This window comes from Embleya sp. NPDC050154, from assembly GCF_044460165.1.
In the GTDB taxonomy this organism is placed as follows: domain Bacteria; phylum Actinomycetota; class Actinomycetes; order Streptomycetales; family Streptomycetaceae; genus Embleya.
The window spans coordinates 304-55,691 of the sequence record NZ_JBITJP010000013.1 but is presented as its reverse complement, the minus strand read 5'-3'; the positions used below and the strand labels follow the sequence as shown (position 1 = coordinate 55,691).

At 72.3% G+C, this 55,388-nt stretch carries 54 protein-coding genes (1 of these 54 running past the window's edge); 23 read left to right on the top strand and 31 right to left on the bottom strand.

Features of this window, described 5'->3' with window-relative positions:
- Positions 1–394 carry the 3' end of a LysR substrate-binding domain-containing protein gene (locus tag ACIBSV_RS26450; protein ID WP_395867147.1) on the top strand. 548 nt of this gene lie to the left of the window's left edge, so the window shows 394 of its 942 coding nt (coding positions 549–942); the start codon falls outside the window, past its left edge; its stop codon occupies positions 392–394.
- A 70-nt stretch (positions 395–464) separates the two neighbouring features.
- Here ACIBSV_RS26450 and ACIBSV_RS26445 read toward each other — a convergent pair whose 3' ends face one another.
- Positions 465–1,247, bottom strand: a complete 783-nt coding sequence (locus ACIBSV_RS26445; protein WP_395867145.1) for an SDR family NAD(P)-dependent oxidoreductase — start codon at positions 1,245–1,247, stop codon at positions 465–467.
- Between the two features lie 285 nt (positions 1,248–1,532).
- Between ACIBSV_RS26445 and ACIBSV_RS26440 the strand changes: the two genes are divergently transcribed.
- Genes ACIBSV_RS26440 through ACIBSV_RS26410 form a run of 7 tightly spaced genes read left to right on the top strand, consistent with a single transcriptional unit; the run spans position 1,533 to position 8,396 of the window.
- A complete protein-coding gene (locus ACIBSV_RS26440) occupies positions 1,533–1,715 on the top strand; it encodes a lysine biosynthesis protein LysW (protein WP_395867143.1) in 183 nt (60 codons plus the stop codon).
- A 27-nt stretch (positions 1,716–1,742) separates the two neighbouring features.
- Positions 1,743–2,648 (top strand): RimK family alpha-L-glutamate ligase, encoded by a 906-nt coding sequence (locus ACIBSV_RS26435; RefSeq protein WP_395867142.1) that lies wholly within the window; start codon positions 1,743–1,745, stop codon positions 2,646–2,648.
- The gene (argC, locus tag ACIBSV_RS26430; protein WP_395867140.1) at positions 2,645–3,670 is read left to right on the top strand and encodes an N-acetyl-gamma-glutamyl-phosphate reductase; all 1,026 of its coding nucleotides are present in this window, start codon (positions 2,645–2,647) and stop codon (positions 3,668–3,670) included. Before ACIBSV_RS26435 ends, argC begins: the two co-directional genes overlap by 4 nt.
- 57 nt (positions 3,671–3,727) lie before the next feature.
- Positions 3,728–4,633, top strand: coding sequence for a transketolase (locus ACIBSV_RS26425; RefSeq protein WP_395867138.1), 906 nt, complete (start codon positions 3,728–3,730; stop codon positions 4,631–4,633).
- Positions 4,630–5,622, top strand: coding sequence for a transketolase family protein (locus ACIBSV_RS26420; protein ID WP_395867136.1), 993 nt, complete (start codon positions 4,630–4,632; stop codon positions 5,620–5,622). The genes ACIBSV_RS26425 and ACIBSV_RS26420 overlap by 4 nt, the downstream gene beginning before the upstream one ends.
- Complete coding sequence (locus tag ACIBSV_RS26415) at positions 5,622–7,241, top strand: AMP-binding protein (RefSeq protein ID WP_395867134.1); 1,620 nt, start codon at positions 5,622–5,624, stop codon at positions 7,239–7,241. The genes ACIBSV_RS26420 and ACIBSV_RS26415 overlap by 1 nt, the downstream gene beginning before the upstream one ends.
- A gap of 9 nt (positions 7,242–7,250) precedes the next feature.
- The gene (locus ACIBSV_RS26410) at positions 7,251–8,396 is read left to right on the top strand and encodes an acyl-CoA dehydrogenase family protein (protein WP_395867132.1); all 1,146 of its coding nucleotides are present in this window, start codon (positions 7,251–7,253) and stop codon (positions 8,394–8,396) included.
- A 111-nt stretch (positions 8,397–8,507) separates the two neighbouring features.
- Here the strand turns inward: ACIBSV_RS26410 and ACIBSV_RS26405 are convergent, their stop codons facing one another.
- From ACIBSV_RS26405 to ACIBSV_RS26380, 6 genes are all read right to left on the bottom strand, one after another.
- On the bottom strand, positions 8,508–9,110 hold the full coding sequence (locus ACIBSV_RS26405; RefSeq protein ID WP_395867130.1) for a CGNR zinc finger domain-containing protein: 603 nt from the start codon (positions 9,108–9,110) through the stop codon (positions 8,508–8,510).
- Between the two features lie 27 nt (positions 9,111–9,137).
- On the bottom strand, positions 9,138–10,655 hold the full coding sequence (locus ACIBSV_RS26400; protein WP_395867128.1) for a lyase family protein: 1,518 nt from the start codon (positions 10,653–10,655) through the stop codon (positions 9,138–9,140).
- A complete protein-coding gene (locus ACIBSV_RS26395) occupies positions 10,652–12,649 on the bottom strand; it encodes an FAD/NAD(P)-binding protein (RefSeq protein WP_395867126.1) in 1,998 nt (665 codons plus the stop codon). The genes ACIBSV_RS26400 and ACIBSV_RS26395 overlap by 4 nt, the downstream gene beginning before the upstream one ends.
- Complete coding sequence (locus tag ACIBSV_RS26390) at positions 12,646–13,848, bottom strand: FAD-dependent monooxygenase (protein ID WP_395867124.1); 1,203 nt, start codon at positions 13,846–13,848, stop codon at positions 12,646–12,648. The genes ACIBSV_RS26395 and ACIBSV_RS26390 overlap by 4 nt, the downstream gene beginning before the upstream one ends.
- Positions 13,848–15,419, bottom strand: a complete 1,572-nt coding sequence (locus ACIBSV_RS26385) for a class I adenylate-forming enzyme family protein (protein ID WP_395867122.1) — start codon at positions 15,417–15,419, stop codon at positions 13,848–13,850. The genes ACIBSV_RS26390 and ACIBSV_RS26385 overlap by 1 nt, the downstream gene beginning before the upstream one ends.
- A gap of 113 nt (positions 15,420–15,532) precedes the next feature.
- On the bottom strand, positions 15,533–16,111 hold the full coding sequence (locus ACIBSV_RS26380) for an SRPBCC family protein (protein WP_395867120.1): 579 nt from the start codon (positions 16,109–16,111) through the stop codon (positions 15,533–15,535).
- A 190-nt stretch (positions 16,112–16,301) separates the two neighbouring features.
- Here ACIBSV_RS26380 and ACIBSV_RS26375 point away from each other — a divergent pair, with 190 nt between their 5' ends.
- Together ACIBSV_RS26375 and ACIBSV_RS26370 are read left to right on the top strand one after the other, a co-directional pair.
- Positions 16,302–17,324: an NADPH:quinone reductase gene (locus tag ACIBSV_RS26375; RefSeq protein WP_395867118.1), complete on the top strand. Its 1,023-nt coding sequence runs from the start codon at positions 16,302–16,304 to the stop codon at positions 17,322–17,324.
- 65 nt (positions 17,325–17,389) lie between these two features.
- Complete coding sequence (locus ACIBSV_RS26370; protein ID WP_395867116.1) at positions 17,390–17,800, top strand: VOC family protein; 411 nt, start codon at positions 17,390–17,392, stop codon at positions 17,798–17,800.
- A 66-nt stretch (positions 17,801–17,866) separates the two neighbouring features.
- Here the strand turns inward: ACIBSV_RS26370 and ACIBSV_RS26365 are convergent, their stop codons facing one another.
- From ACIBSV_RS26365 to ACIBSV_RS26290, 16 genes are all read right to left on the bottom strand, one after another.
- On the bottom strand, positions 17,867–20,209 hold the full coding sequence (locus tag ACIBSV_RS26365; protein ID WP_395867114.1) for an amino acid adenylation domain-containing protein: 2,343 nt from the start codon (positions 20,207–20,209) through the stop codon (positions 17,867–17,869).
- Between the two features lie 145 nt (positions 20,210–20,354).
- Positions 20,355–21,443: a 3-deoxy-7-phosphoheptulonate synthase gene (locus ACIBSV_RS26360; RefSeq protein WP_395867112.1), complete on the bottom strand. Its 1,089-nt coding sequence runs from the start codon at positions 21,441–21,443 to the stop codon at positions 20,355–20,357.
- 29 nt (positions 21,444–21,472) lie between these two features.
- Positions 21,473–22,495, bottom strand: coding sequence for a ketoacyl-ACP synthase III family protein (locus tag ACIBSV_RS26355; protein WP_395867110.1), 1,023 nt, complete (start codon positions 22,493–22,495; stop codon positions 21,473–21,475).
- On the bottom strand, positions 22,482–22,988 hold the full coding sequence (locus ACIBSV_RS26350) for an SRPBCC family protein (protein ID WP_395867108.1): 507 nt from the start codon (positions 22,986–22,988) through the stop codon (positions 22,482–22,484). Before ACIBSV_RS26350 ends, ACIBSV_RS26355 begins: the two co-directional genes overlap by 14 nt.
- Positions 22,985–24,574 carry an aldehyde dehydrogenase family protein gene (locus tag ACIBSV_RS26345; RefSeq protein WP_395867106.1) on the bottom strand — a complete coding sequence of 530 codons (1,590 nt, stop codon included), beginning with the start codon at positions 24,572–24,574 and terminating at the stop codon, positions 22,985–22,987. The genes ACIBSV_RS26350 and ACIBSV_RS26345 overlap by 4 nt, the downstream gene beginning before the upstream one ends.
- A 626-nt stretch (positions 24,575–25,200) precedes the next feature.
- A complete protein-coding gene (locus ACIBSV_RS26340; protein ID WP_395867104.1) occupies positions 25,201–25,599 on the bottom strand; it encodes a YdeI family protein in 399 nt (132 codons plus the stop codon).
- On the bottom strand, positions 25,596–27,521 hold the full coding sequence (locus ACIBSV_RS26335) for an anthranilate synthase family protein (protein WP_395867102.1): 1,926 nt from the start codon (positions 27,519–27,521) through the stop codon (positions 25,596–25,598). The genes ACIBSV_RS26340 and ACIBSV_RS26335 overlap by 4 nt, the downstream gene beginning before the upstream one ends.
- Positions 27,518–28,180, bottom strand: coding sequence for an isochorismatase family protein (locus tag ACIBSV_RS26330; protein WP_395867100.1), 663 nt, complete (start codon positions 28,178–28,180; stop codon positions 27,518–27,520). Before ACIBSV_RS26330 ends, ACIBSV_RS26335 begins: the two co-directional genes overlap by 4 nt.
- Before the next feature lie 47 nt (positions 28,181–28,227).
- Positions 28,228–28,998: a 2,3-dihydro-2,3-dihydroxybenzoate dehydrogenase gene (locus ACIBSV_RS26325; protein ID WP_395867098.1), complete on the bottom strand. Its 771-nt coding sequence runs from the start codon at positions 28,996–28,998 to the stop codon at positions 28,228–28,230.
- A 10-nt stretch (positions 28,999–29,008) separates the two neighbouring features.
- Positions 29,009–30,502, bottom strand: coding sequence for an amidohydrolase family protein (locus ACIBSV_RS26320; RefSeq protein ID WP_395867096.1), 1,494 nt, complete (start codon positions 30,500–30,502; stop codon positions 29,009–29,011).
- Entirely contained in the window at positions 30,499–30,831 is a 333-nt protein-coding gene (locus tag ACIBSV_RS26315; protein WP_395867094.1) for a phosphopantetheine-binding protein, read from the bottom strand. Before ACIBSV_RS26315 ends, ACIBSV_RS26320 begins: the two co-directional genes overlap by 4 nt.
- A 7-nt stretch (positions 30,832–30,838) precedes the next feature.
- The gene (locus ACIBSV_RS26310) at positions 30,839–32,506 is read right to left on the bottom strand and encodes a (2,3-dihydroxybenzoyl)adenylate synthase (protein ID WP_395867092.1); all 1,668 of its coding nucleotides are present in this window, start codon (positions 32,504–32,506) and stop codon (positions 30,839–30,841) included.
- Between the two features lie 3 nt (positions 32,507–32,509).
- Complete coding sequence (locus ACIBSV_RS26305; protein ID WP_395867090.1) at positions 32,510–33,556, bottom strand: ketoacyl-ACP synthase III family protein; 1,047 nt, start codon at positions 33,554–33,556, stop codon at positions 32,510–32,512.
- Positions 33,556–34,899: a salicylate synthase gene (locus ACIBSV_RS26300; protein WP_395867088.1), complete on the bottom strand. Its 1,344-nt coding sequence runs from the start codon at positions 34,897–34,899 to the stop codon at positions 33,556–33,558. The genes ACIBSV_RS26305 and ACIBSV_RS26300 overlap by 1 nt, the downstream gene beginning before the upstream one ends.
- Positions 34,900–35,172: 273 nt before the next feature.
- Entirely contained in the window at positions 35,173–36,375 is a 1,203-nt protein-coding gene (locus tag ACIBSV_RS26295) for a cation:proton antiporter (RefSeq protein WP_395867086.1), read from the bottom strand.
- An 85-nt stretch (positions 36,376–36,460) separates the two neighbouring features.
- Positions 36,461–36,682, bottom strand: a complete 222-nt coding sequence (locus ACIBSV_RS26290) for a hypothetical protein (protein ID WP_020555717.1) — start codon at positions 36,680–36,682, stop codon at positions 36,461–36,463.
- 259 nt (positions 36,683–36,941) lie between these two features.
- Between ACIBSV_RS26290 and ACIBSV_RS26285 the strand changes: the two genes are divergently transcribed.
- The 3 genes from ACIBSV_RS26285 (at position 36,942) to ACIBSV_RS26275 (ending at position 37,801) form a co-directional block, all read left to right on the top strand.
- Positions 36,942–37,100, top strand: a complete 159-nt coding sequence (locus ACIBSV_RS26285) for a hypothetical protein (RefSeq protein WP_395867084.1) — start codon at positions 36,942–36,944, stop codon at positions 37,098–37,100.
- A gap of 129 nt (positions 37,101–37,229) precedes the next feature.
- Positions 37,230–37,556 (top strand): DUF6247 family protein, encoded by a 327-nt coding sequence (locus ACIBSV_RS26280; RefSeq protein ID WP_395867082.1) that lies wholly within the window; start codon positions 37,230–37,232, stop codon positions 37,554–37,556.
- The gene (locus ACIBSV_RS26275; protein WP_395867080.1) at positions 37,553–37,801 is read left to right on the top strand and encodes a hypothetical protein; all 249 of its coding nucleotides are present in this window, start codon (positions 37,553–37,555) and stop codon (positions 37,799–37,801) included. Before ACIBSV_RS26280 ends, ACIBSV_RS26275 begins: the two co-directional genes overlap by 4 nt.
- Positions 37,802–37,889: 88 nt before the next feature.
- Here ACIBSV_RS26275 and ACIBSV_RS26270 read toward each other — a convergent pair whose 3' ends face one another.
- Entirely contained in the window at positions 37,890–39,104 is a 1,215-nt protein-coding gene (locus tag ACIBSV_RS26270) for an acyl-CoA dehydrogenase family protein (protein ID WP_395867078.1), read from the bottom strand.
- A gap of 165 nt (positions 39,105–39,269) precedes the next feature.
- On the bottom strand, positions 39,270–39,665 hold the full coding sequence (locus tag ACIBSV_RS26265; protein ID WP_395867076.1) for a VOC family protein: 396 nt from the start codon (positions 39,663–39,665) through the stop codon (positions 39,270–39,272).
- 252 nt (positions 39,666–39,917) lie between these two features.
- Between ACIBSV_RS26265 and ACIBSV_RS26260 the strand changes: the two genes are divergently transcribed.
- From ACIBSV_RS26260 to ACIBSV_RS26235, 6 genes are all read left to right on the top strand, one after another.
- Positions 39,918–40,937 carry an ADP-ribosylglycohydrolase family protein gene (locus tag ACIBSV_RS26260; RefSeq protein WP_395867074.1) on the top strand — a complete coding sequence of 340 codons (1,020 nt, stop codon included), beginning with the start codon at positions 39,918–39,920 and terminating at the stop codon, positions 40,935–40,937.
- A gap of 61 nt (positions 40,938–40,998) precedes the next feature.
- Positions 40,999–42,486, top strand: a complete 1,488-nt coding sequence (locus ACIBSV_RS26255) for a phosphatase PAP2 family protein (RefSeq protein WP_395867072.1) — start codon at positions 40,999–41,001, stop codon at positions 42,484–42,486.
- A gap of 352 nt (positions 42,487–42,838) precedes the next feature.
- Complete coding sequence (locus ACIBSV_RS26250) at positions 42,839–43,180, top strand: hypothetical protein (protein ID WP_395867070.1); 342 nt, start codon at positions 42,839–42,841, stop codon at positions 43,178–43,180.
- Positions 43,181–43,389: 209 nt separating this feature from the next.
- Positions 43,390–44,070, top strand: coding sequence for a uracil-DNA glycosylase (locus ACIBSV_RS26245; RefSeq protein WP_395867068.1), 681 nt, complete (start codon positions 43,390–43,392; stop codon positions 44,068–44,070).
- A 230-nt stretch (positions 44,071–44,300) separates the two neighbouring features.
- Complete coding sequence (locus tag ACIBSV_RS26240) at positions 44,301–45,590, top strand: MurT ligase domain-containing protein (RefSeq protein WP_395867065.1); 1,290 nt, start codon at positions 44,301–44,303, stop codon at positions 45,588–45,590.
- Complete coding sequence (locus ACIBSV_RS26235; RefSeq protein WP_395867445.1) at positions 45,590–46,324, top strand: type 1 glutamine amidotransferase; 735 nt, start codon at positions 45,590–45,592, stop codon at positions 46,322–46,324. The genes ACIBSV_RS26240 and ACIBSV_RS26235 overlap by 1 nt, the downstream gene beginning before the upstream one ends.
- Before the next feature lie 90 nt (positions 46,325–46,414).
- Here ACIBSV_RS26235 and ACIBSV_RS26230 read toward each other — a convergent pair whose 3' ends face one another.
- The 3 genes from ACIBSV_RS26230 to ACIBSV_RS26220 form a co-directional block, all read right to left on the bottom strand.
- A complete protein-coding gene (locus ACIBSV_RS26230) occupies positions 46,415–47,473 on the bottom strand; it encodes a cation diffusion facilitator family transporter (protein WP_395867063.1) in 1,059 nt (352 codons plus the stop codon).
- Complete coding sequence (locus tag ACIBSV_RS26225; protein ID WP_395867061.1) at positions 47,470–47,856, bottom strand: ArsR/SmtB family transcription factor; 387 nt, start codon at positions 47,854–47,856, stop codon at positions 47,470–47,472. Before ACIBSV_RS26225 ends, ACIBSV_RS26230 begins: the two co-directional genes overlap by 4 nt.
- Positions 47,857–48,062: 206 nt before the next feature.
- Positions 48,063–48,938 (bottom strand): PaaX family transcriptional regulator C-terminal domain-containing protein, encoded by an 876-nt coding sequence (locus ACIBSV_RS26220; RefSeq protein WP_395867059.1) that lies wholly within the window; start codon positions 48,936–48,938, stop codon positions 48,063–48,065.
- Positions 48,939–48,999: 61 nt separating this feature from the next.
- On the opposite strand from ACIBSV_RS26220, the gene ACIBSV_RS26215 reads away from it, so the two are divergent.
- From ACIBSV_RS26215 to ACIBSV_RS26205, 3 genes are all read left to right on the top strand, one after another.
- Positions 49,000–50,169, top strand: a complete 1,170-nt coding sequence (locus tag ACIBSV_RS26215; protein ID WP_395867057.1) for an LLM class flavin-dependent oxidoreductase — start codon at positions 49,000–49,002, stop codon at positions 50,167–50,169.
- Positions 50,170–50,208: 39 nt separating this feature from the next.
- Positions 50,209–51,273, top strand: a complete 1,065-nt coding sequence (locus ACIBSV_RS26210) for a zinc-binding dehydrogenase (protein ID WP_395867055.1) — start codon at positions 50,209–50,211, stop codon at positions 51,271–51,273.
- A 331-nt stretch (positions 51,274–51,604) separates the two neighbouring features.
- Complete coding sequence (locus tag ACIBSV_RS26205; protein WP_395867053.1) at positions 51,605–52,033, top strand: ATP-binding protein; 429 nt, start codon at positions 51,605–51,607, stop codon at positions 52,031–52,033.
- 39 nt (positions 52,034–52,072) lie between these two features.
- Here ACIBSV_RS26205 and ACIBSV_RS26200 read toward each other — a convergent pair whose 3' ends face one another.
- A complete protein-coding gene (locus ACIBSV_RS26200; protein ID WP_395867051.1) occupies positions 52,073–52,588 on the bottom strand; it encodes a GNAT family N-acetyltransferase in 516 nt (171 codons plus the stop codon).
- 51 nt (positions 52,589–52,639) lie between these two features.
- Between ACIBSV_RS26200 and ACIBSV_RS26195 the strand changes: the two genes are divergently transcribed.
- Positions 52,640–53,206, top strand: a complete 567-nt coding sequence (locus ACIBSV_RS26195; protein WP_395867049.1) for a TetR/AcrR family transcriptional regulator — start codon at positions 52,640–52,642, stop codon at positions 53,204–53,206.
- 39 nt (positions 53,207–53,245) lie between these two features.
- On the opposite strand, the gene ACIBSV_RS26190 is transcribed toward ACIBSV_RS26195, so the two are convergent.
- Both ACIBSV_RS26190 and ACIBSV_RS26185 read right to left on the bottom strand, forming a co-directional pair.
- Complete coding sequence (locus tag ACIBSV_RS26190; protein WP_395867047.1) at positions 53,246–54,229, bottom strand: NAD-dependent epimerase/dehydratase family protein; 984 nt, start codon at positions 54,227–54,229, stop codon at positions 53,246–53,248.
- An 84-nt stretch (positions 54,230–54,313) separates the two neighbouring features.
- Positions 54,314–54,793: a MarR family winged helix-turn-helix transcriptional regulator gene (locus ACIBSV_RS26185; RefSeq protein ID WP_395867045.1), complete on the bottom strand. Its 480-nt coding sequence runs from the start codon at positions 54,791–54,793 to the stop codon at positions 54,314–54,316.
- Between the last annotated feature and the right edge of the window lie 595 nt (positions 54,794–55,388).

Below are 55,388 nucleotides of genomic sequence, written 5' to 3'. Positions count from 1 at the left end.
GACCCTGTTCACCGAGCCGTGCACCATGCGCGGGCGGATCGTGGCCGCGCTGGACGCCTGCGACGTGCCGTGGCGGATCTCCTACGAGGGCCCCGAGTTGGTCGGGCTGCGCGCGGCGGCGAAGGCCGGCATGGGGGTCGCGTGCCTGGTGGCCAACGGGGACGAGTTGTGGGACCTGCCCAAGGCGGTCCGCCCCGGGCTGCCCGCCCCGCCCGGACCATTGCCGGTGACGATGGCCTATCCCTCCGGTCTGGCCCCCTCGAACCTGCCGGCCATCGCGGAGAAGGCCTTTCGCCGGGCGCTGCTCGGCTACCCGTTCGTCGATGCCCCGCCCGTCCCGGACCCGGGCCGCGCGAACCGCCCCGAGACCCGCCGGGTGCTCGCGCACCGCTAGCCGGCCCGCGCCGCGACCGGCGCGCGAACCCGGGTCGGGCGCGGCCCCGCCCGGATCCGCCGATCGCCGGCTAACCGCGGCAGGCGGCCATCGCACCGACGTCGCCGCCGTGCGTGTCGAAGACCAGACCGGTGACGGGCTCGGCCCGCTCGCTCGCCAGATACGCGGCCAGCGCCCCGAACTCGGCGCCTTCGCGGGTGCCTTCACCACGGATCCGGTCGGCCACCCGAGCGATCTCGGCACCCGCCCCGGGATCGCCCCACAGCCGGGGGCCGGCACCGGGCCCCGCTCCCGGAACCAGCACGTTGGCCGTCACGCCGGTGCCGTCCAGGGTGTCCACCAACCCGCGCAGATAGCCGATCAGGCCCATCCGGGCCATGCCGGACAACCCCTCGCGCCCGTGCGGGCGACGTGCCTTCGCCGGCGCGATCAGCAGCAACCGACCCCAGCCGCCGCGCTTGACGATGGGCAGCGCGGCCAGCGTCGCGCTCACGTGCGGCAGCAGGTTCGCGTCGATCGCCGCGCGATAGTCGGCCAGCCGGAAGCCGTCCACCGGACCGGGCGTGATCGGGCCGGAGTTGGTCACCACGATGTCCAGGCCGCCGAAGTTGTCGGCGGTGCGGCGCACCCACTCGGCCACCGCGCACGGATCGTAGGGGTCCACCGGCATGCTCAGCACGTCGCCCGGCCCCAGCGCGTTGACCTCGACATGCGCGCGGGCCAGCCGGCGCGGGTCCAGGTCGCACAACGACACGTGCGCGCCCCGCACGGCGAGGCCCTTGGCCGCGGCCAGGCCCACACCGGCGCTCGACGCCACGACCATGGCGACGCGGTCTCGCGGTCGAACATTCATGATCGGGCCTTTCGATGTCAATCTTGCGGCGACGAATCGTCCGAGGACGATTCCATCCGGGAAATGTTAATCGCGAAACGACCGGTTGTACCGGCGTCGACAAGCAGGGCTGCTTATGCGGAAATCCTTCCCGGTTATGACCGGTCGACCATAACGGTTCGCTTTCGGTCCGATCAGATTTCCTCATTGGCATTTACCGGGGAAATCGCGTTACGGTTTTCAGTGGCAACCAGCCGACGGGTCGAGATCGCCCGGATATCACCACCACAGCCGGAGGTTGAACTCATGCAGCAGGTCGTGCAGGCCCCCGAGTGTCCCGAATGCGCGACGACGGTGACGCTCGACGAGGACGCCAGGGTGAGCGAGATCATCGAGTGCGTGGACTGTCGGAGCGAGTTGGAGATCGCGTCCGTGAAGCCGCCGAAGGTCGAGCTCGCGCCCGAGGTCGAAGAGGACTGGGGCGAATAACGGGAATCGGGAGAGGGGATTCGGTCGATGACTTCGATCCGATCAGCGGTGAACCGGTCGGCGGCGATTGCGCCGGCCGCGTCCCCGCGCCTCGCCGTGCTCGCGTCCCGGGTGCGGTTCGAGGAGAAGAGCATCATGACCGCCCTCGACCGACGCGGGATCGCGTTCGAACATCTCGATCCCCGCAGGCTGTTCGTCGCGAGCGGCACGTCGTACACCGGTCCCCGGCTGGTCCTCAACCGCGAGGTCGGGCACTTCCGGGCCCTGTACGCGGCGAGCGCGCTCGAGTCGGCGGGCGTGACGGTGGTCAACAGCGCCGCCGCCACCCACGTCGCCGGCGACAAGTGGCACACTTCGGCGGCCCTGCTCCGGCACGGGTTGCCCACGCCCAGGACCGCGCTGGCGATCACGCCCGACGCGGCCCTGGCCGCGCTCGAGGAGATCGGCTATCCGGCGGTGCTCAAACCGCTCGTCGGCTCCTGGGGACGACTGGTCACCCGGGTCACCGATCCGGCGATGGCCGGCGCCGTACTCGAACACATCGCCGCACTCCCCTCCCCGCAGTCGCACGTGGTCTACGTGCAGGAGCAGGTCGCCAAGGCCGATCGCGACATCCGCGTCCTGGTCGTGGCCGGCCGGGCGCTCGGCGGTACGTATCGCCGAAGCACCGAATGGCGCACCAACGTGGCGCGCGGCGCGGTGAGCGAACCCCTGCCGCCCAGCGCCGAACACGCCGAACTCGCGGTCGCCGCAGCGGCCGCCGTCGGCACGGAACTGGCCGGTGTCGATCTGATCGAGGACCTGGAGGGACGGCTCACCGTGCTCGAAGTCAACGACCGGGTGGAGTTCACCGGACTACAGGGCGCCCACGGCCGCGACATCGACGTGGCCGGCGCCATCGCGGACCTGCTCGCGGCCGGGGTACGGGCGTGATCCGGGTCGGGGTCGTCGGGGCGGCCGGCTACATCGGCGGCGAGCTGCTGCGGCTGCTCACCGTGCACCCCGGGGTCGAGCTCGCCGCCGCCACCTCGCGCACCCTGCGCGGCCGGCGGATCGACGGCGTGCACCCGAACCTGCGCGGGCGGACCGAACTCGACTTCTGCTCCGAGGAGCAACTGGACTTCTACGACGCCTTGTTCCTGGCCACTCCGCACCGCGAGACGATGCGCCGGATGCCGGAGTTCCTGGAGCTCGCGGACACCGTGATCGACCTGTCCGGGGACTTCCGCCTGCACGACAAGGACGTGTACGCCGACTACTACGGCGTCTCGCACACGGCGCCGGACCTGCTGGAGACGTTCGTGCCGGGCCTGCCCGAGTTCCACCGCAGGCGACTGCGCACCGCGCGGCGGATCAGCGTACCGGGCTGCATGGCCACCGCCGGGATCCTCTCGCTGGTCCCGCTCGCCGAGGCCGGGCTGATCCGCGGCGAGGTCACCATCGACGCCCGGACCGGCTCCAGCGGCTCCGGCGCCAAGGCCGGCCCGGAAAACCTGCACGCCGAACGCAGCGGCGCACTACGGGTCTTCGCTCCCACCCGGCACCGGCACGAAGCCGAGATCGCACAGGCCGCCGGAGTCCCGGTCCGGATGACCGCGACCGGCATCGAGGCGATTCGCGGCGTGCAACTCGTGGGCCGGGCCCACCTGGTGCCGGGCGCGGACGAGCGCCGGGTCCGGGCCGCCTACCGCTCCCGCTACGCCGCGGAACCCTTCGTGCGCGTGGTCGCCCAGCGGCGCGGCATGCACCGCTTTCCCGAGGCCAAGATCCTGGCCGGCTCGAACTTCTGCGACGTCGGTTTCGCGCTGGATCGCGGTTCGAGCCATCTCACCGTGATCGCTGCCCTGGACAACCTGGTCAAGGGCGGCGCGGGCAACGCGGTCCAGTGCCTGAACGTGCGGTTCGACATGCCCGAGCGGCTCGGTCTGGAGTTCACCGGGCTGCACCCGAACTGACCCGAAGTCAGCGATATCGCGCACCACCCACACCGACCCAGGCGAAAGGAGCAAGCGATGAGCAGCAGTCCCGCGACCCTGCCCGGTCCCGTCCCGCCGGGCCGGCACGATCGGCCGCAGCCGGCCGGCGAACCGGGCCCCACGGCCGACCCGAGCGAGGCCACCGGCCGGATCCGCGAACACATCGTGGACATGTGTGCCGGACCCGAGGGCGGCCACCTGGGCGGCTCGATGTCGCTGGTCGAGGTGCTCACCACGTTGTACCTGCGGGTACTGCGGATCGACCCCCGTTTCCCGCAGGCGCCGGACCGCGACATCCTGCTGCTGAGCAAGGGCCACGGCGGCATCGGCCTGTACGCGACGTTGTGCGAGGTCGGCTTCTTCCCCGAGGAGCGACTCGCGGAGTACGCGCGGCCGGGCAGCCCGTTCATGGCCCACCCGCATCCGGAGATCCCCGGCGTGGAGATGCCGTCGGGTTCGCTGGGGCACGGCCTGGCCCTGGGCGTCGGCTTCACGCTCGCGCACCGGCTCGAGGGGGGCGACCGCCGCTGCTTCGTGGTGATGGGCGACGGCGAGCTGGAGGAGGGCTCGGTGTGGGAGGCCGCCGCCGTGGCGGGCAACCACGGCCTGGACCGGCTGACCGCGATCATCGACCGCAACGGCCTGCAGATCACCGGTGGGACCGAGTCGGTCGGCGGTCTGGAACCGCTGGCGGACCGCTGGCGCGCGTTCGGCTGGCACGTCCACGAGGTGGACGGCCACGACATGGACGCGCTCACCCGGGTGCTGACCGCACCGCCGGTTCCGCACCGGCCCACTCTCGTCCTCGCGCACACCGTCAAGGGGAAGGGCATCCCGTTCGTCGAGGGCCAGACCCGCAGCCATTACGCCCGACTGGGCGAGCGGCAACAGCGGCGCGCCCACGCGGCGTTGCGCACGCAGACCCCCGGGGAGAACCGATGACCACCGCCACCACCGCCGAACCGACCCCGAAACCGACCGCGGCGGCCGAGCCCCGCTCCTCGCGTGAGGTCTACCGCGACATCGTGGCCGAACTGCTGCCCGGCGACGAGCGCCTGGTCTGCCTGGACAGCGACACCGGCCTGTTCGCCGGCGTCGACTTCGGCACCGGACACGACCGCTACCTGAATCTGGGCATCGCCGAACACACCCTGATGGGCGCCGCCGCGGGGCTGGCCCGCGAGGGCCGGATGCCGTTGGTGAACACGATGGCGGCGTTCGCCGCGTCCCGGGCGCTGGAGGCCGTCAAGATCGACATCGCCCTGAACAACCTGCCGGTACGTATCGCGGCGACCCACTCCGGCGTGTCCGCGGGCCACCTCGGCCCCACCCATCACGGTCTGGAGGACCTGGCCGTGATGCGCACCCTGCCGAACATGACCGTAGTGGTGCCCGCCGACGCGGCCGGCACCGACACGCTCTTTCGCCAGGCGCTCACGCTGCCCGGACCGGTCTACTTCCGGATGGGCCGCAACGCCACCCCCGACCTCCCCGCCGGACCGCCCCTGGAACTGGGCCGGGCGCAGCGGCTCCGCCCCGGCGCCGACATCACCATCGCCGCGTGCGGCCCGTACCCGGTGCTCGCCGCCCTGGCCGCGGCCGACGAGTTGGCCGGCGAGGGCATCTCGGCCGGCGTCCTGCACGTGCACACGGTCAAACCGCTGGACACCGCCGCCCTCGCCGCGGCGGTCGGCCCCGGCGGCACGGTGATCACCGTCGAGGAGCACTGGCGCACCGCCGGCTTCGGCTCCGCCGTCGCCGAGGCGCTGACCGAACTCGTGCCGGTGCGGGTGCGTCGAGTGGCCATGCCGGACGCGTTCGTGTCGGTCGCGGGCGGCCAGCGGTATCTGGTCGAGCGCGGCGGCATCACCGCCCGCGCCATCGCCGCGCACGCCCGCTCGGCCGTCGACCCGACCCGAAAGGACCTGTGATGACCGGCTCGTACCGAGCGAACGGATGGTGGCGCGAGGAGACCCTCCTGGCCGACCTGCGCCGCGCGGTGGCCGACCATCCCGACAAGGACGCCCTCGTCTGCTACCAGGACGACACCGTCGTGACCCTCACCTACGCGGAACTCGCGCACCGGGTCGACCGGTTCGCCGCCAACCTGGTCCGGCTGGGCGTGTGCCCGGGCGATGTGGTCACCCTGCAACTGCCCAACTCGTGGCAGTTGGTGGCACTGTGCCTGGCCTGCGCGCGGATGGGCGCGGTGGCCGGCCCGGTCGTCCCGGTCATGCGCCGGCGCGAGGTGGAGTTCATGACCGGCCTGACCGAGAGTCCGCTCTACATCGCGGCGGCCGAGTTCCGCGGCTTCTCCTACGCCCGGATGAGCGCGGAGGTGGCGCGGACCGTGCCCACCCTGCGCCGGCGCGTGCTGCTCGGCGGCGACGGCGGCGAAACCGTTGACGGGGCGCTGGACTTCGACCGCGAACTGATCGAGCGCGAGCCCACGACGGCCGAACTGGCCGCCCTGGACGATCTGGAGGCGGGACCCGACGACGCCGCGCAGGTGATGTTCACCTCGGGCACCACCGGCGAGCCCAAGGGCGTGGTGCACAGCCACAACACGCTCTACGCGATGAACAAGGCACAGGCCGACGTGCTCGGGCTCACCCCCGACGAGGTCACCGCGATGGGCTCGCCGACCTCCCATCAGGCGGGCTACACCTGGAACTTCGTGATGCCCCTGCTGCTCGGCGCGACCGCCGTCCAGGTGGACGCGTGGGATCCGGCGCTGATGTTGCGCGTGCTGGAGGAGCGTCGGGTCACCTTCTTCATGGGCGCGCCCACCTTCCTCTCCGACCTGATCGAGGCGCAGCGCGCCGCTCCCCGGGACCTGTCCGCGCTGACCACATTCGCCACCGGCAGCGCCCCGATCGCGCCGATGCTGGTCGAGGACGCGCGCGAGATCCTGGGCTGCCGGTTGTACGCGCTGTGGGGCATGACCGAGAACGGCTGTGTCACCATCACCCGTCCCGAGCAGCCCGCCCTGCGCGCCGCCGAGAGCGACGGCACCGCGGTGCCGGGGATGGGGGTGCGCGTCGTCGACCGCGACCACGGCGGGCCGGTGGCCGCCGGAGAGTCCGGGCTGCTCCAGGTGCGTGGTGCCGCGCAGTGTCTGGGCTACTTCCGCCGTCCCGAGGTGTACGCGGCGTCGGTCACCGAGGACGGCTGGTTCGACACCGGCGACCTGGCCCGTTCCGACGGACACGGCGGCATCCGGATCACCGGTCGGGTCAAGGACCTGATCATGCGCGGGGCGGAGAACATCCCGGTGGTGGAGGTGGAGGCCGCGCTGCTGCGCCACCACGCGATCAAGGACGTGGCGATCGTCGGCTACCCGGACGCCCGGCTGGGCGAACGCGCGTGTGCGGTCGTGGTCCCGGCGGGCCCCGCGCCGACGCTCGCCGACCTGCAGACCCACCTCGCCGGTCTGGACATGGCCAAGCGCTACTGGCCCGAGCGGGTGGAGATCGCGACCGCGCTGCCCCGGACGCCGTCCGGAAAGGTGCAGAAGTTCGCCCTGCGCGACCGATTCCAACAAGCCTGAGGAGGGGCCATGGACTTCACCTTCACCGAGGATCAGAACGAACTCGCGGAGCATGTGCGCAAGTTCGCCGACTCGCGGATCGCCCCGCACGCCCGGCAGAGCGACGCGCGCGGCAGCTATCGGCCCGGCCTGCTCGCCGAGATGGGCGCCGAGGGCCTGTTCGGCCTGCGCATCCCGCGGGCGCACGGCGGGAGAGAACTGGACGCGACGAGCGCGGGCATCGCGCTGGCCGAACTGGCCGCGGCCGACCTGTCGGTGTGCTTCCCGGTGCTCAACGCGGCGTTGGTGGGCGGTGTCCTGGCGGCGAACGGTACGCCCGGGCAACTCGCCGAGTGGTTGCCGTCGATCGCCTCCGGCGACACGATCGTGGCCCTCGCGCTGACCGAGCCCGCACACGGCACCGACGCGGCGAACATCGGGATGCGCGCCGAACCCACCGCCGACGGCTGGGTGCTCTCCGGCGAGAAGACCTCGATCATGGCCGCGATGTACGCCGGCCACGCGCTGGTCTTCGCGCGCACCGGCGAGGCGGGCGCGCACGGCGTCACCGCCTTCTATGTGCGGCTCGACGACGCGCACGTGACCCGCGAACAGCTCGACGATCTGGGCTGCCGGGCCGGTGGCCGAGGCCGGCTGCTGCTGGACGGGTTGCCGGTGGGTGCGCGGGACGTGGTGGGCACGCCCGGCCGCGGCTTCGTCGAGGTGATGCGCGGTTTCGGTGTCTCCCGGGCGCTGATCTCGCTGATGGCGATCGCGGTCGGGCAGGCCGCACTCGACGAGGCGGTCGGGCACGCCGGGCGGCGGGAGGCGTTCGGGCAGCCGATCGGCCGGTTCCAGTCGGTGGCCTTCGCCCTGGTCGAGCACGCGACGATGTTGCATGCAGCGCGCCTGGTCGCCTACCAGGCGCTGGCGCTGGCGGACGCCGGCGAGGATCCGCGGGTCCCGGCGAACATGGCCAAGTGGTGGGCCCCCAAGGCCGCGATGGACGCCGTGCACCAGGCGCTGTTGACCTTCGGCCAACTCGGCTGGACCGAGGACGGCCCGATCGCCCGCCGGCTCCGCGACGTGATCGGCCTGCAACTCGCCGACGGCACCGCCGCCGCCACCAAGCTCGTGGTGGCCCGCAAACTCCTGGGCCGCACCGCCGCGCCGTGAGACGACGGCGGGCCGCCGTACCTCGGCGAAGACGGCCGGCGGCGGGGAACGCGGTCGCGGGACACGAGAGACACCCGGGACCGGGCGCTCGAACGCCCACCCCGCCCCGGGTCATCCCCCGGACGAACCGGCGTTCGAGGTCGCTCGCGTCCCCCGGTAGGTGGCCATCTTGGCCCGCGTGCCGCATACCGCCATCGAGCACCAACGGCTGCCCCGGTTGCGCGAGCGATCGTAGAAGGCCCATTCGCAGCGGTGTTCGTTGCACGACTTCAGCCGCTGCCAGGTGCCGTCGAGCCGCGCCTCGACGGTGGCCGCCAGCACCGCGGCCCATACGCCGGGCAGTTCCGTCCGCGTCGGCCGGAGCACCGGGTCCGGCCCGCCACCGTCGAATCCGACGACCAGCGGGCATTCCCGCGCGACCTGTTCGAGGGCCCGCCGGGACCGCTCGTCGGTCGGCGCGCCGTTGTTCTCGCGCAGGAGCCCCCGCAGCGCCTCGCGCAGCGTGATCGTCCGCGCGAGGTCGAGGTCGTCCGGCGCGGTCGCCGGTGGCGCGAAGCCGTTGCGCGCCAGCCAGCGGTTCAGGCCCTCGACCGAGGCGAACTCGTCCGGACCGAACTCGACGTTGACGCTGTTCACGAATGCCTGCACCAGCGCGAGTCCGCCCGGTGCGACGGCCCGGTCTCCCGGCTGTCGGATTTCGCGTTGTGACCGCATGCCATTCATGCTACCGGCGTCTCCGTTTCACTGGTAGTTCCCCGTTCGCCCGTGCTCCCGTCCGGGCGAACCGAGTACACGGTCGACCATCACGCCGGCGCCGCCGGTGTACCCGGCCGGGTCCAGCAGTTCCGCCAGGCGCTCGGCGGGGATCCGTGTCGTGACCTCCGGCTCGCCGGCCAGCACCTCGGCCAACGACCGCCCGGTCCGCGCCGCGCTCGCGGACGCCGCGGCCGCCAGCGCCTTGGCCCGAGCCCGCCCGAGCGCGGGGGTCAGGATCGCCGCGAGCCGCTCGGTGACCATGTGGCCGCCGGTCGACTCCAGGTTGGCGCGCATGCGTTCGGGGTGGACGACCAGGCCCTCGGCGAGTTCCACGGCCGTGTGCGCGGCGCCGCCCGCGAGCCGCAGGCCCTCGCGCAACAACAGCCATTCGGCGTGCCACGCGCCCGCCGAGCGCTCGTCCTCGGCGACCGAACACCCGGACAACGCCGCCGCGATCGCCGGCACCTGGAGCGCCGCGCTGCGAATCAGCGTGGACAACACCGGATTGCGCTTGTGCGGCATCGCCGACGATCCGCCCCGGCCCGCCACGTCGGGTTCGGCCACCTCGCCCACCTCGGTCCGCGCCAACACCTGCACATCCACCGCGATCTTGCCCAGCACGCCGGTGGTACCCGCCAGCACGGCGGCCAGGTCGATCATCGGGGTGCGCAGCGCGTGCCACGGCAACGGCGTCCGGGCCAGGCCGGTTTCGGCGGCGAACGCGTCGACCAGCGCCTCGATGTAGACACCGGGGTCGAGCCGTTCGGCCGAGTCGTCGCGGACCGAGTCGTCGCGGACCGAACCGTCGCGTGCCGCGTATTCGAGCGCCGCGTATTCGAGATAGGCCGCCAGCGTGCCGGCCGCGCCGCCGAGTGACACCGGCAGGCCGTCCGCGAGCAGCGCGTCGATCCGTCGTCGGGCGTCCAGGACCGACTGCCGCCAGCCCGCCGCCTTGAGGCCGAAGGTGGTGGGCACCGCGTGCAGGGTCAGGGTGCGCCCGGCCAGCACGGTGTCCCGATGCCGCTCGGCGAGCACGCCGAGCGCGTCGGCGATCCGGGTCAGGTCGGCCCGAACGATGCCCAGGGCCCGCGCGGCGATCAACATCGCGCCGGTGTCCAGGATGTCCTGGCTGGTCGAACCGCGGTGCACGAACTCGGCCGCTGCCGAGTCCTGTTCGGCTACCGCCCGGGTGAGCGCGGCGACCAGCGCGACCACCGGATTGGCACTCTCCCGGGCGGCCAGGGCCACCTCGCGCAGATCGAAGCGCTCGGCCCGGGCCGTCGCGGTGATGATCTCGGCGGCGGCCCGCGGCAGGGTGCCCAGCCGCGCCTGGGCTCGGGCGAGCGCGGCCTCCGCGTCGAGCATGGCCTGGAGCCAGGCCCGATCGCACACGGCCGCCTCCACCGGCGTCCCGACCCGGACCGGGGACAGCAGTCCCGCGTCCTGCTCGATGTCCGGGCGAGCGCCCACGTGTTGGTCGAGTACGTGCGGGACAGCGGTCACACGATCACTCCGTTCGGGGTGATTTCCGGGTCGGTCGACAACACCGGACGCACGTTCGCCGGCGTTCGGGAGGCGGCGGGCAGCGCGAGGACCGCGCGGGCGATCGCGTCCGAGTCGGCGAGCGTGACCGAGTCCACGCCGGGGCGGATCCCGGCGGCGGTGACCCAGTGCACCGATTCGGTCGGCACGCCGTAGGCGAATCGGCGCGGATGCGGCCGGTCCCGCCCGTCGATCAGCCGGTACGGCCGCTCGGTCACCGCCAGGCCGCCGGTCTCGTAGTCCTCGCCGCCGACACCGCGGATCCGGTACGGCGCGGCCTGGTCGGTGTTCAGCAGGTGACGCAGCAGCGGGTCCTCGGTCCGGCGCAGATCCGGCTCGGGCAGCCGGGCCTCGATCAACACCGCGGCGCGTACCGGCGGGCCCGGCACCATGGTGGAGGCGGCCACGAACGCCGGTTCGGCGACGTCCAGGCAGATCCGGGTACCGGGCCCGGTCAGGGTCAACACGCCGGCCTCGATCAGCGCGATCATCTGCTCGATCCGGGCGGCCGGCGGGCCGATCGACAGGAAGCCGTTGAGCGGCGTGTACCACCCCTCCAGGTCGTCCCGGTGCGAGTCGCCGGTCAGGCCGCCGTGGTCGACCGCGAGCCGGATCTCGTTGCGCAGGTCCCGCAGGACATCCAACGCGGCCTTGAGCGGTCCGTCCACGTTCCCCTCCCGGGCCGCCGCGACGTCCCGCTCCAGGTACTCCACCAGCCACCGGGTGAACTCCGCCCGGCTCGCGAACTCCCGCTCGCCGTAGGGCCGGGAGATCGCCGACCAGTCCCAGTGCGCGGCCCGCTCGATGCCGTACGCGAGGGCGAGGTCGGCACTCTCGTCGTCCGAACCCGCCGCCAGGTACTCCCGGGTGAACGCCGCGCATTCGGTCTCCCGGCGGCCTCGCCGGCGCAACAGCGCCGCGTAGTACACGCTTTCCACCTCGCGGACGATCAGCGGCCACAGGTCCGCGGTGAAGTCGACCGGCCGTCCCTCTCGGGCGCGCCGGCGCAGACCCTCGACGTACTCGGGCGTCAGCAGCCGAGGAACGTACCGCCCGTGCGCGCCCTTCTGGTTCTCGCCACGGGCGTGGTAGGGCACGCCGCGCCGTGAACTCGCGTACATGGCGGGCTCGTTGCCCGACGGGTGATACACCGTCCGCCCGTCCTCGGCGCGATCGAAGCGGCCTCCCCTGCCGCTGCTGAACAGGGCCATGTGGTCGAAGAAGTTGAGCCCCAGGCCGCGCAACAACACGTTCTCGCCGGGCCGGACCCGATCCAGGTCCAGGTCCGCCGGATTGGCCGGGGTGATGTAGGTCAGATGGTGGATCCGGGCCAGGCTCGCGGTGCGGGCCTCGCGCGCGGACAGCCGGGCCGGCAGGTGGCCCAGGGCCAGCACCACCGCGTCCAACTCGTGCAGTCGGGTGCCGTCCTCCAGTCGCACCCCCTGCGGGCCGCCCGGTATGCCGTGCGTGTCCGCCAGCGCCACCGCGCGCGAGCGGTGCACCCGCACCGCGACATGCGCCGGCGCGCGGGCCACCACCCGCTCGAACGCGTCGTGCAGGTAGCGGCCGTAGAACGCGCGCGTGGGGTAGTCGTCGGGGCCCAGCGCGCGGGCCTCGGCGAGGATCTCCGCACCGAGGTCGCCCGCTTCGCCCGCGGCCGCCGCGGACCGCGCCCAGTCGTACAGGCTCGGCCCGGGCACGACCGGCCCCTCGATCCGCGAGCTCGCGTCGGTGTACACCGTGATCTGCGCCGCGACCGTGTTCATCAGCAGGTGCTGGGACTGCTCCGAACGCCAGACCGCGCCGGCCCCCGGCGAGGCGGGGTCGACCACGTGGATCGTGACCTCCGGATGGGTGGGCGCGGCGCGTTCGTTGGCGCACAGGCGCTCCAGGACGGAGAGCCCGCGCGGCCCCGCGCCCACGACGCAGACCCGGATCGGGCCGGCGGCGCTCATGCCGCCGCCTCCTCGGCGCGCGGGCCGCCGACCCGGAACCCGTGCATCCAGGCCACGTGGTCGTGCAGCCGATCGGCCGACATCGCGCCGAGCAGCGCGTTCCTGGTCTCGGCCGCGGCGCCCGCGGGATGCCACAGACGGATGCTGTCGCGCGCGGCGAGCGTGATCCGGGTGGTCCGCTCGTGCCGCGCGTCGCGGTACCCGGCCAGGCGCTGCGGCAGGTCGTCGGCTCGCGCACCGGCCAGTCGCGCGCCGAGCACGACGGCGTCCTCCAGGGCCTGACACGCGCCCTGCGCCGCGTAGTGCAGCATCGGGTGGGCCGCGTCGCCCAGCAGCGCGACCCGGCCGTCGGTCCATCGGGACACCGGGTCGCGGTCGACCAGCATCCAGGTCTTCCAGTCCGCGCCGAGTTCGAGCAGCCGCTGTGCGGTGCCGCCCAGGGCGGCGAGTTCGCGCAGCACCCGGTCGCGGTGCACGCACTCCCCGGCGACGGCCTCGGTGCCGCCGTCCGCGCGGCTGGCCGCGAGGTTGAGGAAGCGACCGCCGGCGATCGGGTAGTGCACGAAGTGGCAGCCGGGTCCGGCCCACCACACCACCGACCGGTCGAAGCGCAGCGCGTCGGGTACCCGTTCCATCGGGATCACCGCCCGGTACACGCTGATCCCGGAGATCCGCGGCTCGCCGTCGCCGACCAGCCGGGCCCTGATCGCGGAGTGGATCCCGTCCGCGCCGATCAGTACGTCGCCGGTGATCCCGGTGCCGTCCGCGAGCAGGGCCGTCGCGCTCGTGGCGTCCCGGGTGTAGTCGACGACGTGCGCGCCGGCGTACAGCGACACGGCGTCGGCGGCCAGGCACGCGTCGAGCAGCGCCCGGTGCAGTTCCGCGCGATGCACGACGACGTAGGGGCCGGCGAAGCGGCGCCGGTACTGCTCGGTCAGCGGCAGGCTCGCCACGTGCGCACCGGTGACGCCGTCCATGAAGCGCAGTTCGGCCATTCGTACCGCGGCCGCGCGCACCGCCGCTCCCACGCCCAGGACGTCCAGGGCGTGCAGTCCGTTGGGGGCCAGTTGGATGCCGGCACCGATCTCGGCGAACTCGTCCGCTCGTTCGAGCACTACCGCGTGGTGTCCGCGGGCGGCCACCGCGAGAGCGGTGGCCAGCCCGCCGATCCCGCCGCCCGCGACGATGACCTCGGCCATCACGCACCCCGATCCTCGTCCTCGAGCCGGCGCGCCAACTCGAGGCGTTTGATCTTGGTGGTCGCGGTCTGCGGCAGGTCCTCGATCCGACGCTGGACCGGATCGGCCATGTCCGGAAGTTCGGCGGTGGCCGCACGCCAGGCGTCCCGATCGATGGGGTGGTCGTCCCTGGTGCACACCACCGGCACGGCGGTGCCGTCGGCGCCGGGCACGATGACCACCTCGGCGAGTTCGTCCAGCTTGTCGAACAGCACGTCCTCGGCGGCCAGCGTCGAGCCGAAGCCCTCGATCAGGTCGACCTCGCGGTCCAGCAGGTGGATACAACCCCACCTGGTCCGGTAGCCGACGTCGCCCATCCGCCACCAGCCGTCGGCGGACACCTGCGCGTCGTAGCGGTCCTGTTCGCCGAGGTAGGTGAGGACCCGTCCGTCGCTCTTGACCTCGATGAAGCCGGGGTGCTCGGCGGACGGCGGCCGGCCCGCCCGACCGACCACCCGGGCGGCGGTCATCCCGGGGAAGGGGCGGCCCACACAGCGACCGTCGGCGTCCGGGGCCCGGCCCCGGGTGAAGGCGCGCACCACGGCCGGCCCGACCTCGCTCTGGCCGTACAACTGGCCGAACAGCGGCGCGCGGCGCCGGGTGGCGGCCAGCAGTCGGTGCACGGTGCGCGGGTGGATCGCGTCGAAGGTGGAGCTGAACAGCTTCACGCCGGCCAGCGGTTCGCGCGGATCGTCGGCCAACTCCTCCCATTCCATGAAGGTGTTGGGATGCGCCTCCAGGACCCCCGGCCGCAGCCGCGCGAACAGATCGGCGGCGCGTCGGGGATCGGAGTCGGCCAGCACGGCGATCGGGAAGCCGCGCAGCAGCGAGATGGCCAGTGCGGTGATCAGTCGGGAGTGCACGAACGACACGTGCAGCGCGATGGTTTCCCGGCGCCGCAGGATCGGCGCGACGATCGCGGCCTGCGGCCGATACCGGGCCTGGAGGCTGCGGCCGGTGTGTACGGCGAGCTTGGGCACTCCGGTGGTGCCCGAGGTATGGGTGATCAGCGTCGGCTCCTCGGCGGGCCGGGTCACCGCGGGCACCCGGGCCACCCCGGCGAACGCGTCGAGGGTGGTGGCGTCCGGGTGTGTGCCCGTGGTCAGCAGCACCCGCGCGGTCTCGGCGAAGACCGCGCCCGGCAGTCCGTCGAGCTTGGCCCGGTCGGTGACCAGGAACGGCCGGTCGGTGCGCCGCACCAACTCGGCGACGGTCGCGCCGTCGAGCATCGGCGACAGCAACACCGGAACCCCGCCGGCTCGGGCGATCGCGCAGGCCAGGAGGGTGATGTCGAAGCCGTCGGATTTGTGCACCACGACCCGGTCGCCGGGTCGGATCCCGGCCGCGTGCAGCCGGGCCGCGAAGTCGTCGATCAGGTCGGCGATCTCCGGGATGGTCGCCCGCCGGCCCAGGTCGGGGGCGATGTCCAGGTCGTGGTCGAGGATCAGGACGTTGGCCGGGTGTCGGGCCGCCGCGCGTTCGAAGAGCGTGCCCAGTCGGATGCCGCGATTACCGATGCGTTGCAAGAACATAAGGTCAGACCTTCGTCGGTGGGTTCGGGCGGGCCGACGACCGCGGGGAGGGTGCGGGATGGCGGGCGGTGGACCCGGTCGGCCGAGGGTCGGGGGCGGGTGCCGGCGGCGGTTCAGCGCCGGACGGCGGCGGAGCGCTCGACGACCCGCTTGATGCGTTCGAGGGTGACCGGCAGGTCCGTGGCGAGTTTGGCGCCCCACTCGGCCAGGAAGCGCAGCTTCTCCCGCTCGTCCATCGCCGCGGTGATGCCCCGGATCCCCTCGGTGGCGCGGCCCATCCGGAACCGGTGGGTCAGCACACAACCGCCGTCGGCGGGCTCGATGTCGTAGCCCCACACGCTGTCCTGCCGCACCCCCGCCGAGTCCCGCATCGCCCAGCCGAAACCGCGCCCGGGCTCGGCGGCGACCACCTCGGATTCGGTGAACCACGTGCCCCGGACCACCGGGGCCCAGCCGACCACGTCCGCGGCCCGCAGGTTCTCGCCGCGGAACACCGCGCCCACCGTGCCCGGTTCGCCGCGGATCCAGGTGCCGCCGACACACTCGGGACTCCACTCCGCGCTGCGCGGCAGATCGCTGACGACCGCGTAGACCTCGGCCGGGTCGGCCGTGATGTGCGTATGCGCGGCCAACAGGAACAGCGGCGCACGCTCGCCGGCCTCGAAGGCCGCGAAGCTTGGTGCGTTGGTCATCTCCCGGCGCCCCTTTCGGTGTCGCTGGTATGGGCGAGAGCACTGCTACCACTCATCACGTTATGGTGGTAACAGCGCGGCGACCACGCCCTGGCGATAAGACGTCCTTCTCGAATCGCGAAGCCACGCGCGTCCCGAACCGGCGGGTCACGCAGGGGAATTCACTTCGCCTGATGCCAGACTCCGGTACATGCGCGCTGCCTACCTCGAACGGCTCGGCCCACCGTCGGAGATCCGTTTCGGCGAGCTGCCCGACCCCTCCCCCGGCCCCTGCGACGTGCTCGTCGACGTGTGGGCCGGCACGGTCAATCCGGTCGACACCTTCGTGCGCTCCGGGCGGTTCGCCACTCCCGTCGCGTTCCCGTTCGTCATCGGCCGCGATCTGGTCGGCCGGGTGGCCCGGGTCGGCCCGGGTGCGCCCGGCTTCGCCGTCGGCGACCCGGTCTGGAGCAACAGCCTCGGCCACGGCGGCCGGCAGGGTGCGGCGGCCGAACGGGCGGTGGTCGCCGCCGACCGGCTCTACCGACTCCCGCCGGGGGTGGATCCGTACGCGGCGGTGGCGGTGCTGCACCCCGCGGCCACCGCCCACCTCGCGCTGTTCGCGCACGGCGGCCTGCGCGCCGGCGACACCGTGCTGATCGCGGGCGCCGCCGGAAACGTCGGCGGCGCACTGGTCACACTGGCCGCCGAGGCGGGCGCCCGGATCCTGGCCACCGCCTCGGCCCGGGACGCCCGATACTGCCGTGAACTGGGCGCCGAGATCGTCTGCGACTATCGCGACCCAGACCTGACCCGACACCTCGCCGAGGCCGCCCCGAACGGCGTGGACCTGTATCTGGACACCTCCGGCCGCAACGACCTGGCGGCGGCGGTCGACCTCCTCGCCCGCCGCGGCCGGATCGTTCTGCTCGCGGGCGCGGGACCGGGCACCGCACCGGTATTGCCCGCGAGCGAGCTCTACATGAAGGACGGCTCGATCCGAGGTTTCGTGATCTCGCACGCCGGCGTCGACGAACTCGCCGCCGCCGCGGGGACGATCAACCGCCTCCTCGGCACCGACCGGTTGCGCCCGCGCGCGATGGAGATCCTGCCGCTGTCCGCCGCCGCCGACGTGCACCGTCGGATGGAACGGCACGAACTGCACGGCACAAGAGTGGTACTGCGCACCGACCACGCGCCCCGACCCGATTCGCCCGGTCCCGCCGGGGAGTGACCCCTCACGACCCGCGGCGTTATCACCATGTCGGACCGGTTCCGCCGAACACCGAGGGAGCACGAATGTTGCGAGGTTTGGCCCATGTCAGGTACCAGGCGGCAGACTTGGCCGCGGCCCGCCGCTGGTACACCGAACTGCTGGGCATCGAGCCCTACTTCGAACGCCCCGGGTATGTCGAGTTCCGGGTCGGCGACTTCCGACAGGAACTGGGTCTGGTGGACGCTGCCTACGTCTCGGAGCTGGGCGCGCACGGCACGGCCGAGGCCGGCGGTGCCGTCGTCAGTTGGCATGTCGGGGATCTGCCCGCCGTGCTGGACCGGTTGCTGGCCATGGGCGCGAAGGAGCACGAGCCGGCCCGCGACTTCGGCGAGGGATTCGCCGGTGCCTCGGTGATCGACCCGTTCGGGAATGTGCTCGGCATCATGCACAACCCGAACTACCTGGACGTCCTGGCCGAGACCGGCAAGGGCTGAGCCCGGCGCGCCACGGCTCGTCGTCCCCGTCGGTCACGCCGGGGACGACGGCCGCTCGCACGAGGGTCAACGCACGCGGGCCGCCTCGATCACCGCGGCCATCCGGTCGATCGTGGGCTCGTGCAGCAGATCACCCAACTCGACGTCGATGTCGAACAGCTCGCGCACCTGCTCGGTCAGCCGGGCGCCACGCAGCGAGTCGCCGCCGAGTTCGAAGAAGTTGTCCCGCACTCCGATCCCATCCAGTTCGAGCACCTTCGTCCACAACTGCACGAGCGAGTGCTCGGTGTCGGTGCGCGGCTCTCGGTACGGGCTGTCCAGGTCCGGCCGCGAGCGCGGCGGTTCGGGCAGCGCGGCGCGGTCGATCTTGCCGTTGACCGATGTCGGCAGCCCGCCCACGACATACGCGGACGGCACCATGAACGCGGGCAGCTTCTCCCGCAGCGCCCGACGGATGTCCGGGACCGCCGGCGCCGGTTCACCCTTGGGCTCGATGTACGCGGTCAGGCGCACGTCCCCGTCGGTGTCCCGATGCGCCAGGACCGCGACCTGGGCGACGCCCGGTTGCCTTGCGGCGACCACCTCGATCTCGCCGAGTTGCACGGTGTTGCCCTGCACCTTGAGTTGGTTGTCCACCCGGCCGATGATCTCGATGCCGCCGTCCTGCCAGTACCGCGCCATGTCGCCGGTGCGGTAGAGCACCGGGTTCCGGTCCGGATCGATCGGGTTGGACACCCACTTCAGCGCGGTCGCCTCGGGCCGGTTCAGGTAGCCGGCGGACAGGCTGTGGCCCGCGATGCACAGTTCGCCCACCACGCCCGGCGGTACCGGCGCGAGGTTCTCGTCCAGCACGTAGATCTTGACGTTGGGGATCGGCCGGCCGATCGGCGGCAGCCGGCGGGCCCGTCCCTCGGCCCCCAACTCTCGTCCCAATTCGGTGATGTCGCAGCCGGCGACGGTGGTCGCCTCGGCGGAGCCGTACAGGTTGATCAGGCGGAACGGCAGCCCGGCGGGCGGCCAGGACTGGATCCGCTCGCCGCAGACCCTGATGTTCGCCAACGGGGTGTCGGCGGGCCAGTCCAGGCTCCACAGCCGCTCGGCCATCGGCTTCATCAACAGCGTGGTGGTGATCCGCTTGTCCAGGTACCAGTCCTGGAGCAACTGCGGGGATGCCACCACCGATACATCGGGAATGTGCACCGTACCGCCGGCCGCGAGCACCGGGAAACACTCGACCTCGACCATGCCGTAGCCGGGTGCGGCCAGCCAGGTGCCCTGGGTGTCGGCGTTCATCCCGGTCATCTCGCACATGCTGTGGATCTGATTGCGTGCCGCCCCGAACCGGACCAGAACCGCCTTCGGCGCGCCGGTGGAGCCGGAGGTGTAGCAGATGTGGATCAGGTCGTCGACGTCCACCGGCGCACTCACCTCGGTGCTCGGCTCGGCGTGCCAGTCGGCGACGTCCAGCGAAAGCACCGGACAGTGTCCGGAGACCTTGTCCTCGTGCGCGGACAGCGTCACGACCGCGGCGGCCGAGGCGTCCTCGACCATGAAGCGCACCCGATCGGCGGGAAAGTCCGGGTCGAGCAGGATCGCCGCCGCCGCGAGCTTGAAGCAGGCGAGTTGGGCGATCAGGCTCTCCGCACCGCGCGGGAAGCAGACCCCCACCCGGTCCCGCCGGCGAACACCGGTCGCGGCCAGACGGTGCGCGAGGCGATTGGCCCGGTCGTCCAGTTCCCGATAGGTCAGCGCGCTGTCCGGCAGCGCGATCGCGATCGCCTCGGGGGTTCGGCGCGCGAAGTCCGCGACGATCTCGTGGAAGAACGGCTCGGGTACGTCCTGTTCGGTCCGGTTCCACTCGACCAGGATGCGCTGCCTCTCCTCGTCGCCCAGCAGCGGCAGATCACGGACGAGCACGCCGTCGTCGGTGCTCAGCGCGCACAGCACGCGGGCCAGATGCCGGCCGTACTGGGCGGCCGCCTCTTCATCGAACTCGTCCTGGGAGAGCAGCAGTTCGTATGTGGCCTCGTCGACGCACAGGGTCAGCGCGGCGCGGGAGGCGAAGTCCCGCGCGGCCGCGTCGGCCACCATGCCGTGGCAGGGGCGACCCGCCGCCGGTTGTGCGGGCGGCGCGGCGGCGACGCCGGCGAGCAGTTCCGCCGCCGTCTCGTCTCCGGACACCCGCGGCTCGATGGTCTCGGTCGGTCCCGGACCGGTACGGCGAGCGATCAGCAGATCGGTCTCGCCGGTGTATCGGTGGATCAGCGCCGCGAGCGCCGCCGACGCGTACCGCGCCGGATCCGACTTCGCCCGATCGGGGGCGGCGATGGCGATCCGATGCACCGCTCCGGTGCGATCGCCGTCGATGTGCCGCGCGAGCGGAAGTGCCGAACTCGTGGTCGTGGCCACCGGAATCGTTCCTCTCGAATTCTCGGATGTCGGATGTCGGATGTCGGGAGGTGGGAGGTGGGAGGTGGGTACGGGGAGGTGAGGGTGTCGGGTGTGCAGGTGTCGGGTGTGCGGGTGTCGGGAAGCCGGGTGTCGGTCCGAGTGCTCAGGCCACCATCACCGACGGATCCGCCGCGCGCCGGGCCTTCACCGCCTCCGCCAGGCGCTCGACCATGTGCATGGTCTGCTCCCAGCCCGCGCACGCGTCGGTGACGCTCTGGCCATAGGCGAGACCGTCGGTCCGACCCAGGATCAGATCCTGTCGACCGCAGGCCAGGAAGCTCTCGATCATCATCCCGGCGACGCCGGACTCACCGTCGGCGATGCGTTCGGCGACGTCCTCGACCACGTTGGTCTGCTCCTCGTGGTCCTTGCCGCTGTTGCCGTGGCTCGCGTCGATGACCACCCGTCCGGGCAGTCCCGCGGCCTGCAACTGATCGAGTGTCTCGGCCACGTCGGGCGCGCTGTAGTTGGGGCCTTCGGTGCCGCCGCGCAGCACCACGTGGCAGTCGGGGTTGCCGCTGGTGGTCACCACCGCCGCCTGCCCGTCGTCGGTGATGCTCGGGAACACGTGGCTGTTCGAGGCGGTGACGATCGCGTCGATCGCGTCGCCCGTGCGACCGGCGGTCGTGTTCTTGATCCCGACCGGCATGTCCAACCCACTGGTGAGCTGGCGGTGCACCTGACTCTGCACGGTGCGCGCACCGATCGAGGCCCACGAGACCGCGTCGGCGAAGTAGCGGGCGATCATCGGGTCGAGGAACTCGCAGCCGATCGGCAGCCCGGTTTCCAGGATCCGCACCATCAGCCCGCGCGCCATCCGCAGCCCGGTGTTCAGGTCGAACGACCCGTCCAGGCCGGGATCGCTGACCAGTCCCTTCCAGCCCATCCGGGTACGCGGCTTCTCCACATACACGCGCATGACGATCAGCAGTCGGTCCGCCATCCGCCGGGACACTTCCGCCAGGCGCTCGGCGTAGACCAGTGCGGCCTCGGTGTCGTGGATCGAGCACGGACCGGTGACCAGGACCAGGCGATCGTCCTTCCCGTTCAGGATGCGCTTGACGTCCCGGCGGGCCGCCAGCACGGCTTTGCGGGTCTCGGGCGGGATCGGTATCTCCTTTCGCAGGGCGGTCGGCGACATGAGTCTGTCGACCGCCGTCACGCGGGAGTCGGAGTTGCGGCTGAGGCTCATGACAAAGTTCCTTCCTTCCGATCGTGGGGTCAGGACCGGTCCGCCGCGAACACGGCGGCGGAGAAGGTGAAGCCCATGCCGGTTCCGATCACGAGCACCCGGGCCCCGGGTGCCAACAGGTCTTCCTTGAGCAGGTGGTCGAGCGCGTAGATCTGGTCGGCCGCGCCGAGATGGCCGATGGTCAGCCCGAGTTCGTGCAGGTCGTGGCGGGGGGTGATGCCGAGCGGCCGGACGAAGCTCTCCCGGTGGAGCGTGCTGCCGACGAACGGGGTGACGAACCAGTCGATCTGCTCCTGGTCCAGTTCCGCGTCGGCCAGGGCACGGGCCACCACGCTGCGGGTGCGGTCCGCCGAACGTGTCTGGACGTCCCGGATGGAAACCTCGCCCTGGGCCAGGAATTGCCGAGTGCGGTGCCGGATGTCGCCCTGCCCGGAAGGCGCGGTACGAAACGGCTCGTCGCCGCGCGAGAGCCCCTCCAGGACCGTGTCGGTCTCCGAGACGAGCGAGACCAGCCGCAGCCGACCGCCGCCTCGGGCGAGCACGGCCGCCGCGGCACCGTCGCCGAACACGATGCCCGGGGACGTGTGCCAGCGATCGGTCGGCGGCGCGAACCGGTCCCCCAGCGTGATCAGCGCGGACGGCAGCGCGGGGCGCGACGCGAGCATCGCCGCGGCGATGTCGATGCTGACCAGCGAACCGTTGGACCACGCGGAGACGGTCGTGGGTACCCCGTCGACGCGCGGACCCAGCAGCTCCTTGGCGATCCAGCACGCGGCGGGCCACATGTCGATGCCCTGGAAGTGCCCGTGACTGTGCAGGTACAGGCTGCCCGGGTCGACCACGGTGCCGTACTCCTGGGCGTCCTTGATCGCCTGGCGCCCCGCGATCACGGCCATCTCCGGCGGCGCGAGCCGGGCCTGGGCGACGCTGACCATGCCGGTGCTCTCGGCGGCCTCGGCCTCGTAGTGGCCGGCCGCGACGGCGTCGGAAACGGGGGTCCGCTCGCCGAGTGTGCCGCCGGTTCCGGTGATCCAGATGTCATCGAAGCGCATGGCTCGGGCTCCCTTCCGGAATCAGGGCGACCGGCAGGTCGCGCAGGTGGTGCCCACCGGAGGTGATCTCCGCGGTGCCGCCGACGCCGATCAGGATGTGGTGTGCGGCGCGGACCAGGACCCGGCCGACGGCGGAGTCGATCGCGCCCGCGAGGTGCGGCACGCTGGTGCGGTAGCCGACCTCGAACACGGCCTCGCAGCCGTCGTCGGTGTCGGTGCACGTCCACGCGCCGCCGAACCGTTGGAAGTCGCCGTCGACCTGTTCGAACTCGATCCGGTACGGCTGCTGCTCACCGCTCGCGTCCCGGGTGCGCTGCGCCCACCGGGCGGTACCGCCGCGGAAGGCGAGCGTCCAGTGCCGCAGGTCGTCGCCGGCGTCCTGGACCGAGACGATCTCGGCGGCCCAGTCCGGGAAGACCCGGTCGTCGCGGAGTCGTTCGATCGCGGTCGCCGCCGAGCACGGCAGTGCGGCCTTGAGAGTGCGGGAAGTCATCGGGCTCCTCCGAGTCGGGGCGTCGGACGGACGATGCTGACGCCCTGCAGATGCGTGGTGCGCAACATGGGATGGCTCGCCTCGCCGAAGGCGCCGCCGGTGAGGCCGGTGCCGCCCGAGTTGGGCAGGAACGGGAGGAAGTTGCCGTGCGAGTCGTTGATCTTCAGGTTGCCGCCATTGGTGACACCCGACAGGAACCGCTCGATGTGCTCCGGGCCGGTCGACCAGAACGAGTTCCGCAGGCCGTAGGCATTGCTGTTGACGAACGTCAGGATCTCCTCGAACAGTCGCTCGTCCGAGTCGCCCGGCTCGGGCACGATGATCGGCAGCAGCGGGAAGAACGTCTCGTCCCGGACCACCGACAACGAGCGGGCGTCGCCGAGTCCGGCCACCCGCACGATCGTCGGTTCGATGAAGAAGCCGGTGTCCGACGGGGTGCCGTCCACCTCCAGGCGACGGCCGCCGTGCACCATCGTCGCGCCGCCCATCAGGGCCTCGGTCAGGCAGCCGAAGAACCAGTCGGCACCGAGCACGGGGGTGAGCACCACGCCGGGCTCGTCGGGATAGCCGGGGTGGATCTTGCCGGTCGCCACGATCAGTCGCTCGATCAGCTCGTCCGCGATCGCGGGGTGTGCGATCACCTGGTTGGGCACGTTGCAGATCTGACCGGAGTTCAGGAAGAACTGGGTCATGGTCTCCACCGCGGCGTCCAGGTCGGCGTCGGACCACACCACGCAGCAGTCGTTGCCCGCGAGTTCGAGGATCGGCTTCTTGCCCGCGGCGATGCAGTCCCGTTCGAAGGCCAGGCCCTGCTTGCTGCCGCCGTAGTAGACGATGTCGTTCACGTGTTCGCTGGCCAGCCAGGTGTCGACGGCCGGCGGGCCGCAGTAGGCGTTCAGCGTGCCGGCGGGCGCTCCGGCCGCCTCCAGCACCGGCGCCACCACCTCACGCATGGCGTACATGCAACTGAGTGCGACGCCGCGCGGCGCGCGGACCACGACGGTGTTGCCCGCCAACAGCGCGGTGATCGCGGACAACGCGTTCACCGTCGCCGCGTTCTGTGGTGGGTTGACGCACACCACACCGTCGGCCACGCGTCGCAGGATCATCTCGCGCTCTCCGTCGTGACGACGGAACTCCAGTTGTTCGGCGCACCATTCGAGCGTCTCGGGGCTCCATCCGGTGAGCGGGATCCCGTCGATCATCGCCTCGGCTCCCGAACGGGGTTGCCCCTCGGCGACCAGGATCTCCACCAGCGGATCCCGATGCTCGCCCAGCCGCCGCGCGATCGCCCGCCCGATCTCCATCCGGGTGGCGAGCGGCGTGCGCGCCCACTCCGGCGCGGCACCGGCGGCCGCCTCGAGCGCCGCCGCGATCATGCCTTCGTCGGCGACCGCACACGCTCCCGCGAGCCGATCCCCGGCACTCTCCCGATCGACCACGCCCAGGTCGAGATCACGCTTCAACCGCAGACTGGGAAAGGTGTCCTCGATGATGGCCCGAGCGGTGACGGTGTGCACATACTCCCCGCCTTCGCCGCCGATGTCCCGGCCGCCGATGTAGGCGGGATAAACCCTGGTGGTCACGGTTCTCCCTTTCGAGCGAAGGATGTGGATACCAGCAAAAACGCTACGCAGGTAACAGAACCGGAACAACGCACCCGCGATAAGACTTGGTTCTCACCCTGCGAACCAACAAAGCCACCCAGCCCACCAATTCGGCCCAACCAGCACCCGAGCCCAATCAGCCCGTGCGCCGCCTGAGCACACCAACCCGGCGGGCGCTAGAGGCCACTCAGCCCGTGCGGCGCTTGAGCACAACCAGCCCGGCCGGCGCTAGAGACCACTCAGCCCGTGCGGCGCTTGAGCACAACCAGCCCGGCCGGCGCATGAGGCCACCCAGCCCGTGCGGCGCTTGAGCACAACCAGCCCGGCCGGCGCATGAGGCCACCCAGCCCGTGCGGCGCTTGAGCACAACCAGCCCGGCCGGCGCTTGAGCACAACCAGCCCGGCCGGCGCATGAGGCCAAACAGCCCGGCCGGCGCTTGAGGCCACCCAGCCCGTGCGGCGCTTGAGCACAGCAGCCCGGCCGGCGCATGAGGCCACCCAGCCCGTGCGGCGCTTGAGCACAACCAGCCCGGCCGGCGCATGAGGCCAAACAGCCCGGCCGGCGCTTGAGGCCACCCAGCCCGTGCGGCGCTTGAGGCCACCCCTCAACCAGAGCCCGCCGCAGGCGAACCCGCGACCCAACGCCCCTCCGCCTTCGCAGCCTCGATCCGCGCCAACCCCGCCGCCCGCATCCGCCCGCGCTCGATCAACTTCTCCGCCCGCCGGCAATTGATCCTCGACCAGTTGCTCCGCGCCCGGCGCGGGGTGTACCGCTGCGCCCACCACCCCTCCGGCGTACCGCCGGAGAACGCCTTGCCGTCGATCCACCCGTAACACAACGCCACGTCCAACGCCTGTCCTCGGGTCACCGACGGCTCCGACGTGCCCTTCTTCGCCAACGCCACCCACACCCCGTCCGAGTCGGCGTGGTTGGCCTCCATCCAGGCGCCGAACTCCTCGGCCGAGGCGAAGTACAGGGTCTCCTCGCCGTCGTCGCCGCTCACGTGCGCACCTTCCCCTCCGCCAGATCGCCCAACAACTCACCCAGAATCTCGGCCCCGTGATCGGTCAACACCGAAGCCGGATGGAACTGCACCGAAGCGAACCCCGGCCCGCGCAGCCCATGCACCTCGCCACTGCCCGGGTCGCGAAACACCTCGACCGCACCGTCCCGCGCCGCGCACCGGATCGAATCGCTCGGGCTCAATGCCGCGAACGTGTTGTAGAACCCGACCCGTTCGGCCCGCCCGAAGCAGTCGACGGTCCGTTGCGTGCCCTGATTCGGCAGCGGATTGCGCACGATGTCCAGCCCGAGCATCGTGCTCAGCACCTGATGGGCCAGACACACCGACAGGAACGGCGTGTCCGCCGCCAGCAGCGTGCGGGTCACCTCCCGGATCCGGGCGATCTTGGGATGCGCGTGATCCCGAGGGTCCCCGGGGCCGGGGCCCACGATGACCAGGTCGTGCTCGTCCAGGCGATAGTCCTCGTCGAACCGCCGAACGGTCACCAGCAACCCTTGCGCGGCCAACAGGTGCCGCCCCATCGAGGTGAAGGTGTCCTCGGCGTCGATCACCAGCACGGTACGACCCGCCAACCTCGGTTCGGGCCGGGTGCGTTCCCCCGGCCCGGCGAACCAGAAGCCGGCCAGCGGCAGGTTCCGCGCCGCCAACGCCCGTCGTACGTCCGGATGTTCGCCGATATCGGCGCCGGTTCCGACCGGTCTGCCGACCGCACCGCCCACCGGGCCGCGCAACGCCTCCAGCAGGCCCGCCGCCTTGGCCCGGGTCTCCGCCGCCTCCGAGACCGGATCCGAATCACGCACCAGCGTCGCGCCGACCGCGATCCGCAACCGACCCGCCGGGTCGACATCCGCCGTACGGATCAGGATCGCCGAGTCCATCGCCCGACCACCGTGCGCGTCCCGCCCGATCAACGCGACCACGCCCGCGTAGTAGCCGCGCCCGGCCGGTTCGTGCCGCGCGATCACCCGGCACGCACTCTCCAACGGGCCGCCGGTGACCGTCGGCGCGAACATCGTCTCGCGCAACATGTCCCGCACGTCCAGCGAACTGCGGCCCTCGATCAGGTATTCGGTGTGGGCCAGCCGCGCCATGCGTTTCAACCGCGGGCCCACCACCCGACCACCGAGGTCGCACACCCGGCCCATCATCTTGAGTTCCTCGTCGAGCACCATGTACAGCTCGCCGGCCTCCTTCTCGTCGGCGAGGAAGTCCAGCACCTCGCCCAGGTCCGGCCCACCGTCCGGATACCGATACGTGCCACTGATCGGATTCATCACCACGGTGCCCGCGTCCAGGCTGATGTGCCGCTCCGGCGAGGCGCCCACGAACGTACGGCCGGCGGTGTGGATCACGAACGTCCAGTAGGAGCCCGGGTCGCGCCCCAGCAACCGACGGAAGAAGGCCAAGGCGGTATGCGGCGACCAGTTGCCGATCTCCACCCGGAACGAGCGCTTGATCACGAAGTTGGCGCCGGTCCCGCGCCCGATCTCCTCCGCGAGCACCGTGCGCACCGTGTCCGCGTACTGCTCGTCGTCGGCGTCGAAACCGCCCCGGCCCAGCTCGATCGGCCCGTCCGGCAGCCGATCGAGGATCTCCGCGACGGACACCGCGTCCTGCTCCAGGACGGTCATCGCCAGCAGCGGTGCGCCGTCGTCGGGAAAGTCGTAGCCCCGCTCGCCGATCTGCCGATACGGCAGCACGGCCAGCGTCTCGTGCCGGCCGCGACCACCGGCCGGCGGCAGCGGGATGTCCGCGATCCGGTCCGGCTCGGTGATCCGCCCGAGCAGTACGTCGATCCGCTCGGGCCCGGCCGCGCCCGGCCGGTGCAACAACGCGAACGGCGGTGGGTCCGGCGCCAGGATGCGATCCAGGACGGACGGGCCGGGCGGCGGGCCGGTCATCGCTTGGCTCCGCCCGACGTCGTCGCCGTCGCCGTCGACAACGCGACCCGGGTGGACACCGTCACCGCGCACCGGGACGCCAGATAGTCCAGCGCCATCCGGTGGTACTCCGGCGAGAAGTCGGCCACCGCGTCGGCCACCACGAAGGTCTCGATGTCGTGCGAGAAGGCCTCGTGCGCGGTCATCAGGATGCCCACGTGCGCGTAGACGCCGCAGATCACCAACTGATCCCGGCCCTGCGCGCGCAGCAGGTCGAGCAGGCCGGTGCGGAAGAACGCGCTGGGCCGCCACTTGGTGAACACGGTGTCCGCCGCGTTCGGCGCGATCCGGTCCGGGATCATCCGCTGCCCGGGCTCGGCGGTCATCCCCGGGCCCCAGAAGTCCTTGAGCAGGCCGCGCTGTTCGTCGCTCATCCCGCCGGGTTGCGCGGTGTACGCGACCGGCGCGCCGCATTCGGCGAACCGGGCCCGCAGCGCGGCGACGTTGTCCATCAGGTCGGCCATCGGCGCCCGGTCCGCGTCGAAGGGCCGCATGAAGTAGTGCTGCAGATCGTGGATCAGCAACACCGCGCGCGCGGGATCGATCGTCCAGGACGCGACGTTGCGCGGCAGCTCGTCCTCGGTCGGCATGGGGTAGGACGCGATCGCCGGGATCGCCATGATGCCTCCTTTCTCGTGCGGTGGGGGACGCTCGACGGAGCGCGCGCTCAGTTGCCCAGCGCCGCGCCGCCGTCGACCGTGAGCTGGTGGAGCGTGATGTGCGCGGCGCGGTCGGAGAGCAGGAACAGCACCGCGTCCGCGACGTCCTGCGGGCGGGCGAGTCGGCCGAGCGGAATGCCGACCCGGAAGGTGGCCGCGGTGCCCTCGATCGAGGCCGCGCGCGCGTCGCCGTCCGCCCACAACGAGGTCAGCATCGGCGTGTCGGTGGAGCCCGGGGCGACCACGTTGCACCGGATGCCGTGCCCGGCCAGTTCCAGGCCGAGCGACTTGGTGTAGACGGTCGCCGCGGCCTTGGACGCCGCGTATGCCGCCATGTCCCAGCGCGGGGTGCCCGCCGCGTTGGAGGCCACCGTGACGATCGCGCCGCTCGCGCGCGGGATCATCCGGCGGGCCACCGCGCGGCACACGTGGAAGACACCGGTCGTGTTGACCGCGAAGGTCTGCTCCCAGTCCTGATCGGAGAGTTCGGCCGCGGCGCCGGTGCGCAGCACCCCCGCCGCGTTGACCAGGTAGCCGATCGGTCCCAGTTCGTCCTCGATTCGGGCCACCACCGCGTCCACGTCCGCGCTCGATCGCACGTCGGCGGCGAATCCGCGCACGCGGTGTCCGGCCTCGGTCAGTTCCTTGACCGGCGGCCCGAGCGCCTCGGCGTTCGCGTCGAGGGCCGCGACCGCGATCCCCTCGGCGGCCAGCGCGCGCGTCACCGCACCGCCGATGCCACCTGCCGCCCCGGTGACCAGGGCCGTCGTGTCGCGCATCGGGCACACCTCATTTCCGCTGTCGTCGAGATTTCCGGGGTCGTCCGGTGAGCGCGGCCACCACGTCCGGGTCGATGCCCAGGCAGCGCACCGAGAACGAGCCGAGCGCCGCCAGGTACTCCGCTTCCAGGTCGGCCTCGTCGACGCCGGTGGCCCGGCCGCCCTCGACCAGGACCCGGCCCGCGACCAGGACGGTGTCCACGTCGGTGGATCCGCCGAGTGCGAGGAAGGCCTCCAGAGGACGCGGGTTGAGCAGGTAGCGCCAGTCGTCGGTCGGGATCAGCTGGAGGTCCGCCTGCTTGCCCGCCTCGATGCTGCCGATCTCCGCGGCCCAGTCCAGACCTCGGGCGGGCAGCCGGGTGGCCATCGCCAGCGCGTCGGTGGGCAACACCTCGGTGGGATCGGCGTACATCTCGTTGTACATCTGCCAGCAGGCCCGCATGGCCTCGGCCATGCCGCCGATCGGCAGCGAGGCACCGTCCGTGGACAGCGAGACGTCCAGACCGGCGCGCCGGAACCGGGGCATCGCCCGGGTCTCGGTCAGCGCGGACTCCCCCGCCGGACCGTACTTCGCCGGCGAGTGGCTGATGTGCGCGTTCGCCTCGATCAGCAGCTTGCTCTCGTCCTCGTCCGCGAACGCGCAGTGCACCGCCATGAACCGGTCGGACAGCAACCCGAGTTCGGCGAACCGGCGGACCGGGGTGTTGCCGTGGTAGGCCAGCATGACCGCGGACTCGTTGCGCAGCGCACCCACGTGCGTGCCGAACGGAACGTCGTAGCGGTCCACCAACTCTGCCAGCCCGGCGCCGAGTTCGTCGCTCATGTTGGTGCCGTAGACCGCGGTCGGCCAGGCCCGGACCAGCCCGTCGGGATCGGCCGCGACCTCGCGCAGCACGTCCTCGATCCGGCGCAGTTCGTCGTCCGCGTCACGGGTGCGACGAAACCGTGTCTCGCCCTCCGCGCACACCGCGTCGCTCGCCCACGTGCTGACCACGCAGCGCATGCCCAGGTCCCGTGCGGCCCCGATCAGCGCCTGGGGCCGGTTGAACGAGCCGACGTCGCCGAGGGTGGTCGTCCCCGACCGCAACTGGGTCCACATCGAGTAGCGCGCGATGGCCGACGCCTCGTCCGGGGTGAGCAGTTCGAGCTGATCGTGGAAGACGTCGAAGGCGGTCGAGATCTGCCGGATGTCGCCGCCCAGGGCCATGAACGCGGGCTTGTCGTCCCGATCGGCGGGCGGTCGCAGGGCCCCCTTGAACGGGAACCGCAGTGCGAACATCTCGTGCCAGTGCGCGTTCACGAAGCCGGGCAGGATCATCTTCCCGCGCGCGTCGATCGTGCGCAGGTCCGCCCGCAGGGCCGGCGTCAAGCCGGCCTCGACATCGGCGGTGGTCCCGACCGCGGCGATCCGCCCGGCCTCGACCAGGACCGAACCGTCCGGGATCACCCGTGCGCCGGTGTCTCCCGGATACAGGCAGCCGCCCCGGATCAACAGCGCGCTCATCGGTCCGCCTCCGGCTGCCCCTTCGCTCCGGCCGCGGCGAACCGCTCGGTCCACGCGTCGATGGTCGGTTCGGCGGCCAGGTCGCGGAATTCGACCGCCAGGCCCTGCCGTCGCCACCGGGTGACCAGGCGCATCATCTCCAGCGAACCCAGGCCGAGCAGCACGAGGTTGGCATCGCCGGCGATCTCGCCGGAGGGGGTGCCGATCATCGCCGAGACGCTCTCGCGCAGGTCGGCCGAGGTCGGCGGAGCGGGGGTGGGCCCGGCGGTCCCGGTCGTGCCGGTGGTGCCGGTGGTGCCGGAAGTGCTGGTGCTGGTGGTGCCGTCCATGTCCGGTTCACCCTTCCCGGTGTTCGGAGACGGTTGCGGCCGGTCCCCAATTCCGGCTCAGTGTCGGGTCGTTCGCCGCTGCCGTGAGGACCTTCTTGTCCACCTTGCCGAGCGCGGTCAGCGGGAAGGCGTCGACGTGTTCCATCCGGTCGGGCAGCTTGTACTCGGCCAGCCCGCGCTCGTGCAGGGCCCGCTTGAGGTCGGCCAGGGTCGGCGGTTCGCCCCGGCAGATCACGAACGCGTGGATGCGCTCGCCGAGGAACTCGTCCGCGACCGGGACCACCGCGGCGGCGTCCACCGCGGCGCAGCTCAGCAGGTGGCCCTCCACCTCGCCGGCGGCGATCTTGTCGCCGCCGCGGATCACCACGTCCTTGAGCCGCCCCTCGATCACCAGGTGCCCGGCCGGGGTCAGTCGGGCCAGGTCGCCGGTGCGGTAGAAGCCGTCCGAGGTGAAGGCGCGCCCGTTGTGCTCGTCGGCGCGGTAGTAGCCGCGCAGCGTGTACGGGCCGCGGGTGAGCAGTTCACCGACCGCACCGAGCGGCACATCGGCGTCCCGCTCGTCCACCACGCGCACCTCGTCGGCCGCCGAGATCGGGCGGCCCTGCGTGGTCAGGACGGCCTCGGCGTCGTCGTCGGGGCGGGACATCGCGAGCAGGCCCTCGGCCATCCCGAACACCTGCTGCAATCGGCAGCCGAAGCCCGGCTCGATCCGGGCGGCCAGTTCGACCGGCAGCTTGGCGCCGCCGATCTGGATCAGCCGCAGGCTCGACAGGTCCGCCGCCCCCCACTCCAGCGCCTCCAGCCACAGCCGGGCCACGGTGGGCACCACCGAGGTGAGGGTGACCCGCTCGCGCTCGATGGCACGGAAACAATCGTCGGCGGAGGGGTCCTCGGCCAACACGACGGTGCCGCCGGCCGCGAGCGTGCCGAGCACACCGGGGCAGCCCCAGGTGAAGTTGAACTCCACCGGCAGCGCGGCCAGGTACACCTCGTCCGGGCCGACTTCGCACACCTCGGCCGCCGTCCGGATCTGGTAGGCGTAGTCGTCGTGCGTGCGCGGAATCAGCTTGGGCAGCGCGGTGGTTCCGCCGGAGAGCAGGAAGAACGCCACATCCGCCGGGTCGTTCGCGGGCAGCGGGAGCGGATCGGCGTCCACGCTCGCCAGTGCGAACACCGATGCGCCGGCTCCGGGCGGCGGGTCGCCGTGCACGAACACCGCGCGCAGACTCGGGACTTCGTCGAGCATGCGGAGCGCGAGACCGGCGTGGTCGAAGCCCCGATGACGATCGGGCACCACGTATGCCGACGCCCCGGACGACTCGCACAGGTGCCGGATCTCGTTGGCACGGTGCGACGCGAGCGAGAACACCGGCTTGACGCCGACCCGGAACAGCGCGAACGCGACGATCACGAACTCGGCGACGTTGGGCAGCTGGAGCACCACCCGCTCGCCGGGACGCAGGCCCAGCCGGTGGAACCCGGCCGCCATCCGGTCGATCCGGTCGGCCAGGTCGCGGTAGGAGAGCCTGCGTTCGCCGCCGACCAGGGCGGTGCGGTCGCCGTGCGCGTCGGCCCAGGCCCGGGGCAGGCCGCCGAGGTCGACGCCGAGCCACAACCCGTCGCGCCGATAGCGTGCGGCGACCTCCGCCGGCCACGGTACACATCCGTCCGGCATCGGTCAGCCCTCCTTCGCGGGCTCGTACGGGGCGAGGATCTCCAGCACCGCGCAGTCGGTCTCCATGCCCGGCCCGGCGCACAACAGCAGGACGTGATCGCCGGGGACCACCTCGCCGCCGGTCCACACGTGTTCGAGGCCGATGAACGGGTCCGCCGCACCGGCGTGCCCGAGCGTGCGGGTGAGCTCCCAGGTGCCGCGTGTGTCGTCGATGCCCAGCGGGTCGAGGTAGATGCTCTCCAACGCGCCCCGGGTGTAGCCGGAGTGGCAGATCCGGGCCACCTTGTCCAACGCCAGGCCGGCCTCGGCCAGCGTGCGCTCGACCGTATCGGCCACCACGTCACCGAAGTGCCCCATCGGCGGTGCCACACCCTTGGCCCACTGCTCGCGCCAATAGGCGCTGCGTTCCTCGAAGTTGAGCGAGCGGCCGATGGTGATGCCGGGCGGGAAGCGCTTCTCGCCGCCTCGGTGCAGTTCCTCCATCGACGGATTCGACACCGCCCCGAAGGCCAGCAGTCGGGCGAAGCCGGCCCGCCGGGACACCACCGCGGCCGCGCCGCCGTCCGCGAGCAGGAACAACTTCGACGCCCGCCACCGATCCACCAGCGGGGTACCGAAGTTGTCTCCGCAGGTCAGCAGCACCGCGTCGTGGTCCGGGTTGCCGAGCAGCCGGTACGCGGCGCTCTCCAACGCGGCCAGCGAACCCAGACAACCCGGCCCCACCTGGACCGCGGTGATCGGCCGGTCCAACGTGTTGCGCAGCACGTAGTGCGGCGCCGACCAGCCGTCCGGGCCCTGGTGGTGGGTGGCGGTGTGCAGCAGCGCGCCGAAGTCGTCCGGATCGTGGCCCGATCGGCGCACCGCGACCTCGGCCGCCCGCACCGCCATGTCCGGCCCGGGCAGGTCCCCGGCGACCATCACCGACTCCATGCCGGACGCCTCGCGGTCCGCCGGGTCGTACCAGGACGCGCCGACCGCGAACGCGGTGCTCACCACGTCGGGTCGATACGAGCCCACGCCCGCGACGAACACGTCTTCGTGGAACCTCATCACGCGTCCTCCTCCCGCGCGGGCACCAGGTAGCGCGCCACGCTCTCCAACTTCTCGCAGGTCTCCTCGAACTCCCGTTCCGGCGTCGAGTGGCCGACGATGCCGGCGCCCGCGCGCAGCCAGGTGTGCCCGTCCTTGCGGTAGGCGCTGCGCAGCACCAGGGCCGCGTCCAGTTCGCCGGTGTGGTCCACCGTGAGCACCGCGCCGCTGTACAGACCGCGCGCGCCGGGCTCGTGTCGGCGGATCGAGGTGTACGCGGCGTCCTTGGGCACGCCGGACGCGGTCACCGCCGGGAAGACGGCGGCGAAGGCGTCCCAGATGCCCGCGCCCGGCGCCAGTTGCCCGGACACCCGGGAAGCCAGGTGCTGCACACTGCCGCGCTCGCGTACGGTCATGAACTCGGGCACCGACACGCTGCCCTCCACACACACGTCCTCGAGTTCGTCGGTCCCGGTCTTGACCGAGATCGCGTGCTCGTAGACCTCCTTCGCGGAGGCCAGCAGGTCGGCGCGCAGGCCCTCGTTGACGAGCAGGTCGGGGGTCAGCGCGCGGGTGCCCGCCAGCGGTTGGCTGACCACGGTGCCCGCCGCGGACACCTTGACCACGATCTCCGGACTGAAGCCGATCGCCTCGATGCCGCCGAGGTCGAGCAGGAACGAGCGGGCCGGGTTGTTGCTCCGCCGGCCGGTCACGTAGGTGGCGATCAGGTCGATGTCCTCGTCCACGTCGACCACCCGGGAGAGGATCACCTTGTGCAGGTCGCCGTGGTTGATCTCGTCCACCGCGAGCTTGACCGCCTCGCGGTACTCGAACTCGCCCCGGCCGTGCACGTCCAGCGGTCGGGCCGGCTCGGCGGATCCCGCGACCGGTGTGTCGATCGTGGTCATCAGGGCGCTCAGCGTCTCCTGGTCGACCGCGCGCAACAGCGCGTGCCCCTCCTCCAGTCGGACCTCGGCGCGCGGCACCACCAGGTGCAGCAGTCGCTCGTCGCCGACGTGCGTGAGGTCGCCGTCCTTGGCGTAGGACAGTTCGAAGGCCGCCCAGCCGTACGCGCGCCACTCGGGCACCGTCACGGTGTCCAGGAGTCGGGACACCAGGTCCAGCGGCCGGTCGTCCCAGGGCAGCACGATGTCCGGCTCGTGCTCTCGGCTCAGCCTGGCGCCGTGCCGGTCCAGCGTGAGTTCGGCCCGCACCCCGCCCGCGTACGACCACGTGCCGCCATTCTCGTAGACCACGTAGGACGCGTGCAGGCCGGAGCCGGCCAGTCGGGCCGCGACGAGCAGCGGCTCCTCGGCGAGCGGGATCTGCGTCTCGAAGTAGTGCAGCCACCTGGTGGGACTCATCTGCGGGCGTCCTCTCGTAGCGGTCGGGATCGCGCGTCGACGACCGCGACGCGCACGGCCGCGGGCGGGACGGCGGCGGGGGCGCGGCGGGCCGGAGTCGGACCGATGCCTTGGGTTACCGTCAACGACGATACGGAGGTAACCGGGTGGGAACCACAAGCCCGCGATAAGGGGTTCTTCTCGAAACGCGAAGTCGGCGCATCCCGTTGGGGATACGCCGACTCGGGGTGTGCCACCCCGGCCCGGACCGGACCGGGGCCCGACCGTCCGCCGCTACCGCGGCGTCAGGTCGTCGTCCTCCTCGATCGGGGCCGGCACCGCCTTGGGGCCGAACAGGCGGCGCAGCACGGGCTCGGCGTAGCGCGCCGTGAAGGGGCCGGCCACCACCAGGATGAGCACGTACGCGGCGGCGAACGGTCCCATCCGCGGCTCGACACCCGAGGTCGCCGCCAGGCCGGCGATCACGATGGAGAACTCGCCGCGCGCGACCAGCGCACCGCCCGCCCGGTAGCGGCCGGGTTTGGCGATGCCCGCGCGGGCGGCGGCCCAGTAGCCGGTGGCGATCTTGGTCAGCGCGGTGATCAGCGCCAGGGCGGCGGCGGGCAGCAGTACGCCGGGCAGCGCGCCGGGGTCGGTGGACAGACCGAAGAACACGAAGAAGACGGCCGCGAACAGGTCGCGCAGTGGCGCGAGCAGGGTCTGCGCGTGTTCGGCGACGTCGCCGGAGATCGCGATGCCGACCAGGAAGGCGCCGACGGCGGCGGACACTTGCAGCTTGTCCGCGATGCCGGCGACCAACAGGGTCAGGCCGAGCACGCCCAGCAGCAGGAACTCCGGTTCCTCGCTGGAGAGCGCCTTGGAGATCCGGCCGCCGTGCCGGAGCGCGAGGAAGAGCACGATGCTGATCGTGCCCAGCGCGATGGCCACGGTGAGCGAGCCGCCGAGCAGTCCGACGCCGGCCAGCAGCGCGGTCAGGATGGGCAGGTAGAGCGCCATCGCGAGGTCCTCGATGACCAGCACGGACAGCACCACCGGGGTCTCCCGGTTGCCCAGGTGGCCCAGGTCGCCAAGTACCTTCGCGATCACACCGGACGAGGAGATCCAGGTGACGCCGGCCAGTGCGAGCGCGGCGGTGGGCCCCCAGCCGAGCAGCAGGCCGGCCACGAAGCCGGGCACCGCGTTGAGCAGCGCGTCGATCGCTCCGGCGGGCGCGGCGGCGCGCAGGTTGGTGACCAGTTCGCCGGCCGTGTATTCCAGGCCCAGCAGCAGCAGGAGCAGGACGACGCCGATCTCGGCGCCGATCTCGATGAAGTTGTCGCTCTGTGACAGGTCGAGCACGCCGCCGTGGCCGAAGGCGAGGCCGCCGAGGAGGTAGAAGGGAATGGGCGACATCCCCATCCGGGTCGCGACCCGGCCGAGGATGGACAGGCCCAGGATGATGGCGCCGAGTTCGATGAGCAGTGTTGCCGGGTGCATGGGTGGGTTGTGCTCGCGGTGTTCGAAGGGGCAGGACGGTCTGCGGCTCGAACCGCGGGTTGAGGGGGGTCCGCGGGCGGGTGGGTCAGTCCTCGGCGAGCAGTTCCGCGAGCGCGACGGCCTCGGCGCGGGTCAGCCGCACGCCCGGGCCGCACGCGTCGGGGTCGTCGACGTTGTAGAAGGCGATCCGACGCACGCCGTCCCGGCCGGCGACCACGGAGATGGCCCGGCCCGCGACGGTGGACAGGGTGTACTGCGTACCGATGCCCGGGAGGGGGGTTTCGCTGATCGGGACCTGGCCGCCCATGAGGTTCTCCTGTTCGAACGAGGGCCTTCAGATTAGGTGCAACCGGGGGATGGTCGGCCCTCTTCCCCCGGGTGTCGAGCTTCCTCGGGCACGACCCCGGTTCGACACGGTTTGTGTGGGCGTCATGGGGGCGTCGGATGTCCGCGCCCCGGACGACCACCGCGGGCGGTGGTCCGGCGCCGGCGGGGTATTCGGAAAGTGACGTCGCCGCCGCGACGTGTCCGGACTCGTCCGGACCCCGCCTCGCCAGGAGGTTACCGTGACCGATCCGTGGCCGGACCCGTTGCCCCCGGTCCCGCCGATGCCCAGCCCGCACCCGCTGCCGGAACCCGGCCCCGAGCCGCTGCCGCCGGACCCGGGCCGGCCGCCGGTCCCGGACGAGCCGGAACCCGAACCACAACCGGCACCGATGCGCTGACCCGGGCCGAGCCCGGTCGGACCGTCGCATCCGGGGTCGCGCGCGGCGCGCGCCCAACGACGCGGGGCGTACGCCCGACGCGCACGCGCCGACTACCGCGCGGTCCGGCCGGGCCGGCACGCTCAGTACATGGACGAGCACCTTCCCGTTCCCGCGCCCCGCACCGCCGATCTCGTCATCCGCGTCGGCGGCGCCCGCTGGCCGTCGCCCGCCGAGATCCGCGCCGAGTTGCCCGAGGACGCGCGTGCCGAGTTCGAGCGCGAGTTCGCCGGCGCGCTCGACCACGCTCATGGCACCGGACAACTCGCCGCCCTGGCCGATGTCCTGGCCGGCTGGCAGCGCCATCTCATCCTCCGACGCACCGGCGACTACGAGCGGGTTGTCGAACGGTCCGCCCGACTGCACGCGGGCGAGCGGTTGGAAACCGTGCCCGCCGCCCAAACCAGGCGCGCATGAGCTGCCTGGTGGTGTACGACGCGCCCGCCGCCCGCCAGAAGGCAACCCTGCCCACCAGCGCGATCGGCGCGCTCAACACCCTGGAAAGTGCGCTGGAGCGCGACCCCTGGGCGGTCGGCGGCCGAATGCACAGCGGCCTCAAGACCATGCGCGAGGCCCCGTTCGGCTCCTTCGGCTTCATCACGTTCGTCATCGAGGACAGCCGCGTCCGGGTCACCGTGATGAACGTGGTCTGGACCGGCTGAACCGGCGATTCACGGGCGACCGTCGCGACACCCGACCCGTGCCTCGGGCCGAGTGACGCGACGCCTCGCGGCGCCCGGTAGCCCCGCGTCAGCGAATCGGCACGTCCGCCAACGTCCGCGCGATGACCAGTCGCTGGATCTCGCTGGTGCCCTCGAAGATCGTGTAGATCGCGCTGTCCCGGTGCATGCGCTCGACCGGGTACTCGCGGGTGTATCCGTTGCCGCCGAGAATCTGCATCGCGGCGGAGGTCACCCACTTGGCGGTCTCTCCGGCGTACAGCTTGGACATCGAGCCCTCGGCCGCGGTGAACGGCTGGTTCGTCGCCGCCATCCACGAGGCCCGCCAGGTGAGCAGTCGGGCCGCGTCGATCCGGGTGCGCATGTCGGCGATGGTGAACGCGACGCCCTGGTTGTCGATGATCGGCCGGCCGAACTGCTCGCGGACCTGCGCGTATTCCAGGGCCACCTCGTAGGCGGCGCGCGCGATGCCCACCGCCTGGGCGGCCACCGCCGGGCGGGAGGACTCGAAGGTGGCCATCGCCGCGTTCGAGCGCCCGGACGTACCCGCCTTGGCCCGCGCGATCCGTTCGTCCAGCTTCTCCTTGCCGCCGAGCAGGCAGTCGCCGGGGACGCGCACGTTGTCCAGCACCACCTCGGCGGTGTGCGACGCGCGGATCCCGTGCTTCTTGAACTTCTGGCCCTGGGACAGGCCGGGCGTGTTCGGCGGGATCACGAAGCTCGCCTGACCGCGCGAGCCCAGGGCGGGGTCGGTGGTGGCAACCACGACGTGCACGTGCGCGATGCCGCCGTTGGTGGCCCAGGTCTTGACCCCGTTGAGGATCCAGTCGCCGGTGGCCTCGTCGTGGACGGCGCGGGTGCGCATCGAGGAGACGTCGGAGCCGGCGTTGGGCTCGGAGGAGCAGAACGCGGCGACCCGGATGTCGTCGGCGGTGCCGAACAGTTCCGGCGCCCACGTGATGATCTGCTCCTGGGTGCCGTTGGCCACCAGGCCGGCCGCGGCGAGCGCGGTGCCGGTCAGCGCCAGGCCCAACCCGGCGTCGCCCCAGAAGAGTTCCTCCATGATCAGCGGCATGCTCAGCCCGGTGGGATCGAAGGCCTGGGTGGTGAAGAAGTCGAGGGAGTACAGTCCGACCTTGGCGGCTTCCTGGATGATCGGCCAGGGGGTCTCCTCGCGCTCGTCCCACTCGGCGGCGGCCGGGCGCATGGTGTCGGCGGCGAAGGTGTGCACCCAGTCGCGGATGGTGGTCTGGTCCTCGTTCAGGGCGAGGTTGAAGGCGGTCATGGGTGGCGGGCCCCCGGGCATCGTCGAATTGTTACCGGCTGGTAGCTTGAGTGTGTCGTCGCCACCCGAGAGCGTCAAGGGGCCCGGGACCACCGGCCGATCGGGGTTCGCGACCGCCTCGCGGGGCGATCCGCGACGACTCCCGCCACCGCTTCGGACGACCCGTCAGATCCCGGGTCGAAAGCGCATCGGATGCTCGTCCGGAACCTGCACCACGCAGATCCGCACGCCGTCCGGATCGGCGATCCACATCTCGTCCAACCCCCACGCCTCGCGGCGCGGCTCGCGCAGCACGGTGGCGCCCTTGCCCAGGAGTTCCTTGTGGGTGGCGACCAGATCCCGTACCTGGAGCCACAGTCGCAGATCCTCGGACCCCGGCCCGACCGCGGACGCGCTGCCGGAGACCTCCAGGAAGCCTCCGCCGAGGAAGAACACGGTCCCGCGATGGATCCCGGTCCCGAACTCGCGGGCGATCGCGAGTCCGAGCACATCGCGGTAGAAGACCAGCGAGCGTTCGAGATCGGTGGGCCGCAGCAGGATGCGACCGGAGAGTACGTCCATGCCCTCAGCTTCGCCCCGGGCCGCCGATTCCGAACCCTCACCGAACGGGCGCCTCACCCGGCGGGCCGCCCGGACGCACCGTCCCCACGCACCACCTCGGCCCGCCGTTCTCGACCCGCCACGTCGGCCCGCGCCCCGCGCGCCGGCGTGCCCGGCACCGCCCCGCGCCGGCCGCATCGAGCCGAACCGGAAAAAGATCCGGGCGATGATCGTCGGGCCGGCAGGCTGGTGCTCGACGAAGGGTGGTGCCACATGGTGGGGAACGCGGAGCGCGTGCGCGGGAGCATGTTCGGCCTGGCGTACGGGGACGCGTTGGGCGCGCCGACGGAGTTCCTGTCCTACGCACAGATCGTGCGGCGGTACGAACTGCCCGGCCCGCTGGATCTGGAGGGCACGCCGGCCCTGGTCACCGACGACACCCAGATGGGCCTGGCGGTGGCGCACGCGCTGATCGACGCGCGCGCGGACGGTGGCGCGTTGACCGCCGAGCGGTTCGCGCCGCTGGTGATCCACCACTTCCTGACCTGGTGGGACTCCCCGGACAACACCCGCGCGCCGGGGCACACGTGTATGTCCGCGTGCGCGGAGCTGGCCGCCGGCCGAACCTGGCTCGACGCGACCCGACGCGGCTCCAAGGGCTGCGGCGCGAACATGCGGGTCACCCCGCTGGGCCTGGTCGACGCCCTCGGCGAGGCCGACCGGTGCGGCGCGGCGCAACTCCAGGCGGCCGTCACCCACGGCCACCCCACCGCGCTGGCCGCCTCGGACCTGACCGCGACCGCCGTGCACGCGCTGCGCGTCGGGGTCTCCATCGGCGACCTGCCCGGGTACCTGCGCGCGCACGCCGAGGCGCAGCGCAAGGTCTATCGGGCCGACTGGCTCGGCGAGGGCCTGTGGCGTGGTCCGTTCGCGGACACCCCGGAGGGCTTCATCGCGCGCGGCTGGGACGAATGCCTGGGCGTGCTGACCCGGCTGGAGCGGGCCCTGTCGGAGCGCGATCGACGATCGGACCCGTGCCGCATCACCGGCGCTGGGTGGATCGCGGAGGAGGCGCTGGCCACGGCGGTGTTGTGCGTCGCGCTGTACCCGGACGACCCGAGGTCGGCGCTCGCCCGGGCCGCGGCCACCTCCGGCGACTCGGACTCGATCGCCGCGCTGGCGGGCGCGATGATCGGCGCCGTACACGGCCTGGACGGGTGGCCCGCCGAGTGGCTCGATCGCATCGAGTATCGGGCCGAACTGTCCGAGGTGTCCGAGGCCCTCCGTATGTGACATGGGTCGCGGTGTGCCGAGCGCTTGCGGGTCGGGAGCGCTTGCGGGTAGTGATGGCGCCATGGGAAAGATCCATGCCGCCGACCGGGCGGCCTTCGCGTGGGTGGCAACGCATCATGTGCCGTGGGCGAACAAGGCGCTGCCCGCCTTGTCGCGCGCGGCGAACCATTCGCGCCTGTGGGCGGTGACCGGTGCGGGGATGGCGCTTTCCGGTGGACGCAGCGGGCGCCGGGCGGCATTGCGCGGGCTGGGTTCGGTGGCGCTGGCGTCGACCGTGACCAATGTGGTCCTCAAAAGCTGGGTGCGCCGGCCCCGGCCGGTGATAGACGCGGTACCGATCGCCCGCCGGCTGAGCCGGCAGCCGTGGACGACCTCGTTCCCCTCGGGGCACGCGGCGTCCGCGGCGGCCTTCGCCACCGGCGTCGCGTTGGAGTCGCGTCCGCTGGGCGTGGCGGCCGGCGCGCTGGCCGGTTCGGTGGCCTTCTCCCGGGTGTACACGGGCGTGCACTACCCGGGTGACGTGCTCGCGGGCGCGGCGCTCGGCGCGGGTCTGGCCGCGGTGACGCTGCGCTGGTGGCCGACCCGGCCGGTGGAGGCCGCGTCCGCGCCGCAGCCGCGCGGGAAGGTGCCGGCGCTGGGCGAGGGCGACGGCCTGGTGGTCGTGGTCAACCGCTCGGCGGGCCCCGAGGGCGACACCGCCCAGCGCCTGCGCGAACTCCTGCCCGGGGCCAAGGTGGTCGAGCGCGGCCAGAATGGCGACCTGGTCGCGCTGCTGTGCGAGGCGGCCCGGGAGGCGCGGGTGTTGGGCGTCGCGGGCGGCGACGGCAGTGTGAACTGCGCCGCGCGGATCGCGCTCGACCGGGGCATGCCGCTCGCGGTCTTCCCCGCCGGCACGCTCAACCACTTCGCCGGCGACCTGGGCCTGACCCGGTTGGAGGACACCGTGATGGCGCTCTCGGCGGGCGAGGCGGTGCTGGTGGACGTCGCCGAGTTGCAGCGCGACCACTCGCACCCGTTCTCCGACGACGGCGAGGAATTGGGTCCCGAGCTCTTCCTGAACACCTTCTCGCTCGGCGTCTACCCCGATCTGGTGCGCTTCCGCGAGGAGTTGGAGGGCAAGATCGGCAAGTGGCCGGCCATGCTGGTGGGCCTGGTCCGGGTGCTCCGGGACGCGGGTCCGGTCAAGATGCGGGTCAACGGTCGGCCGCGCTCGTTGTGGCTGCTGTTCCTGGGCAACGGCCAGTACGCCCCGGAGGGCTTCGCGCCCACCTACCGCCCCGACCTCACCGACGGCCTGCTCGACGTACGCATCGTGGACGCCTCCCGCCCGCTGGCCCGCACCCGCCTGGTGGCCGCGGTGTTGTCCGGCACCCTGGGCACCTCGCGCGTGTACGAGGCCTCCACGGCCCGCACGGTCAGGCTCTCCGAGATCCAGGAGGGCGCCGAACTCGCCGTCGACGGCGAGGTCCGCCCCGGCGCCTCGCAACTGCGCGTCGCCAAGGGCCGCCGCCTGATGGTCTACCGCCCGGACGGCGCGGTTCGCGACTGACCCCGCATCGCCCACGCCGCCACCACGCCGCACACCCCGCCCCGCCGCTTGGCCGCCTCACCACGCCGCCCGTGTACCTGCGGCCGAACTCGCCCGGCTTGCCGTCGACTTGTCCCGGCAGGCCCGGGGGCGCCCGGAACGGAAACCGGAACGGGGGTCCCGTGCGTGGTGGGGGTGCGAGGCCCGTGATTCGGGGCACCGCTACGGTGTGGGCCGCCGGTCGATGGGCCGGGGGGATGCGAGCTGTTGTCGATAAGGGGCAGTGGTGGCGGTTTCGGGGGCGATATCCGGGTCGGCCGGACGTATGGCGGCGATATTGGCGGCGGGAAGAGTCGCCGCCGGGGTGGTGTCCATGGTGGCTCCGCGCGGTGGGGTGTGGTTGCGGCCCACCGCGGCCCGGGAGGCGTCGTTGCTGGGCCGCGGCCTCGGCGCGCGGGATGTCCTGCTGGGCACGGGCGTACTGCGCGCCCTCGCGGCCGGCCGGGGCAGTGCCGAGTGGGGCTGGCTCGTGGTGGCCTCGGATCTGGTCGACGGGGCCGGCGGCGCGATCGAGTGGCGCCGCCTGACCCCCGCGGAACGCACGTGGGTGGGCGCGGTCTTCGCGTTGGCCGCGTGCGAGGCGGCGGTGGCCCTGTCCCTGGCCGGCTCGGACCCCGAGGATGCCTGGGACATCGTGACGGGCTTGATCGAGTAGCCCGCGGCTGCCGGTCCGGGTGCGGCGAGGCGGATCGCCTCGGCCGCCCGGCCGGCGAACCGCGGGCGCCCGACCGGGGCACCCGGGCCCGACCGCGTCCGGGCGAATCCGGGCCGGCGGCGCGGCACGAACCCGGCCCGTGCCAGGGAGTGCCCGCGCAACGCCTCTACGGCAGGGGGTGTCACCCGTTTGCCCTATGCTCAACTCCCATGGTGGCACGGCCGTTGGGCGAAATTGTCGAGGCAGGATGGGCGAAGGCCCTGGAACCGGTGGCGGGCCGTGTGGCCGCCATGGGCGACTTCCTGCGAGGAGAGATCGCCGCGGGGCGGCGTTACGTGCCCGCGGGCGCGAATGTGTTGCGGGCGTTCACGCAGCCGTTCGCGGATGTGCGGGTTCTGATCGTGGGTCAGGACCCCTATCCCAACCCCGGACACGCGGTGGGACTGAGCTTCGCGGTCGCCCCCGAGGTACGGCCGTTGCCGGGCTCGCTGATCAACATCTTCACCGAGATGAACCGCGACCTGGACCTGCCGATGCCGACCAACGGCGACCTGACCCCGTGGGCCTCCCAGGGTGTGCTGCTGCTCAACCGCGCGCTGACCACCGCCCCCGGTCGCCCCGCCGCCCACCGCGGCAAGGGCTGGGAAGAGGTCACCGAGCAGGCGATCAAGTCCCTCGCGGCGCGCGGCACTCCGCTGGTGTCCATCCTGTGGGGCCGCGACGCCCGCAACGCCCGGCCGCTGCTGGGCCCCGGCGCGGCGGTGGTGGAGTCGGCCCACCCCTCCCCGATGTCCGCCGCCGGCGGCTTCTTCGGCTCCCGCCCCTTCTCCCGCACCAACGACCTGCTGGTGGCCCAGGGGGCACAACCGATCGACTGGCGCCTTCCGTAACCCCAAAGCACCAACCCGCGCTCCGGGCCACACGCCCGGAGCGCGCACGCCCACCCGCCGCGAAACCCCGACCCACGCGAGGCGCGGGTGTGGGCGGACACACCCTCGCGACCCGGACAGGGCGCAACCACGACAACCACCCCGCGCGTCCACGCCTATAGGGTGGCGGCCGGTACAACCGGTCATGGGCCACCGCCGGTCGGGGCCGTCGCTTGGAGGAACCTTCTTCGATGTCAGGCAATAGCGTTCCCGGCCAGGGGGGTGCGCCGCAGCGCTCCCCCAAGGCGTTGCCGCCGCGTTCCAAACTGGCGATCACCGCGAGTCGGGTGACCGCGGCCATCTCGCGACGCGCCGGCAAGGGCAGCGGTTCGGTCATCGGCGGCAAGCTCGCGCTGCGGCTCGCTCCGGACCTGCTCGCGCAGTTGTCGGTGGACCTGCAGGTGGTGCTGATCTCCGGGACCAACGGCAAGACCACCACCACCCGCCTCGTCGCCGAGGCGATGCGCGCGGCGGGTCCCGTGGTGTCCAACGCGCTGGGCGCGAACATGCCGGCCGGAATCACCTCCGCGCTCGCGGGCGCCGGCGCCGAGGCCCGCTACGGCGTGATCGAGGTCGACGAGAAGTATCTCGCCGGTGTCGCCCGCGACTCCGACCCGGTCGCCATCGCGCTGCTCAACCTCTCCCGCGACCAGCTCGACCGCGCCGCCGAGACCCGGATGCTCGCCGAGAAGTGGCGCGAGGGCCTGCGCGGGCGCGACGCGATCGTGGTCGCCAACGCGGACGACCCGCTGATCGTGTGGGCCGCCTCCTCCAGCAAGGACGTGTTGTGGGTCGCCGCCGGGCAGACCTGGCAGGAGGACTCCTGGTCCTGCCCGCAGTGCGGCGGCGTGATGCAGCGTCCGGGCGACGACTGGTTCTGCTCGGAGTGCGACTTCCGCCGTCCCTCGCCGACCTGGTCGCTGGCCGGGGATCGCATGGTCGACCCGGACGGGCAGGTGTGGCCACTGCACCTCCAGCTCCCCGGCCGCGCCAACCGGGCCAACGCGGTCACCGCCGCGGCCGTCGCGTCGCTGTTCGGGGTGCCCGTGGACGCGGCCCTGGAGCGGATGAAGCACGTCACCGCCGTCGCCGGCCGCTACGACGTGGTCGACTACCTGGGTCGCAAGCTGCGCCTGTTGCTCGCGAAGAACCCGGCCGGTTGGGTCGAGACGTTCTCGCTGATCGACCCGCCGCCCACCCCGGTGATCCTGTCCGTCAACGCGCTCGACGCGGACGGCAAGGACACCTCGTGGATCTGGGACGTCGACTTCACCCAGCTCGCCGGCCGCCCGCTGTTCGTGCTCGGCCAGCGTCGGCTCGACCTGGCCGTCCGACTGGAGGTCGCGGGCCTGCAGTTCCAGGTCTTCGAGACGCTCGCCCAGGCGGTCGCCGCCTCGCCGCCCGGCCAGATCGAGGTCATCGCCAACTACACGGCGTTCCAACAGCTTCGCAAGACGATCAAGGAAGCGGCACAGGCATGATCGGTGAGAGCAGGCTGCGCCTGGTCTGGATCTACCCGGACCTGCTCAGCACATATGGCGACCAGGGCAACGCGCTGATCGTGGAGCGGCGCGCGCTGATGCGCGGCATCGAGGTCGAGCGCGTGGACGTGCGCTCCGACCAGCCCGTGCCCACCTCCGGTGACATCTACCTGATCGGCGGCGGCGAGGACCGGCCGCAGCGCCTGGCCGCCGAGCGGCTGCGCCGCGACCCGGGACTGGCCACCGCCGTGGGCGCCGGCGCCGCGCTGCTCGCGGTGTGCGCCGGATACCAGATCATCGGCAACGAGTTCATCGACGACCTGGACCAGCCCGAGGCGGGCCTGGGTCTGCTGGACGTACGCTCCGGCCGGGGCGCGCCCGGCAAGCGCTGCGTCGGCGAGGTGCTGGCCGAGGTCGACCCGGCGCTCGGCCTGCCGGTGCTCTCCGGCTTCGAGAACCACCAGGGCGTCACCTACGTGGGCCCCGGCGCCAAGCCGCTGGCCAGGGTCACCCACGGCAACGGGAACGGGACCGGCGACGGCACCGAGGGCGCCTACGCGGGTCGGGTGATCGGCACGTACATGCACGGGCCGGTGATGTCGCGCAACCCGGCGCTCGCCGACCTGCTGCTCACCTGGGCCACCGGCGTTCCGCTGACCCCGCTGGGGGACCACTGGCACGAGCAGTTGCGCTCCGAGCGCCTGCGCACGGTCCGGGCCGCCGCCTCGAACTGAGCAGGCCGCCTCGAACCGAGCACCAGGGAACATGCCGAGGGGCCCGGGTACCGATCGGTACCCGGGCCCCTCGGCCGTCCGCCCCACCCGTCAGGGCGTGTGCACCGCCCCGTGCGGGTCCTCGCAGTGCCCCCGCGTCGTGCCGATCGCCAGCACCGCCGGGTCGGCGTGGTCGACCTGGAGCGTGGTGTGGGTGATCGCGTACCGCTCGCGCAGCCGTTCCTGAAGCCGGTCGCGCACTCGGTGGCAGTCGTCGCCGGGCTCGACCAGGACGTGTGCGGACAGCGCCGGGAAGCCGGACGTGATGGTCCAGATGTGCAGGTCGTGGATCTCGGTGACGCCCTCGACCGAGGCCAGGTCGCTGCCGACCGAGTCCGGCTCGATGCCGGCGGGGGCCGCCTCCAGGAAGATCCGCCACGACTCGCGGACCAGCGCGATCCCGGACTTGAGCATCAGCGCCGCGACGATCAGCGACGCGATCGCGTCGGCCCGGGCGAAGCCGGTGCTCAGCACCACGATGCCGGAGATCAGCGTCGCGATGAACGCCCACAGGTCGTTCAGGATGTGCTGGTAGGCGCCCTCGATGTTGAGGCTGGAGCGGTTGGCCCGCGAGATCAGCCACGCCGCGATCACGTTGATCACGATGCCGACCGCGGCGGTGACGATCACCAGCGCGCCCTCGACGTCGGGCGGCGAGATCAACCGGCGGACCGCCTCGTAGGTGAACCACACCGCGAGTACCAGGAACGTGATGCCGTTGATCTGCGCGGACAGGATCTCGGCGCGCTTGAATCCATACGTCCAGCGCCCGCGCGCGGGTCGGGCCGCGAGGCGCATGGCGACCAGCGCGAGGCCGATCGCGAACGCGTCGGTGACCATGTGTCCGGCGTCGGTGATCAGCGCGAGCGAGTTCGCCAGGATGCCGACGATGACCTCGACCACGATGAACGCGCCGATCAGCACGAGCGCGGCGGTCAGGTAGCGCCGGTCCGCGTCCGGGGCCACACCGTGGGAGTGACCCGCGTGCCCGGATCCCCCGTGGTCGTGGCCGCCGTGGCCGTCGGGGGCGGCATGGGCACCGTACGACTCGCCGGCCGGCGCGGCGGACCCGGGTGCGCCCGGGGCGTGGTCGTGCTCGCGGGTGGTCATGAAATCCCTCCGGGAATCTCGCTCGCGCAGCCGGTGTGATCGGTGGCGGGGGCGTGGCCGATGTGCGCCAGCGCCACGTCCAGGAGCAGGCGTACGTGGGCGTCCGCGAGCCGGTAGTAGGCCAATCGGCCCTCCCGGCGCACCGTCACCACCTGGTGCGCGCGCAGCAGCCGAAGCTGGTGCGAGACCGCCGACTCGCCCTGCCCGCACGCGGCGGCCAGGTCGCGTACGCACAGTTCGCCCTCCAGCAGCGCGACCAGCAGGGTCAGCCGCCCGGGATCGCCCAGCAGCGCGAACACGTCCGCGGTCTCGGCCAGATGGGGGCCGTCGGGCAGCCGCGACCGCACCGAGTCCACCAGATCCGCGTTCACCGGCTGCGCCACCGGGTCACCTCCACGATCACGTCCGCCATCGCATCGACTCGGACATCGTAACGTCTGAACAGCTCTTCATACGAGCATGAGAAGAAGGTAGGGGGTGGGGGTATCCCTTCGCAAGCGCACCGCGCCGCCGGGCGAGACGAAAACGACGACGGACCTCGCCCCGACCGGTGGGGCGCCGGCCGGAACGAGGTCCGTTCGGGGGAACGTCAGCCCGTTCGCGGATCCCGATCCAGGTGCGCCCACCACCGCTGCGCCGGCTCGTGGACCCGCCGCCACGTGGCCACGAACAGGTCGCTCGCGGCCGGTCCCGGCCAGTCCGCCGGCAGCAGCGCCGCGGGCAGCCGCGGGTCGCGTTCGAAGGTCAGCCGCCACGCGTGCACCAGCCTGGTGCGCAGCTCGAAAGCCTCCTCGCCGGCGCCCGCCCGGGCATCGGTGAATCGGTTCACGAACGCCTCCAGGTCCGCCCGTACCGCACTCAGGTCCCACGCCTGGTCGACCAGGGCCCGTTCGCGCGCCGCGTCGCACACGGTGGAGGTCATCCAGGTCGCGTGCCCGGTCAGGCCGCGTTCGTCGATCAGCGCCCGCAGCGCGTCCACCCCGCCCGGGTCCGCCGCGATCCACACCCCTCGGCCCAGATCGCCGAAGCCCTCGAACGCGAGCTGCTCCTCGACCACCGCGCGCGCCTCGCGCAGTGCCGCCGGCGGCCGCAGGAGCAACTGCTGCCACTGCCCCGACCAGGGCGTCTCGCGCGTCGCCCGGGACAGCCGCTCGGTCCACCCGGTGAGCAGCCGGTACAACGACGGCGCGAGGGTCAGCCGGGTGTAGCGCCCCTGCGCCCGGGCCAACAGCCAGCCCTCCTGCGTCAGGCGGGTGATCGCCCGCCGGGTCGCCGCCTCCGGCACACCGAGCGCGCCGAGCGCGGCCACCGCCGTCGGCGACCACACGCCGTCGTGCCCGGGCCAGCGCACGTACTCCCCCAGCACGGTCAACAACAACGTGCGCGCACTGGGCCCGCCGCCGGCGGTGCGCCGGGTGCGCGGCGCCGTGCGGCCGTCGCCCCTTGTTTCCTCGTCATCCTCCATGTAGGACATAACTCATTCAAGCATGTTCTTGTGTCCTACGTTCCTATGAAGGGTTCCACTCGTGTCCGCAGCCGCTCCCCCGACCCGCTTCGGCGCCTTCATCGCCCCCTACCACGGCATCGACGGCAACCCCGCGCTGCAACTGCGCCGGGACCTCGACCTGGTCGAGCACCTGGACGCGCTCGGCTTCGAGGAGGCGTGGATCGGCGAGCACCACTCGGCCGGGTACGAGACGATCGCCTCGCCCGAGGTGTTCATCGCCGCCGCCGCCGAACGCACCACCCGGATCCGGCTCGGTACCGGCGTCAACTCGCTGCCGTACCACCACCCGTTGGTCCTGGCGGACCGCATCGTGCAGTTGGACCTGCAAGCGCGCGGACGGGTGATGTTCGGCTCCGGCCCCGGCCAACTGGCCTCGGACGCCTTCATGATGGGCATCGACCCGATGCGCCAGCGGAGCATGATGGCCCAGGCGCTGGCCGCGATCGTGCCACTGCTGCGCGGCGAGACGGTGACCATGAAGACCGACTGGTTCACTCTGGACCAGGCCCGGCTGCACCTGGCCCCGTACTCCCGCGACGGGATCGAGACCGTGTGCGCCTCCACCGTCTCGCCGTCCGGGTCGGTACAGGCCGGCACCCACGGCATGGGTCTGCTCTCGCTCGCCGCCGCCGACCCGTCGGGCCTCGCCGCTCTGGCCACGAACTGGGACGTGTACGCGAAGACCTGCGCCGAGCACGGCCATGTCGCCGACCGCGAGCGCTGGCGGCTGGTGGTGCCGATGCACCTCGCGGAGACCACCGAGGCCGCGCGCGAGCAGGCCGAGTACGGCGTGCACCACCTCGTCGACTACATCCAGGGACTGTCCGGGATGACCATGCCCTGGGGCGCGACCGCCCGGCAGGCCGTCGCGCAGTGGACCGGCGAGGGCTTCCCGACCTTCGGCGTCGCGATGATCGGCACACCCGCGCAGGCGATCGAACGCATCACCGCGATGGCCGAGCACTCCGGCGGCTTCGGCACGCTGCTCCTGCTCGACCTGCCGATCGCGCGCCCCGCGGACAAGCGGCGCAGCTACGAGTTGTTCGCCGAGTACGTCGTGCCGCACTTCACCGGCGCCAACTTGCCCCGGCAGGCCTCGATGGCCTGGGCGAACGAGAACAGCGAGCGCTTCATCGGCGCGCTGCGCCAAGCGGTCGTGGCCGCGATGACACCGCCCGCCGCCTCCTGAATCCACCCGTTCGTCGACTCACCAGGGAGATGACCCATCATGCGAGCAGCGGTACTGCGCGGCGGCGCGTTCACGGTCGAGGACATCGCGGCCCCCGAACCCGGCGAGGGGCAGGTCCTCGTGGAGACGGTGGCCTGCGGGATCTGCGGCTCGGACCTGTCCGCGTACAAGCACACCGCCGAGTTCCTCCAGGCCTCGATCGACTCCGATACGCCCTCGTTCGTCTTCGACCCGAACGCCGACCTGGTGATGGGCCACGAATTGTCCGCACGAGTGCTGCGACCCGGCCCGGGCGTGACCGGCTTCGAGGAGGGCGAGGTGGTGGTCGGTCTGCCGTGGGCGCTGGACGGCGGTGGTGTGTTGCGCACCATCGGCTACTCCAACACCTTCCCCGGCGGCTTCGGCGAGCGCATGGTCATGCAGGCCGCGGCCCTGGTCAAGGTGCCGTCGCACGTGCCGGCGCAGATCGCCGCGCTGACCGAGCCGCTCGCGGTCGGCTTCGGCAACGTGGCCCGCTCCGGCGCGGAGCGGGGCGGCGCGGCGATCGTGATCGGCGCCGGTCCGATCGGCCTGGGCGCGATCGCCGGCCTCGTCGAGCGCGGCGTGGCGCCGGTGGTGGTCTCCGAGCCCTCGCCGCGCCGCCGCGAACTCGCCCGCGCGTTCGGCGCGCACGTCGTGGTCGACCCGGCCGAGCGGGACCCGTTCCTCGCGTGGCGCGAGATCGCCGAGCCCGGACAACCGCTGACCGTCTTCGAGTGCTCGGGCAAGGCCGGGATGTTCGACCGGATCACCTACGCCGCGCCGCGCGGCGCCACCGTGCTGCTGATCGGGGTGTGCATGACCGAGGACACCTTCCGGCCGGTGGTGGGCATCTACAAGGACCTCACGGTCAAGATGTGCCTGACCTATCCACCCGAGGAGTACCCCCGGACGCTGGCCCGGATCGCCGCCGGCAGTGTGGACGCGGCGTCGCTGGTCACCGGTCAGGTCGGCTTCGCCGGGGTGGCCGCCGCGATCGACACGCTCGGCCGCCCGGACGAGCACGTCAAGGTTCTGGTCCGACCGCACCTGGAGGGCTCGGGCGTACATCCCGCCACCGCCTAGGCCCTGTCCGGCCCGGCGCCGGACGCCGGGGCCGGGCCTCGGCGGATGTCACGCGTACGAGTGGACCCGGTTCGGACGACCCTGGCGCGCGCCGTGCGCGGGCGGCGCGCCCGCCAGGGCGTTTCGCCGACCCACGCCCCGAACGCCCCGCCGAGCGGGGTGTGGAAGTGTCGCAAACTGGACGCGCCGGGCGTCGGAATCGGTACGCTCCGAGGGAATTCCCTCGGAAGATCCGTACACCCGCCATCGGGGACATCATGAGCCACACCGGGCACCGTCACGGTGCCGTGTCCGTCCATCACGTGACCGCCACCGGCTCGGGAGGCGCGGTATGACCGTGCTCAACGATGCCCAGCCGGTGTGTCGGTTCGATCTGCCGCCGCACGAGGCGGAGGTGTCCGCGGCGCGCCGCAAGGTGGTCGCGATCACCGTCGAGTGGGGCATGCCCGCGCATGGCGACCTCGTGGACACGCTGCGCCTGGTCGTGTCCGAGCTGGTGACCAACGCGGTCCGGCACGCGGGAGTACTGACCCCCGCCATCGGCGTCACCGTGCGCGGCACCGCCGAGGGTGGCGTGCAGGTGGGGGTGCACGACCGACACCCGTTCTGCCCGAAGGCGCTGTTGGAGACGGTCGACGACGACAGCGGGCGCGGCCTGCTGATCGTCAAGGCCCTGGTCGCGGAGGTCGGCGGGTACGCGGGGATCCAGCCGGACACGACCGGCGGCAAAACCGTGTGGGTGACCCTGCCCCTGCGCTGAACCGCTCGCGGACCCGCGGGGCGCGCTCGCCGCCGCCGCTCACAACTTCAGGTCGAAGCGCTGCTCGACTGCGTCGATCCCCCAGGCGCGGGCCGGATGCTCCTCCGTCAGGGTGAATCCGGCCCGGTCGTACAGATGCCGGGACGCGCCCAGGCCCGCGATCGTCCACAGGTACACCCCGGCCGCGTCGCGCCGACGGGCCTCGACCAGCGCGGTGTCGAGCAACGCACCACCCACACCACGTCCGCGCGCGGCCGGATCCAGGATCACCCAGCGCAGTCGCATCCACCCGTCCTCCTCGCGGGTCAGCCCGATCCCGCCCAGCACCCGCCGCCCGTCCTCCGCGACCCACATCCGCCCGGGCCCGTCGTCCCCCTCCCGCGCCCGGGCCTGCACGAGTCGGGCCATCCCGGCCGCGACATCCGCCTCCATGGTCGTGTCCATCCCGTACTCACGGCTGTACAGCACCCCGTGCAACGCGGCGATCGCCCCGAGGTCACCCGGCCGCGTCGCGTCACGAATGGTCACCGCCGCCGGGTCGGGCGTCGAGGTCATGATCCCGAAATCCCCTTCACTGAAACAGTCGTTTCAGTAGAGAGTAGGCGGGTGACCGCAGACGCGAAACCCCCCACCTCCGCCCGCCGCGCCGACCTGCTCGCCGCGAGCGTGGCCTACGTCGCCGAACACGGCCTGGCCGAACTCTCGCTGCGCCCGCTGGCCCAGGCGATCGGCTCCAGCCCGCGCGTCCTGCTCTACCTCTTCGGCTCGAAGGAGGGCCTGATCCGCGAGATCCTCGCCGTCGCTCGCGTCGAACAACTCGCCCTGGTCGAACGCGCCGACGATCACCCCGGCACCGCCCGGGAAACCCTCGACCTGCTGTGGACCTGGCTCGTCGTCCCCGAACGCCGCGGCGCCCTCCGGCTGTTCTTCGACGGCTACGTGCGCTCCTTCGACGCCCCCGACGGCCCCTGGTCCGACTTCGCCGGCAAGTCCCTGGACGACTGGCTCCCCCCGCTCGACCGCGTCCTCGCCGACCACCCCGTCCCATCGACCCTGGTCCTGGCCGTCCTGCGCGGCCTCCTCCTCGATCACCTCGCCGCGGACACTCCGCGACACCACGAGAGAGTCCAGGCCGCGTGGACGTCCTTCCTGGACCACGCCTTCCCGCACTGACGGGTACGCGCGCTCCGGTGGAGACGGACCGGGCCCGGCTCAGCCCGCCAGGAGCGTGGCCTCCTTCTCCGGCGGCAGTCCCACCACCGGCCGGTCCGAACGTTGCGGCACGATGCCGTTCACCGAGCGGAGCCAGGTCCAGGTGTCCGCGACGGTCTCCTCCACCGGCCGCACACGCAGTCCGGCGCCCAGTGCCTTGCGCACGTCGCGACGGTGGATGCTGTCGTAGTCCGCACCGGCCGGAAGCCAGATCGGCAGTTCGAGCCACGGCTCGATACCCGCCTTCACAATCGTGTCGGGATCGATCCAGCGCAGTTCCGCGTCCGAACCGGTGACCCGAACGCACAGATCGAGCAGCTCGCCCATCGTGCTGTGGCCCGTCGGGCTGACCAGGTTGTAGGCGCCACTGCGACCGGCCTCGGCCGCGTCCAGGGTCCATTCGGCCAGGTCACGGGCATCGATGAACTGAAGCTCGGCCTCCCGCGGCCCCGGCGCCAAAACCGGGCCGCCCCGCGCGATCCGGTTGAGCCACCACGGCAGCCGACCGATGTTCTCCCGCGGCCCCAGGATCAACCCGGCACGCCCGTGCACGTACCGATCGCCGAACGCCCGCTCGACGGCGATCTCCGCCCCGCGCTTGGCGTTCGGATAGGCCACGTCACCGTCGTCGGGCGACCCCTCGACCAGCGGAGCCTCCTCCCCCAGCCCGGCCGGCGTCGGCTGGTCGTACACCGAGCAACTCGAGACGTACGCATACCGACCGACACGATCGGCCAACAGGTCGGCCGAGTCGCGAACCACACGCGGCGCGGCACTCCAGGTGTCCACCGCCAGGTCCCACTCGCCTCCGGCCAACGCCGCCAACCCGCCCTCGGAGGTCCGATCCCCCACCAATGAGCGCACACCATCCGGCAGTTCATGCCGACCGCGATTGAACACGGTCACATCCCAGCCCCGATTCACCGCGGCATCGGTGACGGCCCGACCCACGAACGCGGTCCCACCCAGAATCAAAAGTCGCATGCCCCGACCCTGCCCACCCCCGCCCGCCCCCACAACCACGTCACGCTCTCGGCGGAATCGCCCTCGGCGAAAACCACCCACCGCTCACCCGGCCCCTCGCCGCGAGCAAGGCTCCCCCGCGGCGTCCTGCTCCACCAACTCCCGGTCCACCAACCGCAACAACCGCAACAACTCGGCCCGATCCGCCTCCCCCAGGCGATCGAACACCGCCGCCCCGGCCCCCTGCCGAATCGCCCGGATCCGCCGCAGCTCGGCCCGCCCCCGCTCGGTCAGCTCCACGAGCGTCGCGCGCCGGTCCAGTTCGGAGGCGCTGCGGCGGACCAGTTCGCGCGCGGCCAGGTCGTCCACGACGGTGGTCGCCGAGCGCGGCACGATCTCCAGCCGCGCGGCCAGGTCCGCCATCCGCAGCGGCTCGTCGGCATGGGCGAGCACCTTCATCGCGTGCGCCTGGGCCGGAGTCAGGCCCAGCGGGGCGAGTTCCCGGCCGGCGCGTACCCGGATGCGCTTGGCCACGCGCATGAACAGGTCGCCGATCGGCGCCGAGGTGGATTCCGGCGAACTCACGCGTGTCACGTCCCGAGGAGCGGGGATCCTGCTGGATCCGGGTGCGCCCATTGTCCCGTCAGGCGCGACCGGCAACGACGCGGGCGTGTGGTCGGCGCGGCGGGAGCGGGTCGGCGGAAGCGCGAGCGGAACGTGAGAGGGACCTGGGGGCGTGGGGGATGGACGGGCGGACTTGCCGGGGTTGCGGGGGTGGGCCGGGCCGACGCGCCACAGTCGCGGGGACGGCCGGACCGACTTACCGGAATCACAGGCACCGCCGCCACCCACCCGAATCGCGGACACGGGCGGGCCGACGCGCCAAAGTCGCGGGGACGGCCGGGCCCACTTGCCGGGATCGCAGGGACCGCCGCCACCCACCCGAATCGCGGACACCGGCGGGCCGACGCGCCAAAGTCGCGGGGACGGCCGGGCCCACTTGCCGGGATCGCAGGGACCGCCGCCACCCACCCGAATCGCGGACACGGGGGGGCCGACGCGCCAGAGTCGTGTCCCGCGGCGTTGCTGCTTGTTGGGCGACTTCGTCGCCGGCTCGCGAGGCACCACTTTTTTGCTCCCCCGCTTCGCTCCTCCGCAAAAAAGCGGCCCCTCGCTCGTG

Coding starts and splice junctions, on each gene's coding strand:
- ACIBSV_RS26445 (WP_395867145.1), bottom strand. CDS start 1,247: ATGAATGTTCGACCGCGAGACCGCGTCGCCATGGTCGTGGCGTCGAGC.
- ACIBSV_RS26440 (WP_395867143.1), top strand. CDS start 1,533: ATGCAGCAGGTCGTGCAGGCCCCCGAGTGTCCCGAATGCGCGACGACG.
- ACIBSV_RS26435 (WP_395867142.1), top strand. CDS start 1,743: ATGACTTCGATCCGATCAGCGGTGAACCGGTCGGCGGCGATTGCGCCG.
- ACIBSV_RS26425 (WP_395867138.1), top strand. CDS start 3,728: ATGAGCAGCAGTCCCGCGACCCTGCCCGGTCCCGTCCCGCCGGGCCGG.
- ACIBSV_RS26420 (WP_395867136.1), top strand. CDS start 4,630: ATGACCACCGCCACCACCGCCGAACCGACCCCGAAACCGACCGCGGCG.
- ACIBSV_RS26415 (WP_395867134.1), top strand. CDS start 5,622: ATGACCGGCTCGTACCGAGCGAACGGATGGTGGCGCGAGGAGACCCTC.
- ACIBSV_RS26410 (WP_395867132.1), top strand. CDS start 7,251: ATGGACTTCACCTTCACCGAGGATCAGAACGAACTCGCGGAGCATGTG.
- ACIBSV_RS26405 (WP_395867130.1), bottom strand. CDS start 9,110: ATGCGGTCACAACGCGAAATCCGACAGCCGGGAGACCGGGCCGTCGCA.
- ACIBSV_RS26395 (WP_395867126.1), bottom strand. CDS start 12,649: ATGAGCGCCGCCGGCCCGATCCGGGTCTGCGTCGTGGGCGCGGGGCCG.
- ACIBSV_RS26390 (WP_395867124.1), bottom strand. CDS start 13,848: ATGGCCGAGGTCATCGTCGCGGGCGGCGGGATCGGCGGGCTGGCCACC.
- ACIBSV_RS26385 (WP_395867122.1), bottom strand. CDS start 15,419: ATGTTCTTGCAACGCATCGGTAATCGCGGCATCCGACTGGGCACGCTC.
- ACIBSV_RS26380 (WP_395867120.1), bottom strand. CDS start 16,111: ATGACCAACGCACCAAGCTTCGCGGCCTTCGAGGCCGGCGAGCGTGCG.
- ACIBSV_RS26375 (WP_395867118.1), top strand. CDS start 16,302: ATGCGCGCTGCCTACCTCGAACGGCTCGGCCCACCGTCGGAGATCCGT.
- ACIBSV_RS26370 (WP_395867116.1), top strand. CDS start 17,390: ATGTTGCGAGGTTTGGCCCATGTCAGGTACCAGGCGGCAGACTTGGCC.
- ACIBSV_RS26360 (WP_395867112.1), bottom strand. CDS start 21,443: ATGAGCCTCAGCCGCAACTCCGACTCCCGCGTGACGGCGGTCGACAGA.
- ACIBSV_RS26355 (WP_395867110.1), bottom strand. CDS start 22,495: ATGCGCTTCGATGACATCTGGATCACCGGAACCGGCGGCACACTCGGC.
- ACIBSV_RS26350 (WP_395867108.1), bottom strand. CDS start 22,988: ATGACTTCCCGCACTCTCAAGGCCGCACTGCCGTGCTCGGCGGCGACC.
- ACIBSV_RS26335 (WP_395867102.1), bottom strand. CDS start 27,521: ATGACCGGCCCGCCGCCCGGCCCGTCCGTCCTGGATCGCATCCTGGCG.
- ACIBSV_RS26330 (WP_395867100.1), bottom strand. CDS start 28,180: ATGGCGATCCCGGCGATCGCGTCCTACCCCATGCCGACCGAGGACGAG.
- ACIBSV_RS26325 (WP_395867098.1), bottom strand. CDS start 28,998: ATGCGCGACACGACGGCCCTGGTCACCGGGGCGGCAGGTGGCATCGGC.
- ACIBSV_RS26320 (WP_395867096.1), bottom strand. CDS start 30,502: ATGAGCGCGCTGTTGATCCGGGGCGGCTGCCTGTATCCGGGAGACACC.
- ACIBSV_RS26315 (WP_395867094.1), bottom strand. CDS start 30,831: ATGGACGGCACCACCAGCACCAGCACTTCCGGCACCACCGGCACCACC.
- ACIBSV_RS26310 (WP_395867092.1), bottom strand. CDS start 32,506: ATGCCGGACGGATGTGTACCGTGGCCGGCGGAGGTCGCCGCACGCTAT.
- ACIBSV_RS26305 (WP_395867090.1), bottom strand. CDS start 33,556: ATGAGGTTCCACGAAGACGTGTTCGTCGCGGGCGTGGGCTCGTATCGA.
- ACIBSV_RS26300 (WP_395867088.1), bottom strand. CDS start 34,899: ATGAGTCCCACCAGGTGGCTGCACTACTTCGAGACGCAGATCCCGCTC.
- ACIBSV_RS26295 (WP_395867086.1), bottom strand. CDS start 36,375: ATGCACCCGGCAACACTGCTCATCGAACTCGGCGCCATCATCCTGGGC.
- ACIBSV_RS26290 (WP_020555717.1), bottom strand. CDS start 36,682: ATGGGCGGCCAGGTCCCGATCAGCGAAACCCCCCTCCCGGGCATCGGT.
- ACIBSV_RS26280 (WP_395867082.1), top strand. CDS start 37,230: ATGGACGAGCACCTTCCCGTTCCCGCGCCCCGCACCGCCGATCTCGTC.
- ACIBSV_RS26275 (WP_395867080.1), top strand. CDS start 37,553: ATGAGCTGCCTGGTGGTGTACGACGCGCCCGCCGCCCGCCAGAAGGCA.
- ACIBSV_RS26270 (WP_395867078.1), bottom strand. CDS start 39,104: ATGACCGCCTTCAACCTCGCCCTGAACGAGGACCAGACCACCATCCGC.
- ACIBSV_RS26265 (WP_395867076.1), bottom strand. CDS start 39,665: ATGGACGTACTCTCCGGTCGCATCCTGCTGCGGCCCACCGATCTCGAA.
- ACIBSV_RS26260 (WP_395867074.1), top strand. CDS start 39,918: ATGGTGGGGAACGCGGAGCGCGTGCGCGGGAGCATGTTCGGCCTGGCG.
- ACIBSV_RS26255 (WP_395867072.1), top strand. CDS start 40,999: ATGGGAAAGATCCATGCCGCCGACCGGGCGGCCTTCGCGTGGGTGGCA.
- ACIBSV_RS26250 (WP_395867070.1), top strand. CDS start 42,839: ATGGTGGCTCCGCGCGGTGGGGTGTGGTTGCGGCCCACCGCGGCCCGG.
- ACIBSV_RS26245 (WP_395867068.1), top strand. CDS start 43,390: ATGGTGGCACGGCCGTTGGGCGAAATTGTCGAGGCAGGATGGGCGAAG.
- ACIBSV_RS26240 (WP_395867065.1), top strand. CDS start 44,301: ATGTCAGGCAATAGCGTTCCCGGCCAGGGGGGTGCGCCGCAGCGCTCC.
- ACIBSV_RS26230 (WP_395867063.1), bottom strand. CDS start 47,473: ATGACCACCCGCGAGCACGACCACGCCCCGGGCGCACCCGGGTCCGCC.
- ACIBSV_RS26220 (WP_395867059.1), bottom strand. CDS start 48,938: ATGGAGGATGACGAGGAAACAAGGGGCGACGGCCGCACGGCGCCGCGC.
- ACIBSV_RS26210 (WP_395867055.1), top strand. CDS start 50,209: ATGCGAGCAGCGGTACTGCGCGGCGGCGCGTTCACGGTCGAGGACATC.
- ACIBSV_RS26205 (WP_395867053.1), top strand. CDS start 51,605: ATGACCGTGCTCAACGATGCCCAGCCGGTGTGTCGGTTCGATCTGCCG.
- ACIBSV_RS26200 (WP_395867051.1), bottom strand. CDS start 52,588: ATGACCTCGACGCCCGACCCGGCGGCGGTGACCATTCGTGACGCGACG.
- ACIBSV_RS26190 (WP_395867047.1), bottom strand. CDS start 54,229: ATGCGACTTTTGATTCTGGGTGGGACCGCGTTCGTGGGTCGGGCCGTC.